The sequence below is a fragment of the Salinicola socius genome (assembly GCF_001937195.1).
GTDB classification, from domain to species: domain Bacteria; phylum Pseudomonadota; class Gammaproteobacteria; order Pseudomonadales; family Halomonadaceae; genus Salinicola; species Salinicola socius.
Genome location: NZ_MSDO01000006.1, coordinates 1 through 50,108 on the forward strand (window position 1 = coordinate 1; position 50,108 = coordinate 50,108).

36 protein-coding genes and 2 rRNA genes are annotated in these 50,108 nt (G+C 61.6%); 24 read left to right on the forward strand and 14 right to left on the reverse strand.

Annotated elements, in window-relative coordinates; genetic code table 11:
• Positions 1-31: 31 nt before the first annotated feature.
• From BTW07_RS06260 to BTW07_RS06270, 3 genes are all read right to left on the reverse strand, one after another.
• Positions 32-664, reverse strand: a complete 633-nt coding sequence (locus BTW07_RS06260) for a thiopurine S-methyltransferase (RefSeq protein WP_075569320.1) — start codon at positions 662-664, stop codon at positions 32-34.
• A 16-nt stretch (positions 665-680) separates the two neighbouring features.
• Positions 681-1,298 (reverse strand): TIGR04211 family SH3 domain-containing protein, encoded by a 618-nt coding sequence (locus BTW07_RS06265; RefSeq protein WP_075569321.1) that lies wholly within the window; start codon positions 1,296-1,298, stop codon positions 681-683.
• Positions 1,299-1,568: 270 nt separating this feature from the next.
• Positions 1,569-1,898 (reverse strand): DUF1820 family protein, encoded by a 330-nt coding sequence (locus BTW07_RS06270; protein WP_075569322.1) that lies wholly within the window; start codon positions 1,896-1,898, stop codon positions 1,569-1,571.
• A 263-nt stretch (positions 1,899-2,161) separates the two neighbouring features.
• Here BTW07_RS06270 and miaB point away from each other — a divergent pair, with 263 nt between their 5' ends.
• From miaB to BTW07_RS06305, 7 genes are all read left to right on the forward strand, one after another.
• Positions 2,162-3,511 carry a tRNA (N6-isopentenyl adenosine(37)-C2)-methylthiotransferase MiaB gene (gene miaB / locus BTW07_RS06275; RefSeq protein ID WP_075569323.1) on the forward strand — a complete coding sequence of 450 codons (1,350 nt, stop codon included), beginning with the start codon at positions 2,162-2,164 and terminating at the stop codon, positions 3,509-3,511.
• Positions 3,512-3,746: 235 nt separating this feature from the next.
• The gene (locus BTW07_RS06280; RefSeq protein WP_083941596.1) at positions 3,747-4,751 is read left to right on the forward strand and encodes a PhoH family protein; all 1,005 of its coding nucleotides are present in this window, start codon (positions 3,747-3,749) and stop codon (positions 4,749-4,751) included.
• Positions 4,748-5,233, forward strand: coding sequence for an rRNA maturation RNase YbeY (gene ybeY / locus BTW07_RS06285; protein WP_075569325.1), 486 nt, complete (start codon positions 4,748-4,750; stop codon positions 5,231-5,233). Before BTW07_RS06280 ends, ybeY begins: the two co-directional genes overlap by 4 nt.
• A gap of 291 nt (positions 5,234-5,524) precedes the next feature.
• A complete protein-coding gene (locus BTW07_RS06290; protein WP_075569326.1) occupies positions 5,525-6,418 on the forward strand; it encodes an HlyC/CorC family transporter in 894 nt (297 codons plus the stop codon).
• A 98-nt stretch (positions 6,419-6,516) separates the two neighbouring features.
• Positions 6,517-8,004 carry an apolipoprotein N-acyltransferase gene (gene lnt / locus BTW07_RS06295; protein WP_075569327.1) on the forward strand — a complete coding sequence of 496 codons (1,488 nt, stop codon included), beginning with the start codon at positions 6,517-6,519 and terminating at the stop codon, positions 8,002-8,004.
• A gap of 191 nt (positions 8,005-8,195) precedes the next feature.
• Positions 8,196-9,569 (forward strand): 2-oxoadipate dioxygenase/decarboxylase HglS, encoded by a 1,374-nt coding sequence (gene hglS, locus BTW07_RS06300; protein ID WP_075569328.1) that lies wholly within the window; start codon positions 8,196-8,198, stop codon positions 9,567-9,569.
• A gap of 127 nt (positions 9,570-9,696) precedes the next feature.
• Complete coding sequence (locus BTW07_RS06305; protein WP_075569329.1) at positions 9,697-11,067, forward strand: MFS transporter; 1,371 nt, start codon at positions 9,697-9,699, stop codon at positions 11,065-11,067.
• A gap of 92 nt (positions 11,068-11,159) precedes the next feature.
• Here BTW07_RS06305 and BTW07_RS06310 read toward each other — a convergent pair whose 3' ends face one another.
• Positions 11,160-11,702 (reverse strand): zinc ribbon-containing protein, encoded by a 543-nt coding sequence (locus tag BTW07_RS06310; RefSeq protein WP_075569330.1) that lies wholly within the window; start codon positions 11,700-11,702, stop codon positions 11,160-11,162.
• 195 nt (positions 11,703-11,897) lie between these two features.
• Between BTW07_RS06310 and leuS the strand changes: the two genes are divergently transcribed.
• The 4 genes from leuS (at position 11,898) to BTW07_RS06330 (ending at position 17,550) form a co-directional block, all read left to right on the forward strand.
• Positions 11,898-14,489, forward strand: coding sequence for a leucine--tRNA ligase (gene leuS, locus BTW07_RS06315; RefSeq protein WP_075569331.1), 2,592 nt, complete (start codon positions 11,898-11,900; stop codon positions 14,487-14,489).
• 108 nt (positions 14,490-14,597) lie between these two features.
• Positions 14,598-15,086: an LPS-assembly lipoprotein LptE gene (locus tag BTW07_RS06320; protein ID WP_075569332.1), complete on the forward strand. Its 489-nt coding sequence runs from the start codon at positions 14,598-14,600 to the stop codon at positions 15,084-15,086.
• Entirely contained in the window at positions 15,083-16,141 is a 1,059-nt protein-coding gene (gene holA, locus BTW07_RS06325; RefSeq protein ID WP_075569333.1) for a DNA polymerase III subunit delta, read from the forward strand. Before BTW07_RS06320 ends, holA begins: the two co-directional genes overlap by 4 nt.
• A 227-nt stretch (positions 16,142-16,368) precedes the next feature.
• Positions 16,369-17,550, forward strand: a complete 1,182-nt coding sequence (locus BTW07_RS06330; RefSeq protein ID WP_075569334.1) for a multidrug effflux MFS transporter — start codon at positions 16,369-16,371, stop codon at positions 17,548-17,550.
• Positions 17,551-17,635: 85 nt separating this feature from the next.
• On the opposite strand, the gene BTW07_RS06335 is transcribed toward BTW07_RS06330, so the two are convergent.
• Positions 17,636-25,114: a carbohydrate-binding protein gene (locus BTW07_RS06335; protein WP_075569335.1), complete on the reverse strand. Its 7,479-nt coding sequence runs from the start codon at positions 25,112-25,114 to the stop codon at positions 17,636-17,638.
• A gap of 709 nt (positions 25,115-25,823) precedes the next feature.
• On the opposite strand from BTW07_RS06335, the gene BTW07_RS06340 reads away from it, so the two are divergent.
• From BTW07_RS06340 to BTW07_RS06365, 6 genes are all read left to right on the forward strand, one after another.
• A complete protein-coding gene (locus BTW07_RS06340) occupies positions 25,824-27,608 on the forward strand; it encodes a type I secretion system permease/ATPase (RefSeq protein WP_075569336.1) in 1,785 nt (594 codons plus the stop codon).
• On the forward strand, positions 27,605-28,942 hold the full coding sequence (locus BTW07_RS06345) for an HlyD family type I secretion periplasmic adaptor subunit (RefSeq protein ID WP_075569337.1): 1,338 nt from the start codon (positions 27,605-27,607) through the stop codon (positions 28,940-28,942). The genes BTW07_RS06340 and BTW07_RS06345 overlap by 4 nt, the downstream gene beginning before the upstream one ends.
• Complete coding sequence (locus BTW07_RS06350; RefSeq protein WP_075569338.1) at positions 28,942-30,375, forward strand: TolC family protein; 1,434 nt, start codon at positions 28,942-28,944, stop codon at positions 30,373-30,375. Before BTW07_RS06345 ends, BTW07_RS06350 begins: the two co-directional genes overlap by 1 nt.
• A 248-nt stretch (positions 30,376-30,623) precedes the next feature.
• The gene (locus BTW07_RS06355; RefSeq protein WP_075569339.1) at positions 30,624-31,010 is read left to right on the forward strand and encodes an MAPEG family protein; all 387 of its coding nucleotides are present in this window, start codon (positions 30,624-30,626) and stop codon (positions 31,008-31,010) included.
• Positions 31,011-31,177: 167 nt separating this feature from the next.
• Positions 31,178-33,307 carry a putative bifunctional diguanylate cyclase/phosphodiesterase gene (locus BTW07_RS06360; RefSeq protein WP_158025864.1) on the forward strand — a complete coding sequence of 710 codons (2,130 nt, stop codon included), beginning with the start codon at positions 31,178-31,180 and terminating at the stop codon, positions 33,305-33,307.
• A 194-nt stretch (positions 33,308-33,501) separates the two neighbouring features.
• Complete coding sequence (locus BTW07_RS06365; protein ID WP_075569341.1) at positions 33,502-34,383, forward strand: S66 peptidase family protein; 882 nt, start codon at positions 33,502-33,504, stop codon at positions 34,381-34,383.
• 98 nt (positions 34,384-34,481) lie between these two features.
• On the opposite strand, the gene fadA is transcribed toward BTW07_RS06365, so the two are convergent.
• Positions 34,482-35,657, reverse strand: a complete 1,176-nt coding sequence (gene fadA, locus BTW07_RS06370; RefSeq protein WP_075569342.1) for an acetyl-CoA C-acyltransferase FadA — start codon at positions 35,655-35,657, stop codon at positions 34,482-34,484.
• A gap of 26 nt (positions 35,658-35,683) precedes the next feature.
• Positions 35,684-37,849, reverse strand: coding sequence for a fatty acid oxidation complex subunit alpha FadB (gene fadB / locus BTW07_RS06375; RefSeq protein WP_075569343.1), 2,166 nt, complete (start codon positions 37,847-37,849; stop codon positions 35,684-35,686).
• A 379-nt stretch (positions 37,850-38,228) separates the two neighbouring features.
• Here fadB and BTW07_RS06380 point away from each other — a divergent pair, with 379 nt between their 5' ends.
• Together BTW07_RS06380 and slyA are read left to right on the forward strand one after the other, a co-directional pair.
• Positions 38,229-39,347, forward strand: a complete 1,119-nt coding sequence (locus BTW07_RS06380) for a DUF5924 family protein (RefSeq protein ID WP_083941594.1) — start codon at positions 38,229-38,231, stop codon at positions 39,345-39,347.
• Between the two features lie 77 nt (positions 39,348-39,424).
• Complete coding sequence (gene slyA / locus BTW07_RS06385) at positions 39,425-39,877, forward strand: transcriptional regulator SlyA (RefSeq protein WP_075569344.1); 453 nt, start codon at positions 39,425-39,427, stop codon at positions 39,875-39,877.
• A 126-nt stretch (positions 39,878-40,003) separates the two neighbouring features.
• Here the strand turns inward: slyA and BTW07_RS06390 are convergent, their stop codons facing one another.
• A complete protein-coding gene (locus tag BTW07_RS06390; RefSeq protein ID WP_075569345.1) occupies positions 40,004-40,525 on the reverse strand; it encodes a hypothetical protein in 522 nt (173 codons plus the stop codon).
• Between the two features lie 282 nt (positions 40,526-40,807).
• Between BTW07_RS06390 and BTW07_RS06395 the strand changes: the two genes are divergently transcribed.
• On the forward strand, positions 40,808-41,263 hold the full coding sequence (locus BTW07_RS06395; protein ID WP_071230430.1) for a universal stress protein: 456 nt from the start codon (positions 40,808-40,810) through the stop codon (positions 41,261-41,263).
• Positions 41,264-41,343: 80 nt separating this feature from the next.
• Here BTW07_RS06395 and BTW07_RS06400 read toward each other — a convergent pair whose 3' ends face one another.
• Positions 41,344-43,275, reverse strand: coding sequence for an ATP-binding cassette domain-containing protein (locus BTW07_RS06400; RefSeq protein ID WP_075569346.1), 1,932 nt, complete (start codon positions 43,273-43,275; stop codon positions 41,344-41,346).
• A 281-nt stretch (positions 43,276-43,556) separates the two neighbouring features.
• On the opposite strand from BTW07_RS06400, the gene BTW07_RS06405 reads away from it, so the two are divergent.
• Together BTW07_RS06405 and BTW07_RS06410 are read left to right on the forward strand one after the other, a co-directional pair.
• Positions 43,557-44,432: a TatD family hydrolase gene (locus BTW07_RS06405; protein WP_075569347.1), complete on the forward strand. Its 876-nt coding sequence runs from the start codon at positions 43,557-43,559 to the stop codon at positions 44,430-44,432.
• The gene (locus BTW07_RS06410; RefSeq protein ID WP_075569348.1) at positions 44,429-44,911 is read left to right on the forward strand and encodes a hypothetical protein; all 483 of its coding nucleotides are present in this window, start codon (positions 44,429-44,431) and stop codon (positions 44,909-44,911) included. Before BTW07_RS06405 ends, BTW07_RS06410 begins: the two co-directional genes overlap by 4 nt.
• Here BTW07_RS06410 and BTW07_RS06415 read toward each other — a convergent pair.
• On the reverse strand, positions 44,868-45,461 hold the full coding sequence (locus BTW07_RS06415) for an elongation factor P hydroxylase (protein WP_075569349.1): 594 nt from the start codon (positions 45,459-45,461) through the stop codon (positions 44,868-44,870). The two genes, BTW07_RS06410 and BTW07_RS06415, sit on opposite strands and share 44 nt — an antisense overlap.
• Before the next feature lie 113 nt (positions 45,462-45,574).
• Here BTW07_RS06415 and BTW07_RS06420 point away from each other — a divergent pair, with 113 nt between their 5' ends.
• Both BTW07_RS06420 and BTW07_RS06425 read left to right on the forward strand, forming a co-directional pair.
• Complete coding sequence (locus tag BTW07_RS06420) at positions 45,575-47,011, forward strand: MATE family efflux transporter (RefSeq protein WP_075569350.1); 1,437 nt, start codon at positions 45,575-45,577, stop codon at positions 47,009-47,011.
• 90 nt (positions 47,012-47,101) lie between these two features.
• Positions 47,102-47,797 carry a hypothetical protein gene (locus tag BTW07_RS06425; RefSeq protein ID WP_075569351.1) on the forward strand — a complete coding sequence of 232 codons (696 nt, stop codon included), beginning with the start codon at positions 47,102-47,104 and terminating at the stop codon, positions 47,795-47,797.
• Between the two features lie 52 nt (positions 47,798-47,849).
• On the opposite strand, the gene tusA is transcribed toward BTW07_RS06425, so the two are convergent.
• From tusA to BTW07_RS06445, 4 genes are all read right to left on the reverse strand, one after another.
• Entirely contained in the window at positions 47,850-48,092 is a 243-nt protein-coding gene (gene tusA, locus BTW07_RS06430) for a sulfurtransferase TusA (RefSeq protein ID WP_075569352.1), read from the reverse strand.
• 25 nt (positions 48,093-48,117) lie between these two features.
• Entirely contained in the window at positions 48,118-49,236 is a 1,119-nt protein-coding gene (rlmM, locus tag BTW07_RS06435; protein WP_075569353.1) for a 23S rRNA (cytidine(2498)-2'-O)-methyltransferase RlmM, read from the reverse strand.
• 219 nt (positions 49,237-49,455) lie between these two features.
• Positions 49,456-49,570: ribosomal RNA gene (gene rrf / locus BTW07_RS06440) — 5S ribosomal RNA — on the reverse strand.
• A 192-nt stretch (positions 49,571-49,762) separates the two neighbouring features.
• Positions 49,763-50,108, reverse strand: a 23S ribosomal RNA gene (locus tag BTW07_RS06445); the annotation flags it as partial.

A 50,108-nucleotide genomic window follows, 5' to 3' on the forward strand; every position in this document is an offset into this window, starting at 1 on the left:
GGCACTTCAACGGTTGGCGCATCAACATCAGTTAGATCGCGGGGCCCCTTCTCGTCAGCTCCCAGACACTTTCGACCAGCCCCTCTTCGGCGGCGGATACGTCGTGCAGACTCAGTTCGAAATTGGGTGCCATCAACGCCTCCACCTCCTCATGACTCACGCTGAACGGCGGGCCACGCTCGGGATCCTGGTGGGTCAACGTCACCAGCAGGCCTCGCGTGCCCGGCAACAGCAGCTGCGCCAGATGATGGGCGTAGCGCTGACGCGTCGCCGGCGGTAGCGCGATGAGGGCGGCACGATCATAGAAGCCGGCGAGCTCCGCTGCCTGATCCACCTGGAAATGGAAGAAGTCGCCACACCACAACTCGACACTGCCCTGGCGAGTGCATTCGAAGCCCGATTGACGATAGCGCAGCGCCGGCTGATCGAGCTGCGCGACGAACTGGTCCACGGCCAGCGGCGACAATTCGACACCCAGCACTGGATGGCCGCGCTCGGCCAGCCAGCGCATGTCACGACTCTTGCCACACAGCGGCACCAGAATCTTGGCACCGGCCTCGATCTCGAGCCGCTGCCAGTGGGCCGGCAACGCCGGATGGGCCGCCTCGCGATGAAAGCCGATGCGCCCCTGCTGCCAGCGCTGCAGCCAGTCGGTCGTGGTCATGACGCTTCTCGGAGACTCAGAACCAGCGGTCACGCTTGCGCCGACGACGTGGCAGATGCGGCACGATCAGCCCGACGATCAGGCCCGCGGCAGCGACCCCGCCGCCATACATGAAATAGCGCATCAGCAGATCTTCTTCCTGGGTGTCCAGACGCGCCTGCATCTCACGCATCTTGCTCTCCGCCTGCGAATAGGCCTGGTTGAGCTGATTGTTGGTGGCCTGGAGATCGTCGGCCTGAGCCTGACGGCTCTCGAGCTCGCTGCGCATATCGGCGACACGCTGATTCCACTCGTCATCGATACCGTTGAGACGCGTGGTCAACTGATCGACCTTCTTCTGCAATGCCGGCAGCTGCTGCTGGGCGCTGGGCTCATCCTGGACGAACTGGGACTGGACCCACACCTCGTCGCCTTCGGGGCCGCGGACCTGGGTGTAGTCGCCCTGGGTCTGCAGCACCGTGACCGGGTCACCGCTGGTGAGGGTGCCGACGATGCGATAACCGTCGGTCGGGCCGCTGCGCACGAACGTGGTCAACGAATCACTGATCCAGTGACCATCCTGAGCCACGGCGGAAGCGGAAAACAGAGCCGCGCTCAGGGCGCAACCCACTACTGCATTTCGAATTTTCAACATATCGTCGTGATCTTAAGTGGCTGGTCGATAACGGTTGGGTAACGCTGTTCACGTAACGATGGATTGGGCGACGATGAGACCGGCCTCGCTTCCTGCGAAGCCGGTGAATCAATCATCCACACTTTCTGTGGATAACCGTTTGGACAACCTGCGTAGCGATCGTGCCATCCGCCGGCTGCCTCGGCATTGACGACAAATTGGTGAAAATCTAACCAACGCGAGGTATCCCGGATCCGCCTTTCCAGGCTCGATCCGTGGAACTCTGTCGTCTCAGCCATCATCCCGGGGCGGCCAGGCCATCGGGCGCGGGAACTCGGTGACATTGCCCTCCGCCTTGACCGCCTTTGCCACGCCACCGCGTTCGACCTCGTCGATACGCACGATGGCACTGTAGGGAATATAACTGCGATTGACGCCATCGAACGTCCGTCTAAGCTTCTCGGCACCGGGATCGACGACCACCTTGGACTGATCCTCGAACACGAACGCTTCGACTTCGATGAAGCCCCACAGATCGCTTTGAAAGATCTCTCTGGCGTAGAGTTCCCAGACTTCGCCCTGATTGTGGAACACTACCCGATAGATCGGCTTGCTGGGCATAAATGAACGGCTCTCTCGATATCATCGCCATATCGTCGGGCGACTCACCCGTGATCCTGGCGCGGCAAATAGGCGCAAGGTTACCACAGCCACCGCGCCATGCGAGCAGCGCGGGTTGGCTGTATCGTGCCATCCCCCGTATAATGCCGCGTTTTCGAGATGGCTTTAACGGCGCACTCTCCGCCTCAGCCGCTTTCTGTTTCCATCTTCTCTTTTCTCCACGGGGCATCGGTGACGCGCGCATGGTCGCAGCAACGCAATCTATGACGAAAAAGCTCTTCATCAAGACCCACGGCTGTCAGATGAACGAGTACGACTCCGGCCGTATCGCGGATCTGCTCGGTGAATCTCATCGTCTGGAACTGACCGACAACGAGAGTGAAGCCGATGTCATCCTGCTCAATACCTGCTCGATTCGCGAGAAGGCGCAGGAAAAGGTGTTTCACCAGCTCGGCCGTTGGAAAAAGCTGAAGGCCGCGAAACCGGATCTGGTCATCGGCGTCGGCGGCTGCGTCGCCAGCCAGGAAGGCGAGAACATCCGCAAGCGCGCGCCTCACGTCGATATGGTGTTCGGCCCGCAGACCCTGCACCGACTCCCCACCATGCTGGACGCCCGCAGCAAGAGCGCGTCACCGATCCAGACGGTGGATGTGACGTTCCCCGAGATCGAGAAGTTCGACCATCTGCCCAAGCCCAAATCCGATGGCGCGACCGCGTTCGTCTCGGTGATGGAGGGCTGTTCCAAGTACTGCACTTTCTGCGTCGTGCCCTACACCCGGGGCGAAGAGGTGTCGCGACCTTTCGAATCGGTGATGGAAGAGATCGTGCATCTGGCCGAACAGGGCGTGCGCGAGATCAACCTGCTGGGCCAGAACGTCAACGCGTATCGCGGTCTGGACGAGAGCGGGGATGAGATCGATCTGGCGGAACTGATCGCTTGCGTGGCGGCTGTAGACGGTATCGATCGCATCCGCTTCACCACCTCGCATCCGGTCGAGTTCACCGACAGCCTGATCGAAGCCTATGGCGAGATACCCGAGCTGGTCAGCCACCTGCATCTGCCGGTCCAGTCCGGCTCGGACCGCATCCTAGCCGCCATGAAGCGTGGCCATGGCCGCGACATGTACATCGACAAGCTCGAGCGCATCCGCGCCCTGCGTCCGGACATCAGCTTCTCCTCGGACTTCATCATCGGTTTTCCCGGGGAGACCGACGCCGACTTCGAAGACACCATGGACCTGATCCAGCGCATCGGCTTCGATGCTTCTTTCAGCTTCATCTATTCGAAGCGCCCCGGCACGCCGGCCTCCGGCCTGCCGGACGACATCTCGGCAGAGACCAAGAAGCAGCGCCTGGCCCTCCTGCAGGATCGACTCAATCAACAGACGCTGCAGATCAGCCGCCGCATGGTGGGGAATCGGGAGCGGATTCTGGTCACCGGATTTTCACCCAGGGATCCGGCGCAGCTGTCCGGGCGGACCGAAAACAACCGCGTGGTCAATTTCCGGGCCGACGATCCGACCTCGCTGATCGGCTATTTCGTCGACGTCACCATCACCGAAGCGCTACCCAATTCGCTGCGCGGCGAACTGATATCCGCCGAGCGCCATTGAGTTAGCCTCGATCGACCTCATCTAAGGTCGATGCACCGCTTCCTGCCGGCCCCGAACAGGATTAACCCTGATCATTGCTCCGGCAGGAAGCGGCGCAGTAAGCTGGTGACAGCTTTTCAAGATCGCATCTTTTTCCAAATCAACTTATTTCAACCGAACGGATCTCTTTGCGTTGACCCAAGACCAACAGTCTGACAATCGCGTCGTGTCTCTGACACTCGAACCCAACGATCCCATGCGGCTGGCCAATCTCTGTGGTCAACGCGACGAACACCTGAAGCTGGTCGAGGCGCGCCTGGACGTCACGCTGCGCAATCGTGGCAATGTCTTCCAGATGGCCGGGCCGGACGCCAGCGTCAAGGCGGCGGCGAACGTGCTCGAGCATCTCTACCGCGAAACCGAAGCCGACGAGCTGACACCGGACACGGTGCATCTCTATCTGCAGGAGTCGGGCGTCGAGGCGCTGGAGGAGGAGACCGGCGACATCGAAGCTGGCGGTCTGCTCATCCGGACCCCGCGAACGCTGGTCAAACCCCGGGGTTTCAATCAGCAGGGGTATGTCGCCAGCATTCGTCGCCACGACATCAATTTCGGTATCGGCCCCGCGGGCACCGGCAAGACGTATCTGGCGGTGGCGGCGGCGGTCGAAGCGCTCAATCGCCAGGAAGTCAGACGTATTCTGCTGGTGCGTCCGGCGGTAGAGGCTGGCGAGAAGCTCGGCTTCCTGCCGGGCGATCTGGCGCAGAAGATCGATCCCTACCTGCGCCCGCTTTACGACGCCCTCTACGAAATGCTGGGCTTCGAGCACGTCAACAAGTTGATCGAGCGACAGATCATCGAGATCGCGCCGCTGGCCTACATGCGTGGCCGAACGCTCAACAATGCCTTCATCATTCTCGACGAGAGCCAGAACACCACCCGCGAGCAGATGAAGATGTTTCTGACCCGGATCGGCTTCGGTTCGACCGCCGTGATCACCGGCGATGCGACCCAGGTCGATCTGCCGCGAGGCTCGAGTTCGGGACTGATCCACGTGCTCGAGGTGCTGCGCGATACCGCGGGCATCGGGATCACGCAGTTCGCGCCCAAGGACGTCGTTCGGCATCCGCTGGTGCAGCGCATCATCGAAGCCTACGACATTCACGAGGCGACCGAGGAAGGCGCCCAGCGTCAACGCCGGGAAGATCGTCGCCAGGCGCGGCTCGATGCCGAACCCCATCGGGACCGCGACGACTCATGAGCCCCGAGATCGATCGCCAGGTCGTCATCAGCGCCGCGGCCGAAGTCGCGCTGCCAACGCGGGCGGACCTGGAAGCCTGGGTCGGCGCGGTGCTCGAGCGTGAAGGTGACGCACGTCATGAATTGACGATCCGCTTCGTCGAGCGCGAAGAGAGTCGACAGCTCAACCGCGATTATCGCGGCAAGGACAAGCCGACCAACGTGCTCTCCTTTCCGTTCGAGACGCCGCCCGGGCTCGAGCTGCCCCTGCTCGGTGACCTGGTGATCTGTCACGACATCGTGGTGGATGAAGCACGGGAACAGCGCAAGTCGACCCACGATCACTACGCCCATCTGGTAATACACGGCTGCTTGCATTTACTCGGCTATGACCATATAGATGATCAGGAAGCCGAGCAGATGGAGTCGCTGGAAAGAACCCTGCTCACTCAATTTGGCATTGCGGACCCGTATCGCCTGGTCGACCCGGAATCCGATGCCTAGACCTCGACGCGAAGCGCCAATACTCAGCACCATGCCGACACCGACCCGATCTTCCCGCCTGATGTGGGAAGGATCCAGCGAGACCCCTGGCTTGCCGGCCGAACCGCCCGACGAGCCTCCGCCTGGCCGCCTCCGGATCGCGGACGGCCCCCTTTGGATAACGATCATCGATTCAGCACGCGCCAACATCGGGCGCGCGCCGAGTTCGGCGTGGCCATGCTTTCGTTTGCTACGCCCCCGCAGTATCGTTTCCCCTTTCCGTGCGTCATCCGAGGACAAGAGACCACAGTCATGAGCGAAGACCGATCGAGTAGCCAGAGCAGTCGTTCCTGGCTTGAAAAACTCATCAGTACCTTCTCTAGCGATTTCGATGAACCCAGCTCCCGCGAGGAGCTACTCACCTTCCTGCGCGAGGCCGGCCCTCGGCTCAATCTCGATCAGGATGCGCTGACCATCATCGAAGGCGCGTTCCAGATCAGCGATCAGCAGGTGCGCGAGGTGATGATTCCCCGCTCCCAGGTCACCGCCATCAGCGTGGCGCAGCGCCCGGAAGATTGCCTGCCGATCATTCTGGAGACCGCCCACTCGCGCTACCCGGTCATCGACGACAACCTCGATGACGTGCTGGGCATCCTGCTGGTCAAGGATCTGCTGCCGCTGCTCAAGGACAATACCGATGAGCGCGAGACGTTCGAACTGCGCGAGGTGCTGCGTCCGGCGATGTTCGTTCCCGAGTCCAAGCGCCTCAACAGTCTGCTCAAGGAGTTTCGCGATACGCATAACCACATGGCGATCGTGGTCGACGAGTATGGAGGGACCGCCGGTATCGTCACCATCGAGGATATCCTCGAGCAGATCGTCGGCGATATCGAAGACGAGCATGATACCGACGAGGAAGAGGACATTCGCAACATGGGCGACGGCACTTACGCCGTACGGGCGCTGACGCCGATCGAGGATTTCAACGAACACTTCGATACCGAATTCTCCGACGACGAGTTCGACACCGTCGGCGGCCTGATCATGCAACGTTTCGGCCATCTACCCGGCCGCAACGAGTATACCGATCTCGGCCAATGGCGCTTCACCGTGCTCAACGCCGACAATCGCCGCATTCGTCTGCTGCAGGCCAAACCGGTACCGGCCGAGGTCGAAACGGAGTCGCCACGACGCATCGAGAGCTGATCCCCTGACGATGCTTCCCCCGCGCTGGTGCCATGACACCAGCGCATTCCCGCAGCAACTTTGATATAAGGGCACTTTTCGCAAGGAGTGCCCCTGACATGCCGCAAGCCAAGCCGTTGATTTCCGACCGCCGACCCTGGCCGGGTTATCTCGCTGCACTGCTCGCCGGCGGGTTCTCCACGCTCACCTTCGCCCCCTTCCACTTATGGTGGCTGGGTCCGATCGCCGTGGCCCTGATGTATCTCGGCCACCACCGATTGAGCGTCGGTCAGACTGCCCTGCGCGGATGGCTGTTCGGGGTCGGGCTTTTCGGTAGCGGCACGTCCTGGGTCTACGTCTCGATCCACGACTACGGTTACACCGGTGTACCGCTGGCACTGTTCCTGACCGCGCTGTTCGTCGGCACGCTGTCCCTGTTTCCCGCGCTGGTTTTCGGCCTCTACCGACGATTCACTTCACCGCGCCTGGCGTTTCTCAGCTTCGCTGGCGTGTGGGTGCTGGGTGAGGCTCTTCGCAGCTGGGCATTCACCGGTTTTCCCTGGCTGCTGCTGGGCAGCGCGCAGGTCGACTCGCCGCTGGCACCCTGGGCGCCGATCGGCGGCGTCTACCTGCTGTCATTGATCGTCGCGCTCAGCGGCACGCTTCTGGTCGAACTCTGTCGTCGACGCTGGTGGGCCATCGCCCCCATCGCCCTGCTGTGGCTGGTGCCGCTGGCCCTGCCCAACCACTGGACGACGCAGGCTGCCGATCCAGTGCGCATGGCACTGCTGCAAGGCAACCTGCCCCAGCTCTCCAAATGGAGCGCCGAGGGGCAGCGCAACGCCGTCAACACCTACAGCCGGATGACGCGTCAACTGCCCGACGACGTCGACGTCATCTTGTGGCCGGAAACCGCGCTGCCGATGTTCGAGAGAGAGGCTCGACCGTTCATGGCGCGCCTGCAGTCGACGCTGCCTCCGGAGACGTCGCTGCTGACCGGTATCGTCCAGCGTGACGAAGCCGGACGCTACTACAACGCGATTACCGGCGTCGGCGATGTTCGCGGCGAGTACCGCAAGAGTCATCTGGTGCCATTCGGCGAATTCCTGCCGCTGGATTTCCTGCTGCGCGGGATCATCGACTTCTTCAACCTGCCGATGTCTGACTTTACTGCCGGTGCCGACTCCCAGCCGCCAATCCTGACCCATGGCATCGCCATCGGCAGCGCCATCTGCTACGAGATCGTCTATCCCGACCTGGTTGCCGAGCGCGCCCGCGACGCCAATGTGCTGCTGACGGTTTCCAACGACACCTGGTTCGGTCGCTCGATCGGACCGCTGCAGCATCTGCAGATGGCCCGGTTACGCGCCCTCGAAAATGGACGCTACGTCGTTCGTGCCACCAGCAACGGCGTCACCGCGATCATCGACGATCAAGGACGGCTGCAGGAACGGGGCCCACAGTTCGAGACCGTCAGCGTCGTCGGCGACGTCGTGCCGATGACCGGGCTGACGCCGTTCACGCGCATCGGCAGCTGGCCGACCTGGCTGCTATCGTTGTTGCTGCTGGCCCCGGCGGTGGTGAGAAAGGCCCATCGGTCTCGATAAGCGACCGCTCCACGCCGCCACACCCCAGGCCATCGAGTGCCTGAGGCGTGGCCGCCTCCTCTGGGGCGACCGACGAATTCCGGATATGCGACGCGCGTTTATCGATTGGTTCCAAGCCAGCGTGCGGGACTTGCCTCCAGACAACCGATAGCGTTGGATGGAGGTCTTCATTTCCGGTCATCGAGCGTGTCATGACACTGCCACTGGTCTCCCCCGACGATATCCGCAGCGCCTTCTCGCAAGCCATGTCCGACATGTATCGCCAGGAGGTGCCGCAATATGGCGATCTGCTCGAGCTGGTCGCCAATATCAACCGCGCCACGCTCGAGGCGGATCCGGCGCTGGCCGACCGGTTGAGCGCCCACGACGAGACGTCGCGTCTGGACGTCGAGCGCCACGGCGCGATTCGCGTCGGCACCACCGAAGAGCTGTCGATGCTGAGACGCGTCTTTGCGCTGATGGGCATGTTTCCGGTGAGCTATTACGATCTGTCGGAGGCTGGCGTTCCCGTTCACTCCACCGCCTTTCGACCGATCGATGAAAACTCGCTCAAGCGCAACCCGTTCCGAGTGTTCACCTCGCTGCTACGTCTGGAGCTGATCGAGGAAGACGCCTTGCGCCGCCAGGCAGCTGCCATTCTGGCCGAGCGCGATATCTTCACGTCCGGTGCGAGAGCGCTGGTCGCGATCGGCGAGCGTCAGGGCGGTTTCGATAGCGACCAGGCCGAGCGGTTCGTGACCGAAATTCTGGAAACCTTCCGCTGGCATCGCGACGCAACCGTCGATCACGAAACCTACCAGGCGCTGCACGACGCGCACCGCCTCGTGGCGGACGTGGTCTGCTTCCGCGGCCCGCATATCAACCATCTCACCCCGCGTACGCTGGATATCGACGCGGCTCAGGCCGCAATGCCCGACTACGGCATCACGCCCAAGGCGGTCATCGAAGGGCCGCCCCGACGCGAATGGCCCATCCTGCTGCGCCAGACCAGTTTCAAGGCGCTGGAAGAATCCGTGCGCTTCGCCGACAGCGACGGCGGCACTCACACCGCCCGTTTCGGCGAGATCGAGCAGCGTGGCGTCGCGCTGACAGCCAAGGGACGAGCGCTGTACGACGAGCTACTGACCCGATCCCGTCAGGCGCCGACCGCCAGCGACAACCTCTCCCATCAGCGCCAGCTGAGCGAGTGTTTCGCCGCGTTTCCCGACGACCTGCCAACGCTTCGACGTGAGGCGCTCGCCTATTTCCGCTATCGGATCAGCGAGAACGGTCGTCAGCGGCTGGCCGGCGGGGAGACGGCGCCGGCCTCGCTCGACGATGCCATGGAGGCTGACTGGATCGATGCCACGCCGATCACCTACGAGGATTTTCTGCCGGTCAGCGCCGCAGGCATCTTCCAGTCGAACCTCGGCGATGCCCAGCACCAAGCCTATGCCAGCGAGTCCAATCAGGGCGCTTTCGAACTCGCCCTCGGCCGGCCGGTCCATGACGAATTCGAGCTGTACAGCCGACTGCAGGAAGATTCGCTGACACGAGTGCGTCAGCAATTGGGGCTCGATGGCTGAAAGAAGCCACCGTATCGATTCGTTGAAAGTCGCGGCCAGAACAGTTGTCGTCGCCTGAATGGCGATAGCCCATCGCCCGTCACCATAGTCTGAGAGCTTCCCTCTCGAAAACCCATGGAGACAGGCAATGGCTTCGGTCAACAATAACAATGCGACCGCTTCGGCCCCGAGTGATGTCGATCTTCCGACGTTACGCAAGGTGATCGCGGCTTCGGCGATCGGGAACTTCGTCGAGTGGTTCGATTTCGCCGTCTACGGCTTTCTGGCCGTGATCCTCTCGCAGCATTTCTTTCCTCCGGGCGACGATTCACTGGCGTTGCTGCAGACGTTTGCGGTATTCGCGGTCTCGTTTGCCCTTCGCCCGCTGGGCGGCGTTTTCTTCGGCATGCTCGGCGACAGAATCGGGCGCAAGCGCGTACTGGCGATCACCGTGCTGCTGATGGCCGGCGCGACGACACTGATCGGCGTGCTGCCGACCTATGCCAGCGTCGGACTGTTCGCGCCGCTGGCGTTGGCGCTCGCCCGTTGCGTTCAGGGCTTCTCCGCTGGCGGTGAGTATGCCGGCGCCTGCGCCTTCGTGATGGAACACGCGCCAACCCGCCGCAAGGCCCGCTACGGGAGTTTCGTCCCGGTTTCGACCTTTCTGGCTTTCGCCACCGCGGCGGCACTGACTTTCATCATCAGCGCCCTGCTGACCGATGAGGCGTTGAATGCCTGGGGCTGGCGGATCCCCTTTCTGGTCGCTGCACCATTGGGGCTGGTCGGCCTTTACATGCGCCTGCGTCTGGACGAGTCTCCCGCCTTCCGCGCCTTGAAGGCGCAACATGCCGTGCCGCAGGCACCGCTGAAGGAAACTGTCCGTCTGCACGCTGCAACCATCGTCAGTCTTAGCGCGTTCATTTCGGTCACGGCACTGTCGTTCTACATGTTTACCACCTACTTCACGACCTACATGCAGGTCGTGGGGCACGCCTCACGTCCCACCGCGCTGCTGGCCAGCCTCGGCGCGCTGCTGTTCGCGGCCGCGCTGTGTCCGTTCGTGGGCCGTTATACCGACCGGGTCGGACGCCGCAAGACGATACTGACCGCGGGAATCTGCCTCATCGTGGCAGTCTTCCCTGCTTACACGCTGGCCGGTAGCGGCGAATGGTGGGCATCGCTGATCGGCGCGATGCTGATGGCGGTAGGCGCGGTGATCTGCGGCGTGGTGACGGCCGTTTTGTTGTCGGAGCAGTTTCCGACGCGCGTGCGTTATACCGCCTCGGCGCTTTGCTACAACGTCTCCTACACGATCTTCGGCGGAACGGCACCGCTGGTCGCGACCTGGTTGATCGAGCGCACCGGCAATAACCTGTCGCCAGCGATCTACTTGATCGCGATCACGCTACTGGCGATGTGGGGCGGTCTACGCCTGCCGGAGTCATCGCACCGGGCGCTGGATGCCGACGAGTCCGAATGGCAACGCGCACCGAAACCTCTCGCCCAACCCGCGACCTGAACCGCGCCACGACGTGATCCGTCGCCTGAATTGGCTTCCGCCGATACGACCGACGGGCCGAGGCCCGTCGGTCGAAGACGTCGATCGCCCGCTCAGGACCGGGGATCAGGCCGGGGGGCATCGGAGTCACGCTGGAAGTAGCGGTGTCCGCACGCATGGCAGGCATCGAGTCGCGCGACCTGCTCGAGCAATACGCCCGCCCCGCAGTGAACGCAGCTCATCCGGCCCGGCAGGGCCACTTCCCCGGCCGTATAGTCGGCACGCGCGGCTTCGAGATCGTCTTCGAAGCGATCACGGTCGATGGTAGTGCGATCGGCGATCGAGAACAGCGCTTCGCTGACTCGGCGCGAGAGCACGTCGAGATCGATCCCCAGCCAGGACGCGACACCCTCGCCGCCCTTGGCGAGAAACTGGCGAAAGTCGCGCATGTCGCGCTCGACCCAGGCCCGCAGCAACGCCATCTCATCTTTGGTGAACTCCTCGAACTCGGCCTCGAACGCTACGGCTTCGTCGAGTTCGTGCTGGAAGCTGTCCCAGGAGAGCTCCCCGCCGCCGTCCTTCAAACGGGTCAGAATGCGTTCATAGGCTTCGCTGAGACGGGAACGCGCCTCGGGTCGTGACTGTTGCTCATCCATGGCTATCCCCTTTTTCTGCTGCGGATCGATTCACCCGGCCTTGATGCCAGGCTCTTACTTGCGACGATGGGTCTGGGGTATGCTTGTGGCCCTGAAAATCAAGCCGGCCCCGCTCTTTTCGTCTGCCATGAGTATAGCTTTTCGCGGGGACTCTGGCGCTCCCACACGCCGAACGCAAGGTGCCTGACCAAACCGATGGACGCACAGTACAACCCGCAAGCGATTGAAAACGCCGCACAGCAATACTGGAACCAGAACCAGAGCTTCAAGGCCGTCGAGGATGCGACGCGCGAGAAGTTCTATTGCCTGTCGATGTTCCCCTATCCCAGCGGCAAGCTGCATATGGGTCACGTGCGCAACTACACCATCGGCGACGTGGTGACCCGTTTCCAGCGCATGCAGGGCAAGAACGTGCTGCAGCCAATGGGGTGGGACGCTTTCGGAATGCCGGCCGAAAATGCCGCCATCAAGAACCGCGTGGCACCCGGCAAGTGGACCTACGAAAACATCGATACCATGCGCGGCCAGCTCAAGTCACTCGGCTTCGCCTACGACTGGAGTCGTGAGTTCGCGACCTGCGATGTCGACTACTACCGGTGGGAGCAGTGGTTCTTCGCCAAGCTGGTCGAGAAAGGCGTCGTCTACAAGAAGATGTCGACGGTCAACTGGGACCCTGTCGATCAGACCGTGCTCGCCAACGAACAGGTCATCGACGGCCGTGGCTGGCGCTCCGGCGCCCGTGTCGAGCGCAAGGAGATTCCGCTGTGGTTTCTGAAGATCACCGACTATGCCGATGAGCTGCTGGCCGACCTCGACAAGGTGGAATGGCCCGAGCAGGTCAAGACCATGCAGCGCAACTGGATCGGCAAGTCTCGCGGCGTCGAGCTGAGCTTTGCCGTCAAGGCCGGGGACGGCGACGGCGACGATCAGCCTGAGCGGCTCGAGGTCTATACCACCCGCCCCGATACCCTTTTCGGCGTCACCTACGTCGCTGTGGCTGCCGGCCATCCGCTGGCCAGAAAGGCCGCCGAGCAGGATCCGGCCATGGCCGAATTCCTGATCGAATGTCAGCAAGGTGGCAACTCCGAAGCCGAGCTCGCGACCATGGAAAAACGGGGTCGCGACACCGGTTATCGCGCGCTTCATCCGCTGACCGGCCAGGAAGTGCCGATCTTCGTCGCCAATTTCGTGCTGATGGAGTACGGCACCGGCGCCGTCATGGCCGTGCCCGCACACGACCAGCGCGACTGGGAGTTCGCTACCAAGTACGAGCTTCCGATTCAGGCGGTCATCGCCGACGCCGAGGGCAACGTGCCGGACCTCTCCGCCAGTGCCTATGTCGATCACGGCAAGCTGATTCACTCGGGCGAGTTCGACGGTCTCGAATTCGATGCCGCGTTCGATGCCATCGCTGCCGAGCTCGAGTCCCGAGGCCTCGGCAAGACCAAGACCCACTATCGCCTGCGTGACTGGGGCGTCGCCCGCCAGCGCTACTGGGGCGCGCCGATTCCGGTCAAGTACGGCCCGGAAGGCCAGACCGTTCCCCTCACCGACGACGAATTGCCGGTCGCGTTGCCGATGGAAGTCGAGGTCGACGCGTCGGGCTCGCCGCTCAAGAAGATGCCATCCTTCTACGATCTGGGCGACGGCTGGACGCGAGAAACCGACACCTTCGATACCTTCATGGAATCGTCCTGGTACTACGCCCGCTTCTGCTGTGCCGACAACCCGGAAGCGATGCTCGACGACCGCGCCGACTACTGGCTGCCGGTGGATCTCTACATCGGCGGTATCGAACACGCGATCCTGCATCTGCTCTATGCCCGTTTCTTTCACAAGCTGATGCGCGACGAAGGTCTGGTCAATAGCGACGAGCCGTTCCAGCGACTGCTCACTCAGGGCATGGTAATCGCCGAAACCTTCTATCGCGAAGAAACCAACGGCGGCAAGGCGTGGTTCAACCCAGCCGACGTGGAAGTCGAGCGTGACGACAAGGGCCGCCCGACCAGCGCCCGATTGGCGAGCGACGGCCAGCCGGTCGAGATGGGCGGCATCGAAAAGATGTCCAAGTCGAAGAACAACGGCGTCGACCCGCAGGCGATGATCGATCGCTTCGGTGCGGATACCGTGCGTCTTTTCGTGATGTTCGCCGCCCCGCCGGAACAGTCTCTGGAGTGGTCGGATTCCGGCGTCGAAGGCTCGCACCGCTTCCTCAAGCGGCTGTGGAAGCTGGTTGCCGACCATGTGGCGGCGGGAACGCCGCCGGCGCTTGATGTGAGTAGTCTCGACGACATTCAGAAGGATCTTCGCCGCAAGACCCACGAAACCATCGCCAAGGCCGGTGACGACATCGGCCGTCGCACCACGTTCAATACCGCGATCGCGGCGGTGATGGAGCTGACCAACGCGCTGGGCCGTTTCGACGACACGTCACCGCAGGGTCTTGCCGTCAGTCGCGAGGCTATCGAAGCCTGCGTGCTGCTGCTGGCGCCGATCACGCCGCACGTCGGTCACGCGCTGTGGCAATCGCTGGGTCATCAGACGCCGGTCATCGATGCAAGCTGGCCGACGGTGGATACCCAAGCGCTGATCAGGGCCAGTGTCGAACTGGTGGTACAGGTCAATGGCAAGCTGCGGGCCCGTCTGGAAGTGCCGGCGGAGGCCGACAAGGCCACGGTGGAATCTCTCGCCCTGGCGGAAGACAACGTGCAGCGACATATCGACGGCAAGAACGTGCGCAAGGTCATCGTCGTTCCCGGGAAACTGGTCAACATCGTCGCCAACTGAACGCTTGCCGACTGAACGATCGCAGTCGAATCGTTGCAGTCGATAGCATCGATACTGGGCACCCATCGGCACTGCCAGGCAGTGCCGTCATGTCAGAAGGAGCTTTTCATGATGCGTCGCACCGTTGTGGCCGGCCTGGTGGCCGTGTCGCTGACCGCGCTGACCGGCTGCGGCTTTCAGCTCCGTGGCCTGGATCAACCGACACTGGGTATCTCTGAACTGAGCCTCAGCGCCAACGTCTCTCCGTTCAGCGAGGAAGTTCGCCGATCGCTGGAGAGCGCCGGCACGGCCGTCACCGAGGATGCCGATCTTCGACTCAATCTGGGTGACGAGAAAATCAGCGAGAATCGACTGACGCGATCCGACTCCGGCAGCCGCGAGACCCGGATCACGCTGACCGCCCCCTTCTCCGTTCAACGCGTATCCGACAGCGCCTATTTGCTGAACCAGCAGCAGTTGGAAACGTCGACGACGGTACTGCTCTCGACCGACGACATCTATTCCAGCGAAGAGGTGCGCAAGGAGGCTGCCAGACAGCTGCGCCGGGACGCGGCGACCCAGTTGATCGACCGGCTGGACGCGCTCGAGACACCATGAAGGTATTTCCCGACAAGCTGGAAGACTCGCTCAAGAAGCGTCTGCCGCCGGTGGTGATGGTGGCCGGCGATGAACCGCTGATCCATCTGGAGGCTTGCGATGCCGTTCGGCGCGTCGCCCGCGAACGCGGGATCGAAGAACGCGAGGTCATGCACGTCGAATCCGGCTTCCAATGGACGCAACTGCTGGAATCCGCCTCCAGCCTGTCGCTGTTCGCGTCGAGCAAGCTGATCGAAGTTCGCCTGGGTAGCCAGTCTCCCGGCCAGGAAGGGAGCAAGGCGCTCGAAGCATACGCGCAACAGGCCGGCGATAGCGACAATGTGCTGCTGCTGTCGAGCCAGCGCCTGGATCGCAAGGCGCAATCCAGCAAATGGTTCAAGACCCTGGACAAGCTGGGGCTTTTCGTTCCGGTGTGGCCGGTTGACCATCAGCGGCTGGGGTTCTGGATGCGCGACCGGGCCAACCGCTACGGCTTCACGATGGATATGGAAGCGGCCCGCCTTCTCGGCGAGCGCACCGAGGGCAACCTGTTGGCAGCCGATCAGGAATTGCAGAAGCTGGCGTTGCTGTTGCCACCCAATGCGCGCCTCGATGTCGAAGCGATTGCCAGCGGCGTCGAAAGCAGTGCCCGTTACGATGTCTTCACGCTCGCCGATGCCTGCCTGAAAGGCGAGCGTGATCGCGTCGTCCGAATCGTGCGTGGCCTGCGTCAGGAGGGCGTCGAAGCGCCGATCATCCTGTGGGCACTGACCCGTGAGCTGCGCACCCTGCTATCGATTTTCCAGCATCTCGATCAGGGCCAGAGCCTGGAGCACGCCTGCAAGGCGCAGCGACCGATGATTCCGGAGAAGCGCCGTCCCGGCTATCAGCAAGCGCTCAAGCGTCTTCCCCAGCGCCGCCTGCACAAGCTGCTCATGTTCTCCCAGCGTATCGATCTCGCCATCAAGGGGGCCATCGCCCTGCCCGTCTGGGACTGTCTCCAGGACCTGGCCCTCACTCTCGCCGGCGGTCGCGGTATCCTCGCCGAAATGCCGCATGCCTATCGCTCCGCCTGACGTCTATCGCAACGCCTGACCTCTATCGTGCCGTTCGATCTTTGTCGGGCCGTTCGATGCGTATCGTCTCCCATCGCGCTCGTGGTTCCGATTGGCTTCCGCGGTTGCGCATAGCGCTCGCTGGAGGCGCCGGCAGGCTCATAGCCGTACAACTGAATTGAAAGCGCCTTGGCGGACCGATATAGTTGACGAAATCAACCATCCAGCAATAGGCTTCGCAGGTCGCCATGTCCCGTTCGTACTCTTTTGCCTTGCCACTGGTGCTGGCCGTCACCATGGCACTCGGCCCGCTGTCGATTGATGCCTACCTCCCCGCCTTCCCGGCCATGGCGGAGGCGATGGGCGTCGGCATCGGCGAAGTCGCCCGGAGCCTCTCGATCTACATCTTCGGTCTCGCCATCGGTCAGCTGGTCGGCGGGCCGCTATCGGACCGAATCGGGCGACCTCGCGTCATGTACGCGGGCCTGGCTATTTTCATCGCGGCGTCGCTGGGCATCACCCAGGTCGACGATCTGAACCTGTTGTTGATGCTGCGCGGCCTCCAGGCCTTCGGAGGCGGCTGGATCATGGTGCTGGTACCGGCTCTGGTCAGGGATCAGGTGCGCGGACGCGACGCCGCAAAGCTCTTCAGCATGATTGGCCTGATCATGGTGGTCGCGCCTGGCCTCGCCCCCAGTCTCGGCAGTGCGTTGCTCGCCATGGGAGATTGGCATGCCATCTTCTGGTTTCTCGCTCTCTACGCGCTTGGCGTGATCCCGCTGCAGGCGCGTGTGGTGTTGCGCCACGCCAGACCCATCGATGTGACGCATCATCACGACTCGCTGCTGACCCGCTATCGCTTCGTACTGGCCACTCGAGCCGCGCTACCCTTCATTGCCCTGCAGGCCTTCGCCTTCTCGGTCATGATGCTGTTCATCACCCACGCATCGTTCATCTATCAGGCCCACTTCGGTCAATCGGAAAGCGCCTTTTCGCTGATGTTCGGCGCCAATATTCTGATCATGCTGCTGGTCAACCTGACCAACCGCGCCGTGCTCAATCGGTTCACGTCACGCCAGATTCTGATCACCTGTCTCTGCGCGCAATTCCTGGGCATCCTGATGCTCGCGCTGGCGACCTGGCTCGAGGTCTCGGTCTGGCTATTTCTGCCGGCCATGATGCTGACCATTGGTGCCCAGGGCGCCGTCGCGCCCAACAACCAGGCATGTTTCATGGAATACTTCGAGCGTCACGGCGGCACCGCGGCTTCACTGCTGGGCGCCAGCCAGTTCGGGATTGCCGGCACGCTGAGTGCACTTTCGACCCTGCTACCGGAAACTCTCGGCTGGGTCATCGCCTCGATGTTCGTCTGTTCGCTCGTCTGCGTGATCGTCATCGTGGGCGCGTTGCGTCCACGTCGGGTCCGATGATCCGGGGATGACCATCCAGGAGTCCTCTCAATACAAAAAGCCGGGCGAATGCCCGGCCTGTAAAGCGACCAACTGACGCAAGATTCTAGGCGATGCTGATGGCCTCCGGGTTGTGATGAACGCCGGCCAGGGCAACATCGTCGCTGGCCACGGAGAGATCCTCGGCGGCCGGCGCGAGACCGCCACTGTCCTCGATCTCCGTCATCATCGACATCAACGATGCCATCGAGGTTGTCGCCGCATTGGCTTCCGGCGTCAGCGTGAATGACTGCAGGTTCATCGCCCCACCGTTGAACGTCAGCCGCAGCGTCTGCTCGCCGGCAGCCAGATCCAGCTCGATGCCGTTGTTGGCCTGATAGTTGTTCCAACCACCGGTGTTGGTGACGGCATGGGGTGCAGCACTGGTATAGATCGCGCCGTCCTGCTCGACGCTGGCCGTGACGGTGCGGCCGTTGGACATCGTTGCAGCGGCGAACGACAGCTGATAGGTACCCGCCGTGGCAACATCGATCGTGTACTCGACCCACTCGCCATTGGCGATCGAGCCGATCGAATTGCCGTTGTCGCGTAGATCGACACCCTCGTTTCTGGTGTTGTCGCCCAGTTGAGCCTCGCTGCTGTCGTGGTAGGCGACCTCAGCTCCTCCGGTATCGTATTGCCCCGCGTTCAACGTCAGACCCTCGTCGACCGCCCAGGGCGTACCCGAGGCATTGAAAGCCGACTGCGTGGCGGGCGCCAAGTTGAAGGACTCCAGATTCTGCGAGCCTCCGTTGAAAGTCAGCCGCAACGTCTGCGTACCGGCTTCCAAGGCCACGTGCTGGCTGTCGGTTGGCGCGAAGGTGTTCCAGCCGCCCGTGAAATCGACATCGATGGTGGCGACCTCGTAGACGCCGGCGCCGCTGTCGAACGTGGCCGTGATGGAGCGTGCCGCCCCGGTCTGCGCACCCAGCGCGGACAGGAAAGAGAGATCGTAGACGCCGGCCTGGTCGACCTCCAGGGTGTACTCGACCCACTCTCCGTTCTCGATCCAGCCGATGGCATCGCCGTTACCGCGGATGTCCACCCCGCCCTCGCGGAAGTTGGAGCCGAGCTGTGTCTCGCTGGAATCCTCGTAGGTCAGATAAGGCGCGCCCTCGTCGAATAGCGCCGCATCCAGCGTCAGGCCGTCGTGATCGACGAACCATGGGGTCGCCGCTTCGTTGAACGGGGTTCGCGCCGCCGGCTCGATGCCCTCGACGAGGAAGACGTTGTCGTTGTAGTCGTAGTTGATGCCGGTGTAGTCCATGACCACGAAATAGGTATTGGCAATGGCGTTGCCGTCAGTGTCGTAGGCCTGGAAAACACGCACGGTATGGCCACGCTCTATGCCGGCATCCTCCGCCGGCGGTGTGCTGCCACCGGAGGGGTTCAACGACGGGTCGGTCGACAGGTTGGCAATGGAGATACCGAAAATATCGTCGCCTGCCCAGCCGTCGGGAATCCGACCCCGGTTGAACGTCGCGGTTGCATAGTCGCCATTGGCCACCTGCGGGAGAAATGACTGACTATAAAGACTGTCGTGATTGCTCAGGGCCGTTCTTGCTGCCTTGTCGCCCGGCGCATGCAGTGCGAGTAGTGCACCGCTGTATCCGTGCAACGCGGCCAACTGCGTGACCGTAGCAGACTCCACACCGTCGGCGATCTGCCAGTAGCGAGACAGCACTTCCTGATCGTTGGCTGCCCGGTAGAGATCGAAATCCTGCAGGACGGACCCACCGCCACCGTCCAGTGTCGACAGACCCTCGATGTGGTTGCCGAAGCCGAAGACTCGCCAGATCTCGTTGAGGTTGGGCTCCCAGCCACCTTCGTCGCGCGCCTGCCAGAAGCCGGCCAGCTGGATCTCCGTGACGGGCTGGTCGGCATCGTCCGAGACGATCGTCATGGTGCCCTCGAACACCCCATCGGCAGCGTTGCTGGTCGGGGGCGTATAGGCGCCGCGATTGAACAGCACGCCGACCTCGATGGATTCACCGGCTGCCAGTCTCAGATCGTCCAGCAAATGGGCATCCGCCAGCATGAACGGGCCGCTCAGCGAGACGCTGCTCACCGATAGTTCTCCGGTACCCGTGTTGGTGATGATGACCGAGCCGCTATCCTTGTATTCCCGCGCCACCGGAGAAGCGCTGGTGGCATCGTTGTCCTCGAGATAATTGAAAGCGATACGGTCGTCGAAATACGCCGGATCCGTACTGACCACACTGATTTCGCCACTGCTGACGGTGGCCAACGGTTCACCGGGCACCTCCAGCGAATCGATATCGGGCCCGACGCCGTTGGGAGCGGTCACCGAGATCGTGTTGCTACCGGCAGCCAGCGTCACTTCGACCGTCTGGTAGACCCAGTCACTGACTGTCTGGCTCTCGGCGGGAAAATTGACGGCGGGATAGCTGACACCGTTGACCGTCAGCGCCATGGGACGGTCGGCTTTGCCGGTCGTCAGCGCGTAACGGAAAGCGACCTCGTAGACGCCGCTCTGATCGACGTCCACATCCCAGGTAATGCTTTGATCGCCGGAGCCGACGAAATCGACGAACCCGGAACCGGACGCATCCCGATCCGTCTGTGATTCCGGCACGACGACCGCACCGCCCTGCAGCGCTGCCGTCTCGGCTTCATACACGGCGTACCCGGGTGTCGTATCCTCGATCAGGACTTCCAGTTGATCGATATTGGGGCCGGTGTTGGTGGTCGCCTGCAGCCGGACGGTGTTGGCCCCGGCGAGCAACTCCGCCGGAATATCCAGCACCTGCCAGGTATTCCAGGCCGCGTTGCCACTGACGCCCGCAGGCGGCGAGAATCCGAAGACGCCGATACTGACGTCATTGACGAACACCTCCAGCGGTCGATTCGTCTCTCCCCCATTGGCGTAGCGAACCCGGAGTACGGCATCGCCCGCATCGGCGGCATTGACATCGACGTTGAACGTGATGAAATCCGCCGTCGTCGAGCCGAAGTCGGCATAGCCGCCAACGATGCCGTCGCTGTAATCGGTATTGCCGTCCAGCCCGTATGCTCCCGGACGGATACCGTAGGGCGGGTTGGTCGGGCTGACCTCGGGCGTGTCGCCATCGCGAATCACGATCTGGGCGCCAGCACCGGAGGCGATGATGGCCTGGGACTCGTCCTCGGCCTGAATGGTAGCAATGGTGGTCAAGTCGGCATCTCCTTCACCGGGGTCAATGATATCGCCGGGTACGGGATCCAGGCGTATGACCTGGCTCTCGCCGGTGCTGCGGTTGAGTGTCATCAGATACAGCTGGCCAGTGAGCGGGTTCTCGATGATATCCAGCGGGTCGACGTACTTGATGACGTTACCGTTCACATCGCGCAACACGTTGTCGCTCGAGACGTTGCCGTCTTCATCCAGCGAGATCCAGCGAATATCGTCGCCTCCGGAGTACTCGACGAACAACAGGCTTCCGTCAAGCGTCGCGCCAAAGACATTGCTGGTGTATTCGATCGCGCCATTCGGCGAGCGGTTGGTACCCAGGGAGTAGGCATCGTCGATCTGATAGTTGCTGTCAGGGTTCGTGCCAACCTGGTATTCGTCGGTCTCGTTGATATCCCCCCCGGCGGTCGGGTTACCTCCGTTGAGAATGTACTCGTCGTGCATCGGGTTGGGGTGACCGTAGTATCCCCCTTGCTCGATCTTGAACAGCCAGTCGTCTTCGATACCGACGTTGATCAACGCCTCGTTATAGGCCGTTGAAGGGTCATCGGGGGTGACGCCACCGGCCGCGGAGCCATTGGTCGGCGCGTACAGATTCCCGTTGGAGTGCCATACAAGATCGTAGGCGTTGCGAATACCGGTCGCATAGATCTTGAGTACCGCATCCGCGGCATACGGGTCGTAGTATTCGATCAATACGTTGCCGTCGGCGTCCTGCATCGTTGCGGTGCCGTCTTGCGCGAATACCAGATACTGGCCGCCCCCCATGTCGATGGGGCCATTCTTGGGATCGTTGTCATCGTCTCCGTAGCGCGTGTTGGATCCGTCCGTCGGCAACGGTTCGGTCGACACATCGAAACCACCCTCCGGCGCATCACGAGAAGGATCGATTTCGAGAACGCCCGCGTTCAACAGCCGCTCGGGACGATTGCCCCAGGCACTATCATCGCCACCCATGGCGGTGTTGGCACCTTGCGAGACGTAGAGCAGATATGGCGGAACGTCAGGATTGGTCTCGGCGTCGAATGCCGGATTGGCGTGGAACACCAGACTGTTGGTGACGTGATCGCCGTTGGAACGCGGCAGGCCGGTGATATACGTCTCTGCGGTGCCAGTGAAGGCATCGTCACTGTCGCCGATGGTGATCTTGCTGACCCGACCGCTGAAATCGGGAACACCATTGTCTCGCCCGCTCAACGGAATGGGATAGTTGTCGGTTACCCAGATCACATTGGGATCGGTCGGATCGAAGCTCAGTCCGACGATGCCGCGAGCGCCGGCATCGGTCTGAAAGTAATCCAGCGCCAGAGTCTGCTCGTTGGACAGTGCGCCGGTCGTGGCATCGACATCGTAGCGCCTGATCTCGCCGTTCAGGGTCGAAACGTAGATTTGGGAATAATCGGGAGACATGGTGATGGAGCTGAACAGGTAGGCGCCATCCTCGGCGCCGTTCAACTCCACGGCCGTGTCAAAGGCCACCTCGCTATCCTGAACTGCCGGTTCGGCACCGGTGACGAATGTCGTGGTGAACTTCTGGAATTCACGGGTGGGCGCATCGGGATCACTATTGTCACCCCGATCCTGGAACCCATCGATCACCAGGGTGTAGCTGGTGTATTCGTCCAGCTCGCCGACCGGTGATATGGTCAGCGAATCGAACCCGCCGGTGGTATTGATATTGAAGGCGACTTCTTCACCGGTGACGGTATTGAAGAGCTTGACCGAACCATCGTTCAGGCTTTCGAGCAGGGCGCCGCCGCGGCCCTCGACGACCGAGATGCCGATGAAGATATCGGACGTCGGATCGACGCCGACCGGCGGCGTGCCGTCTTCCGCCTGGAGGTGGACTTCGACCTGCTGCGGCCCGACTCCGGCCACCGCTCTGGGATCGGTGAAGTAGGCATAATCCTCCGGCGCCTCGCGATCGTCGTTCGGCGTGAGGTCGGGTAGTGACTGGATTTCGACGTACTGGATCTCGGTGTTGTTGCCGTCGACACCGAGCGAATCGAGTGTCAGTCGCCCGTCGCTCACCTGGACGATCCGAGTCACCAGTGTCGAGCGATAACCATCGCTGTCGTTGGTAGGGTCGTTATCCGCCGGGAAGCCATCCGGACGTCCCGAGGCAAAGGGCGTATTGAAAGCCTCGCCCTCGGCGTTGACGAGATTGACGCTGTCGTAGGCGCCGCCGCTGTCACCGATGGAAATAGTGACTTCGTAATAGCCATCCTCGAGCTCGATTTCCCAGCCGGCAGCCTGGCTGTAGCCCGGCTTGTCGAAGCCCGCGTAAGTTGCCTGCAGCGGATCGACACCAGGCAACGTGCCGCTGCGGTCGCCGAGAGCATCCGCATCCTGACCCGCAATGGCCATGGGCGTCGTGCCGTTGGCGGTCCCGTCGGCGATCGATCCCGCCGTTACCCACCCATATTGATACGTCTGGCCGTCCACCTGCAGCGACTGCTGCCCGAATGCCTGACCAGTATCGGCAATATAGCCATCCGGTGTGGTCGCCCCGTTCGGCTGAAAATTGATCTTCACTTCGAAGCGATCGCCGGGCTCGACGCCGGGCTCACCACCATCGTCGGGTAGCGTGTGGATCGACAGCGTATCGATATTGGGTCCGATATTGCCGATATTGGCGAGTCGAACCAGATTGTCACCCGCCCCGAGATCGATCTCGACGGTGGTCTCCGTCCAGTTTTCCCAACCCGCACTCCCCACCCCAGTCGAGGCAAAAGCGATCGTACCCTGGGTATCACCATCCACCGAAAGCGCCATCGGGCGATCGTTCGTTCCGCTGGCGGCATAGCGAATCGTCAGCAGATACGTGCCCGCCTCGGCGACGTTGACTGTGAAAGCGCCCGCGTCCCCCGCCTGCGATCCCATATCCAGGTAGCCGGATCCACTGAACTCTCCCCATAGCCGGTCGGCGCCACCGCCACTCGGTTCCGGGTTGCCGGCGTTGCGGACGACGGTATCGGCAACTGAATTGCCGTCGTCGATCGCCAGTGCCTCTCCTTCGATCGAAAACACCAGCGTCGGATCCGCCGGAAGCGCCGCGGCATAATCGAAGCTGATCTGATCGATATTGGGACCGTTGGGAGCGCCACCCTGTGTCGTAGACGGCAGCGTCAGCGTCACTGTGTTGTCGCTCCCGGATAGCGGAACCGACACGCTGATCTCGTTCCAGCTCGTCCAGGCCCCGGTCGGGGGAAACGAGACCAGGGTAGGTTCCGCGCCGTTGACGGAGAGCAATAACGGGCGGTCACCGGCCCCGCCATTGACGTAACGGATCGTGGCGGTATAGACCCCGGTGTCATCGGGCGAAACCTGGAAGGTGACCGCGTCCCCCGCATCGGTTCCGAAGTCGACGTAGCCACCGTCGATCGCGCCCGCCCTGACGACACCTTGGGCATCGGGATGTTGGCTGTCGACGACTCGGGTCAAGCCGGGGCTGTTCGTCGCCCCACTGTCGTCGATAGAGACCAGATTCATATCTTCGGCCTGGATGACCAGAGATGCCGGGCCGTCGTCGTCAGCGATCGCGGTCAACGTCAGGCTATCGATGTTCGGGCCGCCACCCACGAGGTTTTCCAGGCGAATGACATTGATCCCGCTGTCCAGGGACAATGACAACGTTGCATGCTGCCACGTCTGCCAGCCGGCGGTACCGCTACCGGTCGAGGGAAAGGCCAGGTTGCCTTGATCGATGCCGTCGACCGACACGGCCATCGGACGAGAAGCGCCAACCGCGCCGCTGCCGGCATATCGCACGTCGAGTTGATAGGTGCCGGCGGTTTCGACGTCAACCTCGAAATAGGCGGCGTCCCCGATCTGTCCGCCCAGGTCCAGGTACCCGGGCCCGCTGGAGCCGTCCCATAACCCATCGCTACCCGCTGCCCCGCTGGTATCCGGGTTATCGCCATCGCGAACGACCGTATCGGCGGCCGAGGCGCCATCGTCGGGTATCAATGATTCGCCCTGTAGGGTGAAGACGTCCCCGGACCACCCTTCGGCATTGACGATCTCGATATCGACCGACTGCTCACTCCCTGTCAACAGCTGACCGCTTTCGTCCAGTGCATCCAGCAACAGATTCGTCAAACCACGATCCATATCCGGGGACAACATGAACCGATAGGGGCTTTCCGAGCTCAGCTGCTCGCCAGGATTACCTGCGGAGTCGGTTACCGTCAGCGAAATGCCGGCGACATCGCTGGCCAGAAAGCCGCTACTGTCGACGGGCGTGACCTCAAGCCAGTAATCCTCGCCGAGAAGCTCACGAGTGATGGCAGCGCCCTGAGTCAATGTCTCGACGGTGTCCCCTGTCTGAGCATCGATGATGGATAACGTGAACATGAATGGAGTCCCTACGCGTTGAGTGGGTGGTGATGAAACGAGCGACGATGATCGTCGCCCGCCCGGCGCTAACCGACACGATGCCGACCTTCCGCGTAGTGGGTGACGGAAGTTCCCTGTCGCTGATCGTTATGGGCCGAAAGGCTCGGGACTGACGTGACTAAAGTCTTACCAATGGAGTCTTACCGATGGCAAACTAGCGCTTCTCACTCCCCGCGCAAAGTTGAAACTTCTACAACCCTCAAAACGAGTTTAACGAGTTACTCATGGAAAATAGCGTTTCCATGACTCGATTCCGACAACTTACCGTTGTGTCAGCCACTTCCCGCAGCTCTATAAAAAACGCGATTACATAAATTTTCAAGACTGATAAACCTCATGCTCAAAGCGCAAAAACCCATTACGCCGCTCAGCACAAAACCGTGACCTCCTGTTCATCAAACTCGCTAATTTTATTCGCGCGTCTTTTAATAAATCGCGGAATCTGAGATATGGACACGAACATACTCCCTTGTTATAAAACAGGTAATTAAAAAATCAGCAATTCAAAACCTCATGTTTTCTGAGAAAAGTCGCCAACAATTCCGCTTGTAAACGTGTTCACAATTTACGCATGCTGACACCCCAAAACGACATGCCAATGCTGCCTTTCTAACAACATCGATTTTCAACGCTAACATTCACCTCAGACGTCAGAAGGGAACATGCCGTGGCAACATCCCCGGACAAGACCGATTTGCAGCTGGCCCTTGCCGCCAGCCGCCAGGCGTTTCTTTATATCCTGTTATTCAGCTTATTCATCAACTTGCTGATGTTGGCCCCATCGATTTACATGTTGCAGGTGTACGATCGGGTCATCACCACACGGAGTCCGGAAACGCTGCTCATGCTGACACTGGTGGTGGTGTTTCTGTTTATCGTGATGGGCTCGCTGGATCTGGTGCGCTCGCGCATCCTGGTTCGGGTCGGTAATCGGCTCGATATGCAAATCAGTGATCGGCTATATCAAGCCACGTTCAAGCGAGCGCTGCTGGTCCCGGGCAAACCGTCGGCGCAACCCTTCAATGATCTGACGACGTTGCGCCAATTTCTCAGCGGCAATGGCTTGTTCGCCTTCTTCGATGCGCCATGGATCCCGGTCTACATCGCCATACTGACGCTGTTTCACCCTTGGTTCGGTATTTTCGCGGCCGTTGCCGCCAGCGTGCTGATGGTGCTGGCCTGGATTAATGAAAAGAGCACGCAGTCGTTGCTGAGCGAGGCCAATCGAGAGCACGTTCAATCCCAGGATCTCGCGCAGAGCAATCTGCGCAACGCCGAAGTACTTCAGGCGATGGGCATGCTGCCCAATCTGCTCGCCCGCTGGCGAGGGAAGCATCATGACTACCTTGTACATCAATCTCATGCCAGTGACCGAGCAGGCGCGCTCAGCAACGTGTCGAAAACGCTGCGCGTGATGTTTCAGTCACTGATTCTGGGGTTGGGTGCGTTTCTGGTCATCGAAGGCAGCCTGACCGGCGGCATGATGATCGCTGGCTCGATCCTGATGGGTCGGGCGCTGGCGCCGATCGATCAGATGATCGGTGGATGGAAAGGATTCGTCGCCGCGCGCACCGCGCATGCCAGACTCAATGCCCTGCTGTCGGCGGTCCCGGCCGAACCTCAGCGAATGCCGCTTCCGCCACCGGTCGGGCGTCTGGCGCTCGAAACGGTGACCGCAGGACCGCCGGGCGAGAACCGCCCGACCCTATGGGATCTCAGCCTGCAGTCCAATCCCGGCGAGCACATCGCCATCGTCGGGCCGAGTGCCGCGGGCAAGTCGACGCTCGCTCGCGTCATGCTGGGGGTATGGCCGGTTCAGAGTGGCAGCGTTCGACTGGGGGGCACCGATATCAGCCAATGGCCCCGGGAACGTCTGGGTCCTTTCATCGGCTATCTGCCACAGGATGTGGAGTTGTTCGACGGCAGCATCAGCGAGAATATCGCCCGTTTCGGTGATGTGAACCCGGCTCAGGTCATCGAAGCCGCCCAGAAAGCCGGTGTACACGACATCATCCTGCGTCAGTCGGCCGGTTATGACACCCAGATCAGCGGTAGCGGTGGCGTCCTTTCCGGCGGGCAACGCCAACGCCTCGGTCTGGCCAGAGCGCTTTACGGCAACCCGGTACTGGTGGTTCTCGACGAGCCGGACGCCAACCTGGATGCCAGCGGCGAACGCGCGCTTCAGCACTGCCTGCGCCAGCTCAGAACGCAGGGCACCACGGTGTTCATCATCAGTCATTCGCCGGCCATTCTCGAGCACGTCGATCGCGTTCTGGTGCTTCAGGAAGGACGCATGGTGTCCTGCGCCCCGGCTCATCCGCCGGCGCCGAAAATGCCCCAGCCCACTCGGGAAACCGATACCCCCATCCACTCCATCCGGATGCGAGCCCGGGGCAAGCCGGACGACTCGCGCCCCCCTCTTTCCCTCTCTCCGGAGCCGCCGAAGTCATGACGATTTCCTCTGCTGCACCGATAACGCTCGGCGCCCCTGCCCCAAAACTGCCCACCAGCGATCGCGCCAGCCGGGGCTGGGGATTGGGAATTCTGGTCTTCGCACTGGGCGGCTTCGTGCTGTGGTCGCTCACGGCGGACCTGGCAGTCGCGGTGGTGGCACCGGGGTCGGTCGCCGTCGAGAGCTCGACTCAGAAGGTCCAGCACTTCGAAGGTGGCATCATCAAACGCATCCTGGTCGCAGACGGCGATCAGGTCGACGCCGGCGACTCGCTGATCGTGCTCGACGACACCCAGCCGCTGGCCAAGCTCTCCATCGCCGAATCGGAGTACCGGATCGCGCTGGCAAGCGAGGTGCGACTGCTGGCCGAACAGAGCGACCGTGACACGCTGACCTTTCCCGACATGCTCCTCGACGGTGTTTCGTCTCGCGTCCGGGCGGTGGTCGACGTGCAGAAACGCCTGTTCCAGGTTCGCCGACAGTCATTGAAGGACGCACTCTCCGCGCTGGATGAAAAGGCCCGGCAGATGCAGGAGCAGATCGCCGGTCTCGAAAGACTGCAACAGGTCAATCGATCCAAGATCAACTCCCTGTCCGGAGAGGCCAGCGACTATCGCACCCTGTTCAAGGAGGGATTGGGTGATAACCAGCGTCTTCGCGAGCTCGAGCGTCAAGCCCTCGAGTATCAGGGGGAAAATGCCCAGCACACCGCCGAAGTCGCGCAGTTGCGTTCTCAAATCAGCGAAAACGGCTTTCAGAAGGAAATCCGCCGACAGGAGTATCACCAGGAAGTGGGCGAGGACCTCAAGGATATCCAATCCCAGGTAACGGACGCGGAGGAGCGAGTCACTGCCCTGCGCGATCAGGTCCAGCGAACCGCTATCGTCGCCCCCGTCTCCGGGACCGTGGTCGGTCTGCAGGTCCACACTCAAGGTGCCGTCATTCGCTCCGGCGATACGGTCATGGAGATCGTTCCGTCCAACGAGGCGTTCGTCGTCGAGGCGCGAATCCCGGATCGGGACATCGACAACGTCCACGCCGGGCAATCTGCCGAAATCCGTTTCAGCGCCTTCAATCAGCGACTATCCAATGTCATCGAAGGTGAAGTCACCCATGTCTCGGCAGACAGTTTCGAAGACGAAGCCACGCACAATCATTACTACAAGGCGCGCATCCGCGTCACCGAGTTGGGCCATGCGGAAATGACCTCTTCGATGCAGCTGCTGGCCGGCATGCCTGCCGAAGTGATGCTGAGAACCGGCGATCGCACCTTTGCCAGCTACATGTTCAAACCGTTCAGCGACATGCTGGCCCGCGCGATGCGAGAAGAGTGATGCCGTCATTTCATTGCTGGATGGTGGCCGGATTTCTGGCGGCAGCGAGCGCCACGGCGCAGGCGCAGCCACTCGATATCGCCGCGCCGATGCCCGAGTCGCTCAGCGCCGCACCGACAGCTCCCCCGTCTCTTTCGCAACTGGTTGCACGGGCGCTGACTTACGATAGCGGCTTGCAGAGCCAGCGCCTGGACAGTCGATCGGTGGCGCAGGAAGTTCCCATGGCGCAAGCCGGATTGCGGCCACGTCTCGATGCCACCGCCGCCTATCGCTACACCGATGCGGACAACATCTACACCGACAATCCCGACGACTACCCCGACGAGGTCTACGACGATCGCGTTTCCGGCAGGACCCGGAACACCAGTTGGGAGCTGCGGATGACGCAGCCGCTGTTCAGTCTCGAGCGCTGGCGCCGAGTCGGCAAGGCCCGCGCCCAGCTGGATGCCGCCGCGCTACAGGTTGCGGTCGCCGAGCGTGATCTGGCAGTCACGGTGGTGGAGACCTACCTCGATGCCTATCAGGCCTCGCGCAAAGTGGGGCTGTTGATCGCCCAGCGTGAGTCACTGGTGTTGCAGCAGCGTCAGGCACAGCGCGCCTACGATCTGGGCATCGGCGATCGCATCAATCTGCTGGAATCGCAGTCGCGGCTGGATCAAGCGGTTGCCGACCAGACGTCGGCGGAAAACGATCTGTCCAATGCGCTGAGTGATCTCGAGCGACTGACGGGAGCCTCGCTGACCTTCGATCCGGTGCTGGTCGAGACGCCGGAGAATCTGGACATTGCCCCGGAATCGCGCCCTCTGGAGAGCTGGCTGGCACTGACGCGTGACAATGTGCAGGTGCGTCTCGCCGCCGAGCGTCAGCGCGTGGCACAGCGCGATACCGGCATCCGGAGCGCGTCGCGCTACCCAGAGCTCAACCTGGTGGTCGGTTACAGCGATGTCGACAGTAACGATCCCCTGAGTACCAGCAACGATCTCAGCGCCAGCGTGGAAATGAATCTGCCGATCTACCAGGGCGGTTATACCACGGCCAGCATTCGTCAGGGTGAACTGACAGCGCAGGCCGGCGCGGCCACGATGGAGAACGAACGGCGCCTGGCCCAGCAGGAAGTTCGCAAGCGGCTGCTCAGCATGCAGGGCGATCTGCGCCAGCTCGAGGCGCTGCAGCGCTCGGTGGAGTCCGGCAACTTGTTCCTGCAGGCGGCGATTCGCGGCGAATCCCTAGGCCTGCGAGATCTCGTCGACGTTCTCGATGCCCGCTCTTCGCTATACGATCTGCGAATCCGCGTCATCGAGACGCTGTGTCTCTACCTCAGGGACCGCACCTATCTCGAAGCGACCGCCGACCAGCTCGACACGACGACCCTGGCAGAGATATCGAGCATTCTGACCCGGGTCGAAAAGACGGCACGACCATCCAATGGCTAAGTTGGCAGCGACGGCAAGGAGGCAAGGAGGCAAGGAGGCAAGGAGGCAAGGAGGCAAGGAGGCAAGGAGGGTATCAGGTGCCGGGAGAACGCCGCAAAATCGGGCCGAGCGCCAATGACGAGCCGAAAAACCAGGATGAGACGTGACGCTTCGGCCTCGCTCGAGAAGCACGCGCCGCCAACGCGATCTGCTACCTTGGGTAAGAGTCGCTGGTCATCGTGTCCAGCAGGATCGACGAGAGGATCGACATGAGTCTACCGCTGTGGTGTCTGCTGATAACGGCTTTGTTGCCATTCTGGCTGGCTTTCTGGGGCAGCAACGTCCGGCGACAGGAATTCGGGCATCTCGATAACCATCATCCCCGCCAGCAGTATGGGCAGATGACGGGCAAGGGTGCTCGCCTATGGGCAGCCCAGAGCAATGCCTGGGAGGCGTTGGCACTGTTCACGGCCGGTATCGTTGCGATCCAGACAGCCGGTGGTGGCTGGCTGGCGGACATCGCCTGCGTAATCTTCGTGCTGGCTCGAATCGGGCACGGGATCTGCTATGCCATGGACATGGCCACACTGCGATCGTCCCTGTTTATCGTCGCGTTCCTTGCCGTGCTGTGTCTGTTTCTGACGGCGCTCGTCTAGTCGAACCAGGTCGAGATATCGGTGCGGGAGACCCGGCAGTTGGAGAACCGTCGTCAGGGAAACGAAAGTCCATGGAGCCCATCAAGTTTTCACGCAATGGGCCGATAGGATTCGAGCTGCAGGCCAGGGGTCGCTTCCGCCATTCCAGAACCATCGAGATCCAGTCCATGTCCACCGACTATGAATCTCATAGTGAATCGCCCGCTCATGACGATGCTGGTGCCGAACAATCGGCCTCGCTCGTGCCGATGCAGGAACCTATGGATATCGTCGATCTGGACTCGCATCGGCAGTGGGCGTTGGAGGCCATGGCGGCAGCCCAGAACTCCTACTGGAGATGGAACTCTCCCGACCGTAGTTTCCTCTGCGGCACCCTGGATGCTCGGGCTCATCACGCCGATGAGCCCATGCGCCTCGATTGGTGGACATTACTGAAGGCAATGCCATCGACCGAGCGTCGCCGCCTGATTATCTTGTGGCGACGAATCAATCGTGGCGAACAGGACCGCGTCGACATCCTGATCCAGCCCGACGCGACCCAGACATCAATCTGGTGGCGCATTCGCGGTGCCATCACCGCTCGCGATGACCAATCCGCTCCCGAGACAGCAACCGGTATCTGGGAAGTGATCGATGACCCACGCGATCAACGAAACCACGGCAGTATCCGGGCCCACGCGTTTGCCGCCTCGCGCGATCCGATGCTGGTCGTCGACGAGCGCTGGCGGATTCTCGAAACCAACGATGCATTCACCGAGCTCGGCGGCCTGCCGTCCAGCACGATCATCGGTCGCGCGCTGCAGCAGTATATCCAAGCCGATGTCCTTCACTGCGACCTGGCAACCATCGCGCGGAGTGACCGGATCCAGCATCACGAGGGCGTCTTTCATGTCGAGGGAGAGTCCCCCGTACCGGTCGAACTGACCCTCAGCCACTTCACCCTGGACGAGACTGGCCAGACGCATTACATCGCCGCGCTTCGAGACATCTCGGCACGCAAGCGCTCCGAGCGCGAGCTCGAGCATCTCGCCAGAATCGATACGCTGACGCAGCTTCCCAACCGCGCGACACTGCAGCAGATGCTGAATCGTCGCTTGCCGAAACTCGCTCCGGGACACGGGCTGGCGATCCTCTTCATCGATCTGGACGGTTTCAAGCACATCAACGACTCGCTGGGCCACCAGTCAGGCGACACGCTGCTCAAGATCATGGTCAAGCGCCTGCGTGCAACGCTGCGTAGCAAGGATCTCGTCGCGCGCTGGGGCGGCGATGAATTCGTGGTGGTCATCGACGTCGGCAGCGACGCGGAGATGGCCGACAAGATCGCCCGGCGCCTGCTCGAGGCACTGGCCCACCCCATGGTGATCAGCGGCCATCAGATCAGCGTCACGGCCAGCATCGGCGTCGTACACGCCCCACGCAATGGACGCGATACCGAAACGCTGCTCAAGCATGCCGATGTCGCCATGTATGCAGCCAAGGATAGCGGCAAGAACGCTATCGTCGCCTATCACGATCAGTTGAAGCATCACAATCTCGAGCAGATTTCGATGCTCTCCCATTTGCGTGAAGCCATCGTCAGGGAGTCGCTGGATTTCGTCGTTCAACCCAAGTTCGATGGCAACAATCGCGTGATCGGCGCAGAACTCCTGGCGCGTTGGCTGAGCGCCGAGTACGGGCAAGTTCCCCCGACGACTTTCGTGCCCCTCGCCGAACACAATGGCATGGCGTCGGCACTGGGAAATCTGGCCATCGAACGTGCTGCGCAGTATGCCGCGCGTCTCGCAACAACAGGCAATCCGCTTCCGGTGGCGGTCAACATCTCGGCACTGCACGTCATGGATGACGCCCTGGCGGGCACGTTGCGCAGCGCCTGCCAGCGCCACCGTATCACCGCCGACCAGCTCGAGCTCGAGGTAACGGAATCGGTGTTCATGGAAAACTCGCGAGCACCGGAAGCCCGGATCGAGCATCTCCGAAGCCTGGGCTTCCGTGTCGCGATGGACGACTTCGGCGCTGGCTACTCGTCGCTGGGTTATCTCAAACGACTCCCCTTCGATACCATCAAGATCGATCGCAGCTTCATGCAGGATCTGGAGGCGGATCCCCGATCCCGCCATCTGTTGGCAGGCATCGTCGGGCTGTGCGACCGGCTCGGCATGGAGACCGTCGCCGAAGGGGTCGAGACAAAAGAGCAGTGGCAACTGCTTCAAGCCTTGGGGGTCAAGCAGTATCAGGGCTACTTTCTGGGGCGCCCCATGGCGATGGAGCAGCTGATCGAACGGCTGAAGACCTGAGACCGATATCTCCTCCCTGGCCCGACTTGTCTTTACGTGTCAGGTCACCGTTCATCGCAACGTTCTTTGAAATCACGACACCCTCTGAAAATCGCGTTTCGTCGGCGGCGATGCAGGCACCGCACCGGTGGCGTTGCGCGTCGTGCTGACGTAACGTGCTGGATTCCCTCGATCGATTTCACGAAGCCGTTGCCATGTCTCCGATTTTCAGTCTGATAGCGCCCGCATCGTACACTCGCCCCGAGATACTGGCGCAGGCCGCTCAAGCCCTGCAGTCATTCGGTATTGCCGTACGCTTCCCCGCTCGATTGCAGAACCAGAAGCGTTACCTGGCAGGCGATGTCGACCATCGCCTGCAGACGCTTTACGACGCCTACGCCGATCCCGGAACTGACGCCGTGTGGGCCGTTCGCGGCGGCTACGGATGCGCACACCTGGCCACCGAGATCGATTGGGACAGACTGTCTGCCAAGCCGCTGATCGGCTATTCCGATCTCAGCGTGCTGCTGGATCAATGCCACCGTCACGGATTGCCGGCCATTCACGGACCGGTGATGAAAGAGGGCGTGAAGCTCACGGCCGATGATCCAGCCCTGCGTGCCGCGAGCCATCGCGATTTCGGCGCGCTGCTTGCACTTCTCGAGGGCAAGCCTGCCGAAAGCGTGACATTGACGCCCGTTTCGAGCGCATTGGAAAACCCCATCGAAGGGCCGCTGGTGGGGGGCAATCTCTCGACCCTGGCCAGCGTTGCGGGTAGCTCGCTGGCGTTCCGCGCGCCGCCGGGTGCCATCGTGATTCTCGAGGATGTCGGTGAGCCCTACTACCGACTCGAACGCGACCTTTGGCAACTGGCCTACTCAGGGGCACTGGATGATGCCGCTGCCGTGTGCATCGGCACTTTCGAAGACTGCGTTCCCTACGGCGAGCTGCATATCGAGACGCTGTTCGAGACGTGGCTGGCGCCCCGCGGATTGCCACTCTACGCCGGCCTGCCGATAGGACATGGGCGCGACAACCTGCCCTGGCGCTACGGGACGAACGCACGCATTGCCGCCAACCAGCTTCATTTCGGCTGAGTCTTTCACCGCCACATCGTTCACGGCGTCCGGCCCCGCAAAAAAACCGCCTCGCACAATGCGAGGCGGCCCTATGCCCGTCACTACCGGCCTGACGTCTACAAACGCTCGAACACCGTCGCCACCCCCTGGCCCATGCCGATACACATCGTAGCCAGACCCAAGGTGGTGTTCTGCTGGCGCATCACGTTGAGCAAGGTGGTGCAGATTCGCGCACCGGAGCAGCCCAAAGGGTGACCGAGGGCAATCGCTCCCCCGTGCAGGTTGACCGCCTCATCCAGGCGATCGAGCAGCCCGAGATCCTTCAGAACCGGGATCGACTGGGCAGCGAAAGCCTCGTTGAGCTCGACCGTCTGGATATCGCCAATCTTGAGGCCGGCGGTTGCCAGCGCTTTCTGTGTCGCCGGAACCGGGCCATAGCCCATGATCGACGCATCGCAACCGGCCACACCGGTGGAAACGATCTTGGCCAACGGCTCGAGACCCAGGGACTTGGCCCGCTCGTAGCTCATCACCATCAGCGCCGAAGCACCGACGGAAAGCGCCGAGGAAGTACCCGCTGTCACTGTGCCATTCCTGGGATCGAACGCCGGTTTGAGTGATGCCATCTGTTCCAGCGTGGCATCCTCGCGCACGACTTCATCGTGCTTGATCAGGCTGCGATAGCCCTGCTGATCGTGGCCTTCGATCGGCACGATCTCGTTATCGAAGTAACCCTGACGATTGGCCTCGCTGGCACGCTGATGGGAACGCAGCCCGAACTCATCCTGCTGTTCTCGAGTCACTCCATGCATCTTGCCCAGCAGCTCGGCGGTCAGGCCCATCATCATCGCTGCCTTCGCCGTGCTCTTGCTGGCTGCCGGATTGACATCGACGCCATGGGTCATCGGCACATGCTCCATGTGCTCGACGCCACCGATCAGATAGCAGTCGCCCATGTCGGCGCGGATATTGGCCACCGCAATGTGCAGCGCACTCATCGACGAACCGCAGAGCCGGTTGATGGTCTGCGCCGGCACCGTGCGCGGGATGCCGGTTAGAATGGCCGCATTACGCGCGATGTTCATCGACTGTTCCAGCGTCTGGTTCACGCAGCCCCAGAGGATATCGTCTACGCCTGCGGGATCCAGCCCGGCGTTACGCGTGAACAGCGCCTGCATCACGGCAGCAGACAGATTCTCGGCGCGGACGTGACGGAACGCCCCGTTCCTGGCTTTGGCCATGGGGGAGCGTACGGCATCGACCACCACGGCATCTCTTGCGTTCAAACTCATGACTGTGACTCCGATTGGTGGTGGGCTCAGCGATCGCTGACGTCAGGGTAAAAGCGCTCGCCGCTGGCCGCCATTTCCTTGAGTCGCGCCGTCGGCGCATACAGCGCACCCAGTTCGCCGGACAGCCGCTCGGCCACCGCCACGAACTCGGCAACGCCCATCGCATCGATGTAACGCAGCGCGCCACCACGGAACGGCGGGAAGCCGATGCCGTAGATCAACGCCATGTCGGCCTCGGCAGGCGAGCCGACGATGCCGTCCTCCAGACAGCGCACCGTCTCCATGCACAGCGGCACCATCATTCGCGCGATGATCTCGTCGTCGGAGAGCTCACGCGTTTCCCGCACGACCTCGGCCACCAGCCGGTGCGCCTCATCGTCATGCACTTTCTTCGGCTTGCCCTTCCTGTCCTCCTCATAGAGATAGAAGCCCTTGCCGTTCTTCTGACCGAGACGCTGGTTGTCCAGCATGATCTGGATCGCCGACTTGCCATCGTGAGCCATCCGATCCGGGAAGCCCTCCGCCATCACTTCGCTGGCGTGCACCGCGGTATCGATACCGACGACATCGAGCAGATAGGCCGGCCCCATCGGCCAACCGAAACGCTCCATCACCTTGTCGGCGCGCTCGAAGTCCACGCCGTGCTCGACCAGGCCGCTGAAGCCACCGAAGTAGGGGAACAACACCCGGTTGACCAGAAAGCCGGGGCAATCGTTGACCACGATCGGCGTCTTGCCCATCTGACGGGCGTAGGCGACGGTCGCGGCGACCGCGGCATCGGAGGTCTTGGCGCCGCGAATGACCTCGACCAGCGGCATCCGATGCACCGGATTGAAGAAGTGCATGCCGCAGAAGTTCTCGGGGCGCTTGAGGTTGGCCGCCAGCCGATCGATGGAGATGGTGGAGGTGTTGGACGCCAGGATGGTGTCGGCGGCGACATTGGCCTCCACCTCGGTGAGAACGGCCCCCTTGACCTTGGGGTTCTCGACCACGGCTTCGACCACCAGATCGACCTCACCGAAATCGCCGTAAGAGAGCGTCGGCCGAATGTTACCGAGCACCTCTGCCATTCGCGTCTGGCTGAGCTTGCCCCGCTCGAGCTGCTTGGTCAGCAGCTTGCGGGCCTCTTTCAGACCGAGTTCGATCGCCTCGGACCTGATGTCCTTCATCAGGATCGGCGTACCCTTGTAGGCGCTCTGGTAGGCGATGCCGCCGCCCATGATGCCCGCGCCGAGCACCGCGGTCTGTTCGACCGCCTTGGCGTCCTTCTCGTACTGTTTGGCCTTCTTCTTGACCGCCTGATCGTTCATGAACAGGCCGACCAGGTTGTAGCAGACGTCGGTCTTGGCCAGCTTCGCAAACGCCTGGGCTTCGATCGCCTGGGCGCGTTCGCGGCCTTCACCGGCGCCTTTCTGGATCACCCGGATAGCCTCGATCGGCGCCGGATAGTGTGGCCCCGCCTTGCCGGCCACGAACCCCTTGGCGGTCTCGAATGCCATCATCTGCTCGACCGCATTGAGTTTCAGCGGCGAATGCTTCTCGACCCGGCGCGCACGGTAATCGAGATCCCCGGCGTTGGCCTTGTCGATGATGTCGCGGGCCGCCGCCAGCAGATGGGACTGCGGCACCACGGCGTCGACGGCTCCGACCTTGAAGGCCGTCTCAGCATCGTTCTGTGCCCCCCCAGCGATCCATTCGATGGCGTTGTCGGCACCGATCAGCCGCGGAAGCCGGACACAACCGCCCCATCCCGGCACGATACCCAGCTTGGTCTCGGGCAATCCCATCTGGGCCGTTTCCGCCATCACGCGGAAATCGGTGGTCAGGCTGAGCTCGCACCCACCACCCAGCGCCAGGCCGTTGAGCGCCGTAACGGTCGGGAACGACAGATCCTCGATGCGGTTGAACAGCGCGTGGATTCGCGTGTTCATGTCGACCAGGAAAGCTTCGTCCTTGGCGAACATCGCATGAAACTCGGTGATATCGGCACCGACGATAAATACGTCCTTGGCGCTGGCAATGATCAGCCCTTTGAGGCCCGACTCACCTTCCAGCGCGTCGACGGCTTGCGACAACTCACCGATGACCGCAGACGAGAGCTTGTTGATCGCCTCATCCTTGAGATCGAGCGTCAGTAGCGCAAGATCGCCGTCCTGACGCTCGACCCGAATGGCATCGCCTTGATAGAGCATGGGAAATCTCCGTGCCATGGCTGCGAAAACGCCTCGTGTTGGCATCGACGAGGCGAATCATACGACTGTTTGAATATCGAAAGCTTGAGCCGCGCGAGTGGCCTCGTCAAGCTCAACCAAAGTCTCGGCCTGGATACTTACACGGCTCTTCTCGGGCACCGCTCGAACTCTCGCGCCGGCGCAGCCCCCCCGCGATACGGGGCGCACTACGCCGTCTTCGCGCAAAACCGTGCCTTACCCGCTAGAATGCCTCACCCGTCAGCCCGCTGTCTCTCCATCGCACGGATGTCGGCTGGCGACCGTGGCAATCACCCGATGCGGGAATCATTCGAATCCGGAATCACTCCAAGGAGCCTGGCCCGTGGCCGTGAAAGCACCCATGACGTCTTCGACACTGGCTCGGCTGGAACCGCTGGTTGCTCGCTTGCGCCGCTACCACTGGATCTGGCCCCCTGTCGCCTTCGTGCTGGGTTTGCTGGGATTTTTCCTGGTCAATCGACAGCAGTGGCTGGGCGCGCTGCTTGCACTGGGACTGGTGCTGACCTGGGTCTTGCTGATTGTCGAAAGCGTTGCCAGTAAATGGCTGACACGACACGGCCGCAACGCGGCGCTGCCTCGCGCCGCGGCGACGTTCATCGCACAGATGGTTCATCAGGAAACGCTGTTTTTCTCTCTCCCGTTCTTTCTTGCCACGACCATCTGGACCAGCGGTCAGGCCATCTTTACCGGGCTGCTGATCATCTGCTCGATCCTCGCCATTCTGGATCCCCTGTATTTCGGTCTGTCCAACCGCCATCGCTGGCTCTACTTCCTGCTCCACGCGCTCTGCGTGTTCGTGGTGATGCTGGTCACGCTGCCCATCATGCTGAGCCTGACCACCGGGGAGAGTCTGATTCTGTCGATTGTGGCGATGATGTTCTTCAGCCTCCCTAGCGTCGTGGGGCTGCTCAAGCCAGGGGGAATTGTCCGCTGGCTCGCCATGGCAGGGTTGCTGATCGTGCTGGGTGGCATTGCCTGGACCGGGCGAAGCTGGATACCACCGGCGACGCTGTGGTTGTCAGGCAGCGCGCTCTCCCCCGGCTTCGACACGGCCGCGCGCGAGCCCAGCGGTAGCATGAAGTTGACGCCGCAAGCCCTTCAGTCCCGTGGGCTCTACGTCTACACAGCGATCCGGGCGCCGCGTGGTCTGCGCGAAAAGATCTATCACGTGTGGCGTCATGACGGCGACGTGGTGGAGCGCATCGCACTGGTCATTCATGGCGGGCGAGATCAGGGGTACCGGGCCTGGACCCACAAGCAGAATTTCTCCGGCGAACTGGAGGGTCGTTGGCAGATCGACGTGATGACCCAGACCGGCCAACGAATCGGCAGCGTCCGTTTCACGGTGGCCGATGATGACGATGCCACGATGGCCGACGGCAGAATACAGCGTCCACCGGGCATCCCGGGCTGGAATATCCGTCATCTATTAGGAAACGATGGTGAACAGGACGACTAATCGCCAACCATTGTGGCTTGCATTATCCTGCGGCGCTTTGGAGAATGTTAGGACGTTCACGATTCAGGTAATCCGCTATGGCACAGCATATCGGCTTTAAACTGGCACGCCTGCCGCGACTCTGGCGCGCTGTCATCGATGAACGCTTGGCGCCACTGGGCTTGACCCAGACACGCTGGGTGACGCTCTGGAACCTGCGCAACATGGGTGGAGGTCAGGCCCAGTGCGATCTGGCGCGGGCCATCGGTGTGGAGGCGCCCTCGCTGGTGCGCACGTTGGACCAGTTGGCCGAGCAGAATTTGATCGAGCGCCGTCCGTGCGCCGAGGATCGTCGCACCAAGCGGCTTCATCTGACGGATGACGCGACGCCGCTACTCGAGAAGATCGAAGAGATCGTCAACGCCGTCCGCGATGAAATGCTGGGTGGATTCACGCAGGAAGAGGTCGATACGTTCGAGAGCATGCTGGACCGTATCGAAAAAAACGGGCTGGACTTGCAACGGCAGTCCGAGGAGGCCAAGGCGAGCTGATCCCGTCCTGGCTCGGCTCTAGCCCGAATTCTAGCCGGCTCGAATTCCGACCGGCTCGACGCGTTCGGTGCTGGCCGCGCCCCGGCAAACCCACTCTCCGTATTCCCGTCTGGCGGTGCGTGGCGCTCATAGCGGCCGGGTCGGAACCTCGACTTTTCTGCCGCTACCGGCCAGGGTGTCACGCATCGAGAGCCAGCTTGCCCAATCCTGCTGAAATCGCTCCAGACTCATCGCTTCCTGCCACCAGACGCACATCGTGTGTTTACCGGATTCGACGATCAGCGCATCCGCCGGCAACTGCTCCAGCCACTGTTTCAGCGCCGCCAGCCGATCTGCATCCAACGATGGCAACGGCGCCTGACGCCAGCGCCACTGATCCGTCGCCGCTTCCAGCGCCTCACTGGCGACGTCGTTACGGATCACGGTGAAATCGCTACCCGTCTCCGTACCGGGATAACGCAGCCGATAACCGGTGAGCGCAACATTCGGCATTGCCAGCGGCGCCTTGGTGAAATTCAGCTCCCCGCCATTGGCCTTGACGTGCCGCCGCATCTGGCCCCGGATGGATTCGCCTCGACTGGGTCGAAGCCACACCATCGGTGACAGAATCAACAGCACCGCAACCAATAGAAAACCCAATACCGCCATTACCTCTCCCCTCCTGTCTCGACCGCCTGTCCCCGAACCTGGCGGATGCCGGACCTGTGGCGTCGGGGCCGATGGACGCCGAATCCGCCGGCGCCGAACGACGGCGATGCATGACGCGATGCCATCTGTCCGCAAACGATTGCATCGCGTTGCGTCACGGCAGCGCATGGTTGATGATCGTCTGCGCGCCTGACCGCAGACCATTGTCGGAAATGACGTTGTGTCGTCCATGAGGCGCGCTTACAGTTAGTCATGTTCTTTCGCCGGACGGGGGATTACCCGATGAGCAACGAATACCATCACGTGCTGGTTGCCGTGGATCTGACCAAGGATTCGCATAAGGTACTGGAACGAGCGATTCCCATCGCGCGCCGGAATCAGGCCAAGCTCTCGATCATCCATACGCTGGAGCCTCTGGGATTCGCCTATGGCGGCGATATCCCGATGGACCTGACGAGTATCCAGGATCAACTCGACGAGCATGCCACGCAACGGCTGGCAGACATCTCCGACCCCTACGATATCCCGCGAGAAGATCAGCATATCGTAGTGGGAATGCCTGACACCGAAATCCAGCGCTTTGCCAAGGAACACGATGTCGATCTGATCGTCGTGGGTTCCCACGGGCGTCACGGTTTCGCGCTACTGCTGGGTTCGACGTCCACCGGCGTTCTCCACGGAGCGGAGTGCGACGTGCTGGCAGTTCGCGTCGGCAAGGATGGCGAAACGGAAGAGTGACCCCGCCTTCGCCCCGTGACTCAACTCGCCCCTTGCCCGCCGCTGACGGGCAAGGGGCCCGGTACTGTCGTCACCGACTGCTAGCCGTCCCCTTCCGCCATCGCCTCCAGTTCCATCCAGCGTTCCATCGCCCGATCCAGCTCGGCCTGGGTTTCTGAAAGCGCCTCGATGGCAGCGGCCACGGTCTCGCTATCCTGCTGATAGAAATCCGGCGCGCCCATCTGAGCTTCGAACGTCTCGATCCGGCCCTCCAGCGACTCGATCGTTGCCGGCAACATCTCCAGCTCTCGCTGCAGCTTGTAGGAAAGCTTCTGGCGGCGTTTGTTATTGTCACCCGCGGCCGTCGCCGAGGGGGCGGCTGCCATCTGTCGCTCGGCCAGTTTTTCCTGAGCCTTGCGCGCTTCGGCCAATTCCCATGGCGCAGGCGGCAGACGCCCGCCCTGCCGCACCCAGTCGGTGTACCCGCCGACGTAGCTGCGCACGATGCCGTCGCCCTCGAACGCCAACACGTCGGTGACCACGTTGTCCATGAACGCCCGGTCATGCGAGACCAGCAGCAAGGTGCCCTCGAAATCGAGCAGCAGCTCTTCCAGCAACTCCAGCGTTTCCACATCGAGATCGTTGGTTGGCTCGTCGAGCACCAGCACATTGGCCGGCTGGGTAAATAGCTTGGCCAGCAGCAGCCGATTGGACTCACCCCCGGATAACGCCTTGACCGGCTGCCGCGCGCGCTCCGGCGTGAACAGGAAATCCTGCAGGTAGCTGATGACGTGCTTGTCCTTGCCCGCGACCGTGACCTTGTCGCTACCCTGGGCGACGTTGTCATAGACGCTCTTGTTCGGCTCCAGCCCTTCGCGCAGCTGGTCGAAATAGGCGACCGACAGATTGGTCCCCATGCGGACCTCGCCCTCGCTGGGCTCGAGCTCGCCCAGCAGAATCTTGAGCAGCGTCGTCTTGCCGGCGCCGTTGCGCCCGATCAGCCCGATGCGATCGCCGCGCTGAATCTCCAGTGACAGATCGCGAATGATGCAGGCATCGGCGTAGTATTGCGTGACCGCTTTCAGTTCGACGACACGCTTGCCGCTGCGCTCGCCGCCATCCACCTGAAATGAGGCTTTCCCCTGCCGCTCGCGCCGTTGCGAACGCTCGTTACGCATTTTCTCCAGCGCCCGCACCCGCCCCTCGTTACGCGTACGGCGGGCCTTGATACCCTGCCGGATCCAGGTTTCTTCCTGAGCCAGCTTCTTGTCGAATTCGGCGCGCTCACGGGCTTCGACTTCGAGCTCGTGCGCTTTCTGGGCCTGATAGGTGGCGTAGTCGCCGGGATAGCGACCCAGGCGTCCGCGATCAAGCTCCAGAATGGTGGTCGCCAGCTTGGACAGGAAGGCACGGTCGTGGGTGATGAAAAGAACGGCCCCGTCGAATGCCAGCAACTGCTCCTCGAGCCAGGTAATGGTATCGATATCGAGATGGTTGGTCGGTTCGTCGAGGAGCAGCAGATCAGGGCCGGCAACCATTGCGCGCGCCAAGGCCACGCGCCGACGCCAGCCACCCGACAGACCGCTCATCATGGCATCGGCCGGCAGGCCCAGTCGGGTCAACACGGTATCGATCCGCTGGTGGAAGGACCATCCATCCTGCGCTTCCAGACGGGTCTGCAGCGTTTCCAGCCGGCGCATGTCCGGTTCGGCCATCGCCACGAGGCGGTGATACTCGGCCAGTAACGCACCGGTCTCGGGCAGCCCCTGGGCGACGACCTCGAAGATCGTCGCATCGTCGGCGTCCGGCAGCGTCTGTTCGAGAACGCCGATCTTCAACCCCGGTGCACGCCAGATATGGCCGTCATCGGCCTGATTTTCGCCCGTGATCAGTTTCAGCAGGGTCGACTTGCCGGTGCCGTTACGCCCGACCAGCGCGATGCGCTCCCCCTTTTCGATCACCAGATCGGCGCCGTCGAGAAGCGTATGATGCCCGTAGGCGAGTTGCAGTTGTTCAAGGCGTAGCAGAGCCACGTAGGACCTCGCGATCGTGAGTCTTCGAAAAAGCTGACTGTTGCATCTGTAAAGCGTATCGCTTGCAAACGCCTAGCGTGTCGCGCTTGCGGAACGTGTGTCTTGATCGGCATTGTACCTTGCTCGCCCACTCTCGCCGAAATGGATTGGCGCAGGCTTCGTCCCTGAGGATTGTCGCTTTACAATGCATGCCGACATTTTCCCATTGACGCGAACCCGTCACATCAAAGCCATCAAACCAAAACCATCAAACCAATCCATGGACTCAAAAGGAGTGCCGCGTGAGCGACACGCCCCAGCATGAAGCTTCGAACGGCGAGTCTCCCTTGCCAGAAGCGTTACGAATCACATCGCCGACGCCACTGGTCGATATCGGCGCCAATCTGACCCACGAAAGCTTCGAGCGGGATCTCGAGGCCACACTGGCCCGGGCGACGAATGCCAATGTCACCACTCTGGTGATCACCGGTGCCGACCTCGAGGGGGCAACCAGGGCAGCTCGACTCGCGACGCGCTTCTCGGGCCTTCATGCCACGGCAGGTCTGCACCCCCACCACGCCTCCGACTGGTCCGGCGAGCTGGAGCAATCGATGCGCAATCTCCACCAGCAGGATGTCGTGGTTGCCGTGGGGGAATGTGGTCTCGACTTCCACCGCAATTTCTCGACGCCTGCAGATCAGGAGCACGCGCTGGAAGCCCAGTTGGCTCTCGCAGCGGAAACCGGTTTACCCGTGTTCCTGCACGAAAGGGACGCCGGCCGTCGAATGCTGGAGATTCTGCATGAATGGCGGGGCAGGATCAGCGACGCCGTCGTTCACTGTTTCACCGGTGACAAGCAGACACTTCATGGCTATCTCGACCTGGATCTGCACATTGGCCAGACCGGCTGGCTGAGCGACGAACGCCGCGGCCATCATCTTCGCGAGTTCGTCGCCGATATCCCCGGCGAGCGTTTGATGGTGGAAACCGACTGCCCCTACCTGCTGCCAAGAAATCTGCCGGCGAAGATTAAAGGACGCCGTCACGAACCGGCTCTGCTACCTTGGATAGTCAGAGAACTCGCTCACTGGCGCGGCGAAAGCGAAGCCGAGCTGGCACAACAAACCACGCTCACGGCCAGGCGTTTCTTTAGGCTCGAGGAGGACGCTGGCAAATGACGGACTATCCGGGATTCATCGCAATAGAAACTGGCGGCGATAATTCGCTGCCACTGGCCATCGCCTGGGCGCTCCCCAATGGTCAGATCAAGAACACCCTGATTCAGCCGGACGACGAATGGTTGAAAGACGAGCTGCTGTCGCTCGGCGGCTATGATCTCGACGAGCTGCGCCATCTCGGAATCAGTCCGCTGGACGTCATCCGAGAGCTGGAAAACGATCACTTCAGCGAGACGCTCTACACCGCCGGCGTTCAGGACGATGAAGCGGCGCTATCGTTGATGTTCGACGACTTCGGCGTCGATCCGTTCGTGGAGTTGGAACCGGCGGCGAATCTCTATCCCGAGCTCGATGCCGGCGAATGGTCTCGCGCCCGCAGTGAACTCTTCGGCGAGATGGGTCTCGAGCCCTTGCGTCCGGAGCATGAAGTGCAGGTCATGCTCTATCTGCATCAGCGACTCGTGCAGCAGGACGAGTAGCGCTACCCGCCCCGAGCCGTCGCCGCCCGGCGGCGACGGCTTGCAGAACCCCGCCCTTTCCGGAATAAAAGACCTCGAGCATATCGATGAGTGCGTGCGCCCGCAGAGGGATACCCTCGCGGCGATAGCGCGCCGCCCGTGCCGTCACCTTCGCAGCGAATGCGTCACGATCGACTTCAACGCCATCGAGATTGTCGACGCTGACCTGGAACGGCTTGCGACAGGCGTCGCTGAGCATCGATTCGAGTGCCTGGGGCGCGACCTCGACCCGCTCGAAGTCGGCCTGCCGGCGGGCATCTCGTCCATCGGGCTCGTACCAGTAACCGTAATCCTCGAGCTGCCGACGCGCCTTGCCGGCGATGCACCAATGGCTGATTTCATGCAGTGCGCTGGCGAAAAAACCGTGAGCAAAGACGATCCGATGGTGATCGTGCTGCGCATCGGCAGGCAGGTAGATCGGCTCGACGTCGCCGCGAATCAAGCGGGTCCGATAGCTGTCGGCGAATACGCCGTCGAACAGGACGATCAAATCTTCGATGTCGTGGGTCATGAACGGCCTCCAGAACACCGCGGCAGTATACGTAAGTTGTCGGCGCGCGCCGAGCGTCTGTCAACGACTCCTGCTAGAATCGCCGCCCTGTCCGTTCGGTCAAGGAGCGCTTCGTGTCGACCGCCAATCATTTTTACCGCTGCCGGCGGGAGACCGCGAGCCTGGTGCGGCTGGCGCTGCCGGTCTGCGGTGCGCAACTGGCCCAGGCCGGCATGAGCGCCTCGGATGTCATCATGTCAGGACGCGCCAGCGCCACTGACCTGGCAGCGGTTTCGGTGGGCGCCAGCCTGTGGGTACCGTTGATGCTGCTGATGACCGGCACGCTGATGGGCGTGACGCCCATCGTTGCACATCGGGCCGGTGCCGGGGATTTCGATCAGGTGCGGGGAAAAGTCCATCAGGCTCTGTGGGTCGCACTGGTCCTTGGATGCCTAAGCGCGCTGGCCATGACGCTGGGCGCTAGAGCCATCTTCCAGCTGATGCAGATCCCTGCCGACGTCGCCGGCCTCGCGATCGAATATCTGAGTGCGGTGGCTTTCGGAATCCCCGCCGTGGCACTCTACCAGGCACTGCGCGCCTTCTCCGACGGCATGCATCATACCCGGCCCGCGCTGTGGATGAGCCTCGTGGGTCTGGCCGTGAATATTCCCGCCAATTTCCTGCTGATCTACGGCGGTCCCGGACTGGTCGAGCTATGGGGCGACGATATTCCGACGCTTCTCCAGCAGTTGCCAGCACTGGGGGCACTCGGCTGCGGTATCGCGACTGCGATCTCGATGTGGGCAATGTGCCTGGGAATGGTCTGGTACACGACGCGCAGTCGAGCCTACGCGCCAGTCTCGCTGTGGGCGTCGCCGACACCGCCGCGCTGGAAAGACATCGCAGAGCTTTTATACATCGGCCTGCCGATTGGGCTGGCCATCTTCTTCGAAGTCACCCTGTTCACGGTAATCACGCTACTTGTCGCCTACCTGGGGGAGATCACGGTCGCCGCACACCAGATCGCGCTCAACGTGACTTCGATCCTGTTCATGCTGCCACTGTCGCTGAGCATGGCGCTGACCGTCAGAGTGAGCAATCGGCTGGGAGCCGGCGACATGGCGGAAGCGCGCTTCGTGGCCTGGAACGGCATCGGCGTCGGCTTCGCGCTGGCGCTGCTCAACAGTCTGCTGATCTGGCTGCTGGCAGCACCGGTGGTATCGCTCTACACCAATAATGTCGAAGTACGAACCTTGGCGATGTCGCTGATCCTGCTGGCGATGCTGTTCCAGATCTCGGATTCGCTGCAGGTCAACCTGGCAGGCGCCTTGAGAGGATACAAGGATACGCGGGTGGTCATGGGCATCACGTTATTGTCCTACTGGTTCGTCGGGCTAGGCTGTGGCCACCTGCTGGGGCGCGGCATGGACAGTACGTTCGCTTCTCTGGGCATCTACGGTTACTGGATAGGTCTCAACGCCGGTTTGACGACGGCAGCAGGCCTACTGGCCTGGCGGCTCTGGCGCGTCAGCCGTCAACGTTCAGCGAAAAACGCAGTTTATCTGCATTGAGTTTGCCGTGGGACTTAACACGCCCTTCATGGCTATGCTAATACTGGCGTCATGCCTCAAGCCGAGACATTGCCGACCAGGAGGGTAGCCATGGGTGTCCCACTTTCCCCTCGCTCTGCGCAGATCATTGATCTGGAAACCATGAGGCACCGGCTGAGAGCCAGGAAGCGGTTGGTCCGGCTATCGCCCGAACTCGATGGTCTAGAGATGCTCTATTATCTCGCCTCCGATCCCGACACGCTGTATGGCATGCCGCTGCTGGCATGGGGCCTGCGTGAAGATGACGAAGTCGTCGGGCTGGTGCCATGGATGGAGTCGCTGGCGCCATGCCATGAACTCGACGATCCCGAGTATGGTCATTTCGTCGGTTATCGGGACCCCGAGACCCACGAAATATTCCACGATGCGCCGGAACATAAGATCGCTGAACTGGAACATGCGGCGGCCTACTTCGACTATGAAGAAACCCCGGAAGTCTCACTGACTCAGCAGCTCCCGGAAACGCAGGGAACGCATGCGCTATGCATGGATGAAGACGGCAGGCCCTGGCAGCTCAAGCAGATCGTCGGCTGGCACCTTTACCGCAATGGCACTGTCGACGCGATGCTGGTCGACGATACGCAAGCCACGCCGTTTCCCGTTTTGATGGGAGACGATTGTCTCTATCCCGGCCGCAGCCGGCACCGCACGCTCTATTTTTTCCAGCGCAATATCGCTAACCGCATCCGAAACGAAGATCCGGACACGCTGGAGGCGCTGGCGCTGATGGTTGCGCCGGGAAACTGACGCGTTATCGGGAAGGCGCCCCATCCCACGGGTGGTAAAGTCGACCGCTATCTCATCCGAGCAGGATGCGATAGCGGTATTCATCCCCATCCTGGCTCTGTTCGACTAGCTGGTGGCCGAGAAAGCTGCAGAACTTGGGGATATCGCGGGTGGTCGCCGGATCGGTAGCGATGACCTCGAGGGTATTTCCAGCTGTCATGTCACGGACCTTGTTGTGCATCAACATGATCGGCTCGGGACAGTAGAGCCCTCGTGTATCCAACGTTTCATCTGGATGGGTTGCCGCATTGTTCATGGTTGCCTCACACGATTTACCGTCGTTAGCCGTCCAGTCGAACGTGGACGGTGACCTCTTCACGGTCATGATACAAGTGGCGGCAGGCGATACTGGCCACTACGCCTTTGGCTTTCAGCGTCACTTCCAGCCGATTCAAACAGCGCTGAACCTCTTCCCAGCGCTTTTTCATCGGCAGCTTGAGATTGAAGATTGCCTCTCGACACCAACGTTTGACCAACCAGCGCTCGACCATGTCGATCACACGCATCGGCTTGTCGACGATATCGCACACCAACCAATCAAGCCGATATGGCGGCTCCCAGACAAAACCATCTTCACGCAGATGCTCGACCTGCCCTGTCGCCATGAGTCCCGGCGCCATGGGTCCATTATCGATGGCGTAGACGAACATCCCTCGACGCACCAATTGATAAGTCCAGCCACCCGGTGCTGCGCCGAGATCCACGGCCTGCATACCGTTATGCAGACGAGATTCCCAGGCATCCTTCGGCACGAAAGTATGCCAGGCCTCCTCGAGTTTCAACGTGGAACGGCTCGGGGCATCGGCGGGATGACGCAAGCGCAGAACACCACCCGGGTGATCGCTGCGATTGCCTGGAAAGCTCATTCCGACCTGTACCGAATCGCCGGATAGCCAGAACAGATGCAGGCGACGTCCGCCGGCTTTGCGGCGCAGCCCGCCACCCCGCTTCAAGGTACTTTCCAGCGGACGACTCAGCGACTTGGCGAGACGGCCCAGACTCTTGCCATCATTAGTGTCCGGCGTCTCGTGCCAGATCGACTCGAAATTCCAGCCACTCTCCTTGATCAGATTCAAGATAGGTGAAATCCGATCGTCTCGAGAGAGCGGGAGTGGTTCGAAGGCAATGAGTGACTGCCTCGCGAACACCAGAGACATCAGCGGTAACTCACGGTGAACGCTGTTTGCTGGCTGAGCGTCGTGGGTCTGCCAGCGCACGAAGCCACTATCAGGATCAGCCGCAACGACTTCACCAGACTCACCGGTTTCATGCGCGCGCGCACTGACCTCGGCGGCCAGATCGGGCTCGAAACCCGCTCGACAATATAACAGCCATTCGTTGGGCACTCGATTCACAATCGCCTCGCTGCGCTGGCATTCATCTCTGGAAAAAACCGACATAAAAAACCCCAGCCTGTTGGCCGGGGTTTCGGATAGAAGCGTGACGATACCCGGCCGGCGCTCCGGGGCTTGACTCAGCTCATCCTGAGTCTCGCCCTTCGGGCCCGCTAAAGCGGTTCCCGTTTATTCCCGATAAACGGGTCCACGGGGAAACCCCTTGGTTTTTGTCGCACCATAAAAATACCCCAGCTTCTTTCGAAGCTGGGGTACGGTATAGGTGCCTGACGATGACCTACTCTCACATGGGGAGACCCCACACTACCATCGGCGCTAAGCGGTTTCACTACTGAGTTCGGCATGGATCAGGTGGTTCCCGCTCGCTATGGTCGTCAGGCAAAACTGACGCAGAAATAATGAGCCTTCACTGCCTACCCGGCCCTCATTCCCACTGATTCGGATCATGCTGCTGAGCGACGTCTATTGGCTGCCCGCTCTTGAGGGCAGCGCGTATCCGGCAATGTCGGTGATGATCACCGAACGGAGAAGGGATCTTTCTTTCCGTCTCTCGTAAACCCCTTGGGGTTATATGGTCAAGCCTCACGGGGCATTAGTACACGTTAGCTCAACGCCTTGCAGCGCTTCCACACCGTGCCTATCAACCAGCTAGTCTTGCGGGACCCTTTAGGAGACTCTAGGTCTCGGGGAGATCTCATCTTGAAGAAGGCTTCCCGCTTAGATGCTTTCAGCGGTTATCCCGTCCGCACATAGCTACCCGGCGATGCCACTGGCGTGACAACCGGAACACCAGAGGTGCGTCCACTCCGGTCCTCTCGTACTAGGAGCAGCACTTCGCAAATCTCCAACGCCCACGGCAGATAGGGACCGAACTGTCTCACGACGTTCTAAACCCAGCTCGCGTACCACTTTAAATG

Coding starts and splice junctions, on each gene's coding strand:
- BTW07_RS06260 (WP_075569320.1), bottom strand. CDS start 664: ATGACCACGACCGACTGGCTGCAGCGCTGGCAGCAGGGGCGCATCGGC.
- BTW07_RS06265 (WP_075569321.1), bottom strand. CDS start 1,298: ATGTTGAAAATTCGAAATGCAGTAGTGGGTTGCGCCCTGAGCGCGGCT.
- BTW07_RS06270 (WP_075569322.1), bottom strand. CDS start 1,898: ATGCCCAGCAAGCCGATCTATCGGGTAGTGTTCCACAATCAGGGCGAA.
- miaB (WP_075569323.1), top strand. CDS start 2,162: ATGACGAAAAAGCTCTTCATCAAGACCCACGGCTGTCAGATGAACGAG.
- BTW07_RS06280 (WP_083941596.1), top strand. CDS start 3,747: ATGCGGCTGGCCAATCTCTGTGGTCAACGCGACGAACACCTGAAGCTG.
- ybeY (WP_075569325.1), top strand. CDS start 4,748: ATGAGCCCCGAGATCGATCGCCAGGTCGTCATCAGCGCCGCGGCCGAA.
- BTW07_RS06290 (WP_075569326.1), top strand. CDS start 5,525: ATGAGCGAAGACCGATCGAGTAGCCAGAGCAGTCGTTCCTGGCTTGAA.
- lnt (WP_075569327.1), top strand. CDS start 6,517: ATGCCGCAAGCCAAGCCGTTGATTTCCGACCGCCGACCCTGGCCGGGT.
- hglS (WP_075569328.1), top strand. CDS start 8,196: ATGACACTGCCACTGGTCTCCCCCGACGATATCCGCAGCGCCTTCTCG.
- BTW07_RS06305 (WP_075569329.1), top strand. CDS start 9,697: ATGGCTTCGGTCAACAATAACAATGCGACCGCTTCGGCCCCGAGTGAT.
- BTW07_RS06310 (WP_075569330.1), bottom strand. CDS start 11,702: ATGGATGAGCAACAGTCACGACCCGAGGCGCGTTCCCGTCTCAGCGAA.
- leuS (WP_075569331.1), top strand. CDS start 11,898: ATGGACGCACAGTACAACCCGCAAGCGATTGAAAACGCCGCACAGCAA.
- BTW07_RS06320 (WP_075569332.1), top strand. CDS start 14,598: ATGATGCGTCGCACCGTTGTGGCCGGCCTGGTGGCCGTGTCGCTGACC.
- holA (WP_075569333.1), top strand. CDS start 15,083: ATGAAGGTATTTCCCGACAAGCTGGAAGACTCGCTCAAGAAGCGTCTG.
- BTW07_RS06330 (WP_075569334.1), top strand. CDS start 16,369: ATGTCCCGTTCGTACTCTTTTGCCTTGCCACTGGTGCTGGCCGTCACC.
- BTW07_RS06335 (WP_075569335.1), bottom strand. CDS start 25,114: ATGTTCACGTTATCCATCATCGATGCTCAGACAGGGGACACCGTCGAG.
- BTW07_RS06345 (WP_075569337.1), top strand. CDS start 27,605: ATGACGATTTCCTCTGCTGCACCGATAACGCTCGGCGCCCCTGCCCCA.
- BTW07_RS06350 (WP_075569338.1), top strand. CDS start 28,942: ATGCCGTCATTTCATTGCTGGATGGTGGCCGGATTTCTGGCGGCAGCG.
- BTW07_RS06355 (WP_075569339.1), top strand. CDS start 30,624: ATGAGTCTACCGCTGTGGTGTCTGCTGATAACGGCTTTGTTGCCATTC.
- BTW07_RS06360 (WP_158025864.1), top strand. CDS start 31,178: ATGTCCACCGACTATGAATCTCATAGTGAATCGCCCGCTCATGACGAT.
- BTW07_RS06365 (WP_075569341.1), top strand. CDS start 33,502: ATGTCTCCGATTTTCAGTCTGATAGCGCCCGCATCGTACACTCGCCCC.
- fadA (WP_075569342.1), bottom strand. CDS start 35,657: ATGAGTTTGAACGCAAGAGATGCCGTGGTGGTCGATGCCGTACGCTCC.
- fadB (WP_075569343.1), bottom strand. CDS start 37,849: ATGCTCTATCAAGGCGATGCCATTCGGGTCGAGCGTCAGGACGGCGAT.
- BTW07_RS06380 (WP_083941594.1), top strand. CDS start 38,229: ATGACGTCTTCGACACTGGCTCGGCTGGAACCGCTGGTTGCTCGCTTG.
- slyA (WP_075569344.1), top strand. CDS start 39,425: ATGGCACAGCATATCGGCTTTAAACTGGCACGCCTGCCGCGACTCTGG.
- BTW07_RS06390 (WP_075569345.1), bottom strand. CDS start 40,525: ATGGCGGTATTGGGTTTTCTATTGGTTGCGGTGCTGTTGATTCTGTCA.
- BTW07_RS06395 (WP_071230430.1), top strand. CDS start 40,808: ATGAGCAACGAATACCATCACGTGCTGGTTGCCGTGGATCTGACCAAG.
- BTW07_RS06410 (WP_075569348.1), top strand. CDS start 44,429: ATGACGGACTATCCGGGATTCATCGCAATAGAAACTGGCGGCGATAAT.
- BTW07_RS06415 (WP_075569349.1), bottom strand. CDS start 45,461: ATGACCCACGACATCGAAGATTTGATCGTCCTGTTCGACGGCGTATTC.
- BTW07_RS06425 (WP_075569351.1), top strand. CDS start 47,102: ATGGGTGTCCCACTTTCCCCTCGCTCTGCGCAGATCATTGATCTGGAA.
- tusA (WP_075569352.1), bottom strand. CDS start 48,092: ATGAACAATGCGGCAACCCATCCAGATGAAACGTTGGATACACGAGGG.
- rlmM (WP_075569353.1), bottom strand. CDS start 49,236: ATGTCGGTTTTTTCCAGAGATGAATGCCAGCGCAGCGAGGCGATTGTG.